The following is a 56162-nucleotide window of genomic DNA, read 5'->3' as shown; positions in this document are numbered from 1 at the left end:
CGACACCGACGCCGACCTGCTGCGCGCCCAAGGGTTCGTGGCCGCCCAGGACCGGTTCTTCGAGATGGACGTCCGCCGGCACGTGACCTCGGGCCGGCTTGCGGAGCTCTTCGGCGAGGACGGCCTCGAGACCGACAAATACATCCGCACGATGGGTTGGCGGCGGGTCGCTGAGCAGGAGTGGGCCCTGCTCGACGCCGAGACCCGCGACGCCCTGACGGCCTACGCCGAGGGCGTCAATGCCTACATCGCCGACCGGAGCACCAGCGAGCTCGCCCTCGAATACACCATCCTGGGCCTGTCCGGTCTCGACTACGAGCCGGAGCCCTGGGAGCCGGCCGACTCGCTCGCCTGGCTCAAGGCGATGGCCTGGGACCTGCGCGGCAACATGGACGACGAGATCGCGCGGGTGATGGCCACGCTCGACCACACCCCCGAGGAGATCGCCCAGCTCTACCCCGCCTATGACGCCGAGGCCCACCCGCCGATCGTGGACGGCGGCGGGGTCGTCGACGAGGTGTTCGAGCAGAACGCGACGGCCAACTCGACGCGCAACCCGCGGCGAGCGGCCTTCAACGACGAGACCGTCCGTGCCCTGGCCGACCTGCAGGCGGGCCTGCGCCGGCTGCCGCAGCTGCTCGGGCGGGGCGCAGGGATCGGCTCCAACTCCTGGGTGGTCGACGGCGAGCACAGCTCGACCGGCCGGCCGCTGCTGGCCAACGACCCGCACCTCGGCGTGAGCCAGCCCGGCATCTGGCTCCAGATGGGGCTGCACTGTCGCGAGGTCACGCCCGACTGCACCCTGCAGACCACGGGCTTCACCTTCGCCGGCGTGCCGGGCGTGATCATCGGCCACAACGCCGACATCGCCTGGGGCTTCACCAACCTCGGACCCGACGTGACCGACCTCTACCTCGAGCGGATCGAGGGCCGGACCTGGATCCAGGACGGCGAGCCCCGACCCCTCGAGCAGCGCACCGAGACGATCGAGGTGCGCGACGGGGACGCCTTCGAGCTGCGGATCCGCGAGACCGCCCACGGGCCGCTGCTCAGCGACGTCAGCCAGGAGCTCAGCACCGTCGGGGCCAACGCCCCGACCGACCGGCCGGGACAACGCGGCAACGGCTATGCAGTGGCGTTGCAGTGGACGGCGCTCGAGCCCTCGACGACGGCCGACGCGATCCTGGCGCTCAACCGGGCCGGCGACTGGGACGAGTTCCGGGCGGCGGCGAGCGACTTCGCCGTACCAGCGCAGAACCTCGTGTATGCCGATCGCGAGGGTCACATCGGCTATCAGGCCCCGGGCCTCGTGCCGATCCGCAAGTCCGGCAACGACGGCCGGATGCCGGCCGAGGGGTGGCTCTCGGCCAACGACTGGACCGGCGACCACATCCCGTTCGACGCACTGCCCAACGTGCTCGACCCGGACGAGGGAGTGATCGTCACGGCCAACCAGGCCGTCATCGGCGACGACTATCCCTACCAGCTGACCGACGACTGGGACCGTGGCTATCGCTCCACGCGCATCAGCGAGCTGCTCGAGCGCGAGGGTGAGCTCTCGATCGCGGAGATGACCCGGGTCCAGCTCGACACCGCCAACCCGATGGCTCCGACCCTGGTGCCCTATCTCCTCGACGTCGAGGAGCTGGGCTCGCAGTACTACCGCGACGGACAGGAGCTCCTGGCCGACTGGGACTTCACGCAGCCTGCGGACAGCCCGGCCGCTGCCTACTACAACGCCGTGTGGAGCAACCTGCTGCGCCTGACCTTCCACGACGAGCTGCGCGAGGGCATCTGGCCCGACGGCGGTGACAGGTGGTTCGCCGTGGTGACCGACCTGCTGGACGACCCGGTCGGGCCGTGGTGGGACGACGAGGCGACCGAGGACGTGGTCGAGTCCCGCGACGACATCCTGCGACAGGCGATGCTCGACGCCCGCGACGAGCTGACCACCCGGCAGGCGCTCGATCCACAGGAGTGGTCCTGGGGGCACCTCCACCACCTCGACCTGCGCCACGCGACGCTGGGCGAGTCGGGCATCGCCCCGATCGAACGCCTCTTCAACCGCAACGGCCACGAGGTCGGCGGCGGCGCGAGCATCGTGGACGCGACGAGCTGGGACGCGGCGCAGGGTTACGAGGTGACGGCGGCGCCGTCGATGCGGATGGTGGTCTCGCTGGCCGACTTCGACGACTCGCGCTACATCAACCTCACCGGGGTCTCGGGACATCCGGGGTCCTCGCACTACGGCGACCAGACCGAGCTGTTCGTCAACGGCGAATACCTGCCCTGGGCCTTCTCCCGCGACGCCGTCGTCGAGGCAGGTGAGAACACCCTCGTCCTCGTTCCTGCCGAGGACGACTAGTCGCTAGGTTGGCGCCATGAAGAGTGAGCTGTTCACCCCCGAGAACCTCGAGATCGCCGACGGGCAGCGGTTCGCCCTCCAGAACAGCCGGATGCTCCGGGTCTCGCTCGGCCCCGACGTGCTCGCGGTCAAGGGCGCGATGGTGGCCTTCCAGGGCCAGGTCCGCTTCGACCACGAGAAGTCCGGGTCGATGGCCAAGCTGCTCAAGAAGGTCGTCACCAGCGAGGACATCCCGCTGATGCGGGTGTCCGGCCAGGGCGAGGTCTTCTTCGCCCAGGAGGCCGGGCACGTCCACCTGATCACGCTCGAGGGGGACGGGATCTCGGTCAACGGCCGCAACCTCCTCGCCTTCGACGCGACGATGGAGTGGGACATCAACCGGGTCCGGGGGGCCGGCATGATGGCCGGTGGCCTGTTCAACACCACCGTGCGCGGCGCCGGCACCGTCGCCCTGTGCACCGTCGGGCAGCCGGTCGTCCTCGACTGCTCGCAGCAGCCGACGTTCGTCGACGTCCAGGCGGCTGTCGCGTGGTCCTCGTCCCTGGTGCCCACCGTGGTGTCGAGCATGAACATGAAGTCGATGCTGCGCGGCGGGTCCGGCGAGGCGTTCCAGTATTCCTTCCACGGACCCGGGTTCGTCGTCGTCCAGCCCTTCGAGTGGGTGCCGCCCACGGCCAACGGCGGCGGCAAGTCCGGCGGGCCGGGCGGCCTGATCGGCGATCTGCTCAGCTGATCCCGGCTGGCGTCACCGTGTGCGTGACACGACGGTCGTGGTCCTGGGTGGGCACGTCGCGCCCGGCCTCGTCCTCGTGCAGCACGACGGCGATGGGCACACCGGCCGGCACCCGCGCGAGTGCGCGGTCATAGGACCCGCCACCACGACCGAGGCGGTCGCCGGCCGTCGATGCCGCCAGCCCCGGCACGATCACCACGTCGGCCTGCGCGATGGCGTCCGGGCCCAGGCGTGGTCCGACCGGCTCGAGCAGGCCGCGGCTGGCGGGGGCGAGCTCTCCGGTGAAGGCGACCCAGTCGAGGTCGTTGTCGGGGCACAGGACGGGGAGCAGGACCCGCTTTCCGGCCGCGACGAGCAGCTCCAGCAGCCGTCCCGTACCGGGCTCGCGGCCGACCGAGACGTAGGCGGCGACGACTGCTCCTCGGCGTACGGCATCCCAGGCCAGCACGTGGTCCGCGATGGCCTCCGCGACAGCCACCGACTCGATCAGCGGGCGGCGCCGGCGGGCAGCCAGGACCTGGTCGCGCAGCGCCTGCTTCGCCGGCAGCGCAGGGGGCTGGACTCGCGGGTTCACGGCATCAGCCTACGATCGGAGCATGGGTAGCAAAGGGCTTGAGCTCGCACGCACCAAGATGCAGGAATCGGGCGTCGATCCAATCGCCATCGACACCTTCGCGCACTACTACCGGTTGTTGGAGCACGGCGAGACCGGGATGATCCCCGAGTCGACGATCGACCCCCTCGACATGGAGTCGCTGGCCGACGTCGAGGTGAGCGACGAGGACGCCGCCGAGGCGATCCGCACCACCGCCGTGATCAAGCTCAACGGCGGCCTCGGCACGTCGATGGGCATGGACCGTGCGAAGTCGCTCCTGTGTGTCCGACGTGGGCTGAGCTTCCTCGACATCATCGCCCGTCAGGTGCTCCACCTCCGCAGCGAGTACGCCGCCCCGCTCCCGCTGATCTTCATGAACTCGTTCCGCACCTCGGCCGACACGATGGCCGCCGTGGCGCGCTACGAGGACCTGCCCGTCGCGGGCCTGCCGCTGGAGTTCCTGCAGAACAAGGTTCCCAAGCTGCTCGCCAAGGACCTGATGCCGGCGTCGTATCCCAAGAACCCCGACCTCGAGTGGTGCCCGCCCGGCCACGGTGACATCTACACCGCGCTGCGGGGCAGCGGCCTGCTCGAGCAGCTGCGCGAGGCGGGCTACCGCCGGGTGTTCGTCTCCAACTCCGACAACCTCGGTGCGGTTCCGGACGCGCGGGTGGCCGGCTGGTTCGCGGGCACGGGCGCGCCGTTCGCGATCGAGGCGGTCCGTCGGACGCCCTCGGACCGCAAGGGCGGCCACTTCGCGCGGCGCAAGGAGGACGGCCGGATCGTGCTGAGGGAGTCGGCGCAGACCCTCGACGCCGACAAGCAGGCGCTGGCCGACCTCGACCGCCACCGCTTCACCTCGACCAACAACTTGTGGTTCGACCTGGACGCGATGGCCGAGGCGCTGGACGCCCGCGGCGGCATCCTCGGGCTGCCACTGATCCGCAACGTCAAGCACCTCGACCCGGCCGACCCGTCCACGCCCGAGGTGATCCAGGTCGAGACCGCGATGGGTGCCGCCATCGAGGTCTTCGAGGGGTCGCGCACCATCGAGGTCGGGCGTGACCGCTTCGTGCCGGTGAAGACGACCAACGACCTGCTCGTCCTGCGCTCCGACGTCTATGACCTCGGCCAGGACTTCGTGCTCGACCAGGCCTGCGACGAGGTGCCCTTCATCGACCTCGACGGCAGCTTCTACAAGCTGGTCGGCGACTTCGACAAGCGCTTCCCCGAGGGCGCGCCCTCACTGCGGAAGGCCTCGTCGCTGGTCGTCGATGGTGACGTCACCTTCGGCAAGGGCGTCAGCGTCGTCGGTGACGTGAAGATCCAGGCCCCCAGTGCGCAGCGGATCGCACCTTCGACCGAACTGGTGGCAGATGCCTGACCTGCTGCCCGTCCCCGACCTCGTCGAGCGCATCCTGGCGACGGTCTCCCCGTTGCCCGACTTCCCCCAGCCCCTGATGGACGCGCTCGGCCTCGCCCTGGCCGAGGACGTCAGCGCCTCCATCTCGCTGCCCGGCTTCGACAACTCCGGGATGGACGGCTATGCGGTGACCTGTGCCGACGTCGCGTCCGCCTCCGAGGACCACCCGGTCCACCTGCCCGTCGTCGGGGAGATCGCCGCCGGGCGTCCCAGCCTGATGGCCCTCTCGCCGGGCACCGCGGCCAAGATCATGACGGGCGCCCGGGTGCCCACCGGCTGTGACGCGGTGGTGCCCTACGAGTGGACCGACCGGGGGGTCGCCCAGGTGCGGATCACCCGCGCGCCTCGACAGCACCAGCACATCAGGGTCGCCGGTGACGACGTCAAGGAGGGCGACCAGCTCCTCGAGCACGGCACGGTCCTCGGCCCCCGCCACCTCGGTCTGCTGGCCGCGATCGGACGGGCCACCGTCCGCTGCCGCCCGCGGCCGCGCGTCGTGGTCATCTCGACCGGCTCGGAGCTGCGCGAGCCTGGTTCGCCGCTCGGCTCCGACTCCATCTACGACGGCAACTCCTTCCTCCTCGCCGCCGCCGCGCGGGCTGCTGGTGCCATCGCCTATCGGGTCGGGATCGTCCCCGACGACCCCCGCACCTTCACCGACGCACTCAGCGACCAGCTCGTGCGCGCCGACATCGTGGTCACCAGCGGTGGGGTCAGCGAGGGCGACTTCGACGTGGTCAAGGAGGCGCTGTCCTCCCTGGGGTCGGTGTGGTTCGGCGGGGTCGCGATGCAGCCCGGCAAGCCCCAGGGCTTCGGCACCGTGGGCGAGGACCAGACGCCGATCTTCACCCTGCCGGGCAACCCGGTCTCGGCCTACGTCTCCTTCGAGACCTTCGTGCTCCCCGCGATCCGCCGGATGATGGGCAAGCTGCCCTATTCCCGGCCCCTGTCGCGGGCTCGCCTCACCCACGGGCTGTCGTCGCCGGCGGGCAAGCAGCAGATGGTGCGCGCCGCCTGGGACTCCGACCGGGGAGGCGCCTTCGTCAGCCCGGTCGGCGGACCCGGGTCCCACCTGCTCGGCGACCTGGCCGACAGCAATGCACTCATCGTCGTACCCCCCGACACGACCGCCCTCCAGGCCGGCGACATGGTCCCGGTGCTCAGGCTCGACGAGGAGTTTTAGATGACGTCCTTCTCCCACCTCGACGACGCGGGCGCTGCCCGGATGGTCGACGTCTCCGGCAAGGCAGTCACCGCGCGTACGGCGTCCGCAACCGGCCGGGTCCTGGTCTCGGACGACGTGGTCGCCCTGCTGCGCGGAGCCGGGGTTCCGAAGGGCGACACCCTCGCCGTGGCGCGACTGGCCGGGATCATGGGAGCCAAGCAGACCCCGTCGCTGATCCCGTTGTGCCACCCGCTCGCACTCTCGTCGGTGACCCTCGACCTCAGCGTCACCGACGCCTCCGTCGACATCGTGGCCACGGTCGCCACCACCGACCGGACCGGCGTCGAGATGGAGGCGCTCACCGCCGTCGCCGTGGCCGGGCTCACCGTGATCGACATGGTCAAGTCCGTCGACAAGGCCGCGGTCATCACCGACGTGCGGGTCGAGACGAAGACCGGCGGCAAGTCGGGGGACTGGGCGCGACCATGAGCGTCGAGCTCAAGGGCGCCGTCGTGGTGGCGTCCAACCGGGCAGCCGCCGGTGTCTACGACGACGAGACCGGGCCGGTGATCGTCGCCTGGCTGCAGTCGCAGGGATTCACGGTGGGCGCGCCGGCCGTCGTGCCCGACGGCGACCCGGTCGCCGAGGCGATCGCGGCCGCGATCGACGACGGCGCCCGGGTCGTCCTCACGACCGGCGGCACCGGTCTCACGCCGACCGACCGGACGCCCGAAGCCACCCGGCCGCTGCTGGACCGGGAGATCCCCGGGATCGCGGAGGCGATCCGCGCCCACGGCGTGGCAGCGGGAGTGCCGACGGCGGTGCTCTCGCGCGGCGTCGCAGGCATCGCCGGCTCGTGCCTGGTGGTCAACCTCCCCGGCTCGCGTGGCGGGGTGAAGGACGCCCTGGCCGTGCTCGGCCCGGTGCTGCAGCACGCCGTCGAGCAGGTGGCGGGAAGCGATCACTGATGGGCGTCTGGAAGTCGGTGCCGGGTTGGCCGGCCTGGCTGGCCCACGGCGACGTCGGGCTGCGCCCCCTCGAGACCTCGGACGTCGCGGCCTGGCGTGAGGTCCGCACTCGCAACCGGGACTGGCTGCAGCCGTGGGACGCCACGATGCCACCGGGTCACGAAGCGGCTGCCGGCGACTACTCGCAGGTCGTGCGCCGACTGCGCCGCCTCGCCCGCCGTGGCCAGGCACTGCCGTTCGCGATCGAGGTCGACGGCCGCTTCGTGGGCCAGGTGACGGTCAACAACATCGTCCGCGGCTCAGCACAGTTCGCCTCCATCGGCTATTGGCTCGACAAGGACGCGGCCGGCCGCGGGGTGATGCCGACCGCCGTGGCCCTGGTGATCGACCACTGCTTCACCACCGCCGGCCTGCACCGCGTCGAGATCTGCATCCGGCCGGAGAACTCCAACTCCCTGCGCGTGGTCGAGAAGCTGGGGCTCTTCGAGGTCGGCTATGCGCCGCGGTTCCTCCACATCGACGGGGCCTGGCGCGACCACCGGATCTTCGCCGTGACCGTGGAGGAGTGCACCGAGCCGATGCTGAACCGCCTGGGGCGGCCCTGACACGGCGCATCGGGTCGCAAGTGGCGGCGCGCGCCATACGAACCCGCTCATTCGATGTCGTCCGCCGCCAGTTGTGCTCCGGACACGACCGACCGGCTCCTGCGCCCCGAATCCCACGAGTCACACGAGTAGTTTCCCGACACACCTATGGACATCCGCCCCATCCTCGGGTAGCGAACCTAATCTCAGGGGCGTGGACCCGAGCGCACTGATCTTCGTTGCCCTGGCAGTTGCCTGGGCCGTCTATCTCATCCCGAAGGCGCTCGAGCACCATGACGAGGCGGTGCGCAGCCGCTCGGTCGACCGCTTCTCCCACACGATGCGCGTGCTCGCGCGCCGCGAGCCGGTCAACCGTCGCGACGCCCGTCTGGTCGTGACCCCCGCCCGGCACCCGTCCGCGCCGACCGTCGCCACCAAGCCGTCCAGGACCCGAGCGACCCCGACGTATGCCGAGCGGCGCGCCGCCGTCCGCAAGGCCACCAAGCGGCGTCGCAGAGTCCTGGCAGCGATCCTGCTCGTCAACACCGCCGTCATCGGCGTGGCTGCCGCCCAGGTGATCGCCTGGCCCTACACCGCCATCCCCGCAGGGCTGCTCGTCGCCTGGCTCGTCGCCTGCCGCGTCATGGTCAAGGGCGAACGGGCGGCTGCTCGACCAGCACGGGTCCAGTCCCACCTCACCGCAGCGTTCCCGGACGCCAACTCGCTCGAGATCATCTTCGAGCTCCCCGAGACAGCCGACTCCCCGCTCGTGGCCGACGTCGAGGCCGTCGCCGTCGAGCCCGCCGCGGAGCCGATGCGCGCCGAGGGCGCGGAGCCGATGCGCGCCGAAGGCGCGTGGGACATGGTGCCGACCACCCTGCCGACCTACGTCTCCAAGCCGGCCGCCGCGCGGCGTACGGTCCAGACGATCGACCTCGACTCCACTGGCGTCTGGTCGTCGGGGCGCAACGACGACGACTCGGCCATGGCCCGCGACGCCGACGAGTCGGCGCGTGCTGAACGCGACGTCGAGCGGCGTCGCGCGTCCGGCTCCTGAGTCGCTCGGCGCGAGGGCCCATTCGATTGGGTCGGCGTGGAAGTCGGGTGCTATCTTTTCCCTTCGCTCGGGGGTGTGGCGCAGCTGGTAGCGCGTCTCGTTCGCATCGAGAAGGCCAGGGGTTCGAGTCCCCTCACCTCCACCAGCGACGAACGGCCCGTCCTCGGACGGGCCGTTCGGCATTTCCCCTCCAGCGGCCTCAGATCCAGCGGGTGAACCAGATCCGCCGCAGCCACTCGTCGTGGGTGATCAGCTGGTCGGTCCACACCGGCCAGAACCACGCGAACGCCAGGACGCAGAGCACGAAGTAGGACCCGGCGACCACGACCCCGGCCGTCCGTCTGGACGAGGGCACGTTGGAGGAGCCCACCAGGCTGCCCAGCGCCAGGGTCAGCGCCAGCACCACGAACGGCAGGCAGGCGATCGCGTAGAAGACGAAGATCGGCCGGTCGTCATAGAGCAGCCACGGGAGCCAGGTCGAAGCCACCCCGACGACCGCGACCCCGAAGCGCCAGTCGCGCGCCCCGACCCAGCGGACGAGTGCGAAGACCAGCGCCAGGCTGCCGCCCCACCAGATGAGCGGGTTGCCCAGCAGGAGGACCTGACGCAGGCACGTCGACCCGTCCGGCGCGTCGCAGCCCTGGGTCCCGGGCTGGATGTCGAGCTGGGCGTCCACCCCGACGGGGCGGTTCATCAGCAGCCAGCCTCCGGGCTTGGAGGCGTAGACGTGGTCACTGTCGTTGAGGAAGTGGCTGTGGAAGGCATACACGTCCTGGTGGTAGTCCCACAGCGATCGCAGCGACTGGGTGACCTCGCCGAAGCCCTCCTTGTCCGGTTCGGAGGCGGTCGCCCACGGCTCGCCGCCGTCGTGTGTCGTGTATTGGGTGTTGCTCAGCGCCTGCTCGTACTCACCGGCGTGCTGGAGCCAACCGGTCCAGCTGGCGACATAGACGACGAAGGCGACCAGGACGAGACTGGCGAACGCGACCGGCCCGTCGACGACGAGCGCCTTGACGACGTCCAGCCGGTGCCGGTGCGACCTGCGGGCGCCGTAGTTCCACGCCGTCAGCAGCAGGCCGAAGGCTGCGAGGGGGAACAGTGCCGTCCACTTGGTGCCGACCGCGAGGCCGAAGGCGACGCCTGCACCGAGCAACCAGGGTCGGAAGAACACCAGGTGGGCGCCCTTGGCCAGCCGCGCGCGGAACCACTGTCGGTCGGCGACGACACAGTGGACGCCGAGCAGGATGAAGAAGGCGAGGAAGATGTCGAGCAGCGCCAGCCGCGACAGCACGAGCTGCAGGCCGTCCAGGGCGAGCAGAAGCCCGCCGGCCAGGCCGAGCGTCGTCGAGCCGGTCACGCGCCGGACGAAGCGACACATCAGGAGCACCATCAGCGAGCCGACGACGGCAGCAGCGATGCGCCAGCCGAAGGGCTCCATCCCGAAGGCCTTCTCGCCGAGCGCGATCAGCCACTTCCCCACCTCAGGGTGCACCACCATCGAGGGGGCGTCCTGCCAGATCCCGGTGGGGGCGCCGTTGAGGATGCTCTTGTCCGCGTCCTCGACGTAGGTGCGCACGTAGCCGTGCTCGAGCATCGACCAGGCGTCCTTGGCGTAGTACGTCTCGTCGAAGCTGAACTGGTGGGGCGTGCCGAGCTTCCACCAGCGCAGGAAGAAGGCGAGACCGGTGATCGCCAGCGCCAGGACCCACCCGACGAGCGGGTCGTCGGTGCGCCAGCGCGGGAGTGCGCGGTCCTGCACCGACGGGACCTCGCTGCCCGCCGCCGTGCGCGACAGGCTGACATCGGCGGGAGCGGTCACGCCGCAGACTCTAGAGCGTCTGCCCCCGACCGCCCTGACATGATCGGAGCATGTCCACCACCACCGGCGTGCTCGTGCTCGCAGCCACGCCGATCGGGCAGTACGGCGACGCGCCTCCCCGCCTCGCCTCCGAGCTCGCCGGGGCCGACGTCGTCGCGGCCGAGGACACCCGACGGCTCAAGCGGCTGACCAGCGAGCTCGGGATCAGCCTCGGTGGTCGAGTGGTCTCCTACTTCGAGGGCAACGAGGCGTCGCGGACGCCGGTGCTGCTCGAGGCCCTGCTGGCCGGCGATCGCGTGGTCCTGGTCACCGACGCCGGGATGCCCAGCGTCTCCGACCCCGGCTATCGGCTCGTGGTCGCGGCCGTCGAGCACGACATCACCGTGACCGCCGTGCCCGGTCCGAGCGCGGTGCTGACCGCCCTCGCCGTCAGCGGGCTCCCGGTCGACCGGTTCTGCTTCGAGGGCTTCCTGCCTCGCAAGCCCGGTGAACGCAGCCGGCGCCTCGCCGCGCTGTCGCGGGAGGAGCGCACGATGGTCTTCTTCGAAGCACCCCACCGCACGCACGCTGCCCTGGCCGCGATGGCCGGGGTGCTGGGCGGCGACCGGTCGGCGGCCGTGTGCCGTGAGCTGACCAAGACGCACGAAGAAGTACGCCGCGGGCCGCTCGCCGACCTCGTCGACTGGGCGGCGCAGGGAGTGCGGGGCGAGGTGACCATCGTCGTGTCAGGCTCGCCCGCCCGGGCCGACGTGGACAGCGACCCTGACTCGCTGCGCGCAGCCGTGGCCGAGGAGGAGGCAGCCGGGGCGACCCGGAAGGAAGCGATCGCGGACGTCGCCAGACGCGCCGGGGTCCCCAAGCGAGAGGTCTACGACTGTGTCCACAAACAGGCCAACAAGTGAGCCGACCCGCACCAGGGCCTCGACCGAGGAGCAGTCGGGAGTGCGCCGCGACCGGGAGCGCCCAGCGGTCCCCGACCGGCTTCCGCATCCTGTCGTGGACAACCACTGTCACCTCGACATCGCGGACGGTGAGTGGCTCGAGACCCGGGAGGCGATCGACCTGGCGGTCTCGGTCAACGTCACCCGGATCGTCCAGATCGGTTGTGACCTGCCCGGGGCGCGCTGGGCCGTGGCGGCTGCCGAAGAGCACCCCGAGCTGATCGCCGGGGTCGCCCTGCACCCCAACGAGGCACCGAAGGTCGACGACCTGGACGCGGCCATGGCCGAGATCGAGGCCCTGGCCGGGGCGCACGACCGCGTGCGGGCGGTGGGGGAGACGGGTCTCGACCACTTCAGGACGGGCGAGGAGGGTCGCCCCGCGCAGCGGGAGAGCTTCCGCCGTCACATCGACCTGGCCAAGCGCCTGGACAAGACCCTGGTCATCCACGACCGCGACGCCCACGACGAGGTCCTCGAGGTCCTGGACGAGGAGGGCGTGCCCGAGCGGTGGGTCATGCACTGCTTCTCCGGGGATCGTGACTTCGCCCGTGCCTGCCTGGACCGAGGGGCCCACCTGAGCTTCGCGGGGACGATCACCTTCAAGAACGCCGATCCGATCCGCGCCGCGCTCGCCGCGACGCCGCTCGACCGCATCCTCGTGGAGACGGACGCGCCATACCTCACGCCGACGCCGTTCCGCGGGCGGCCCAACGCCTCCTACCTCGTGCCGCTCACCGTCCGCGCGATGGCCGAGGTGCGCGGAGACGAGCTCGAGGGGCTGTGCCACGCGATCGACGTCAACACCGAACGGGCGTTCGGGGGCGCCTGGTAGGGGGTGGGGAAGGACGAGAGCCTGGTCACGAACGGCGGTGAATTGTGCCGTTCGACTTTGTACTACCACGCATCACCGTTATCGTCCTGTGACTGTTGGCCGGGATCGGGAACGTTCCGCCAGCGCCTGGAGGTTGGTATGAGCTCCCTCCGCGAGACCCCCCGCTCGCACGCCTCCCCACCGCAGCCACCGGTGGCCGGGTCGTCCTGCAGGGTGCGCTGACGCCCCGAGGCCCGGGAAGTACGACGTTCGGAGAACCGTGCGCGACCGCATCGCACACCTCAGCAAGTCCAAGGCCGTCCTGGCGACCCTCGTCGCCGCCATCGTCATCGCCGTCGCCGGCTCGACCCTCGGGTTCGCCGCCCTCAGCAACTCGGTGACCCTCACCCTCGACGGGGAGTCGGAGACGATCAGCGCGACGGGTGGCACCGTCGGCGAGGTCCTCGACGACCAGGGCATCGAGATCAGCGACAAGGACCTCGTGGCCCCCGCGCTCGACGAGTCCGTCGAGGACGGCACCCGCATCTCGGTGAAGTTCGCCCGTCGGCTCGAGCTGAGCGTCGACGGCGAGGAGCGCACCTACTGGGTCAACTCCGCCGACGTGGCCAGTGCGCTGGGCGAGATCGGTCGCGGCTACTCCGCGGCGGACCTGTCGCTGGACCGTGACGAGGTGATCTCGCGAAGCGGCACCCGCCTCGAGGTGACGACGCCCAAGACGGTCAAGGTGCGGATCGGCAAGCAGGACCCGAAGAAGCGCAACATCACCGCGCTCACGGTCCGCGAGGTGCTCGAGGAGCTCGGCGTCAAGGTCTCCGAGCACGACGTCGTGAAGCCTCGGCTGGGCGCCGAGATCGCCGACGGCGACAAGATCGTGCTCACCGACGTCCGGATCGTCACCAAGCGGGTCCGCAACGAGACGATCGAGGCCGCCGTCGTCGAGCGCGAGGACGCCTCGATGTTCGAGGGCGAGGACGAGGTCGTCCGCGCGGGCCGTGACGGTGTGCGCGACGTGACCTACAAGCTGACCGTCCGCAACGGCAAGGTCGTCGCGACCCGCGTCGTCAGTGCGGACGTCCAGCGCAAGCCGATCGCCACGATCGTCAAGGTCGGCACCAAGGAGGAGGTGGTGGCCTCGGCCGCCAACTTCGCCGGCGGCAGCACGGTGTGGGACTCCCTCGCACAGTGCGAGTCGGGCGGCAACTGGGCCATCAACACCGGCAACGGCTACTACGGCGGCCTGCAGTTCAACCTCGGGACCTGGCAGGCGTACGGCGGCACCGGCCTGCCCAGCAACGCCTCCCGGGAGACCCAGATCGCCGTCGCGACGCGACTGCGGGACGCAACCGGTGGCTATGGCTCCTGGCCGAGCTGCTCCGCGAAGCTGGGCCTGCCGCGCTGACCGATAGCCTGCACCGCATGAGCACCCCTTCCGCCGGTCCGAGGCTTCTCGGGCCGGCGGAAGTTCGTGCGCTCGCGGCCGAGCTGGACCTGCGACCCACCAAGCAGCGCGGGCAGAACTTCGTCATCGACGCCAACACCGTGCGTCGGATCGTCAGGGACTCCGGCATCGGGCGCGACGACGTGGTCGTCGAGGTGGGGCCGGGTCTCGGCTCCCTGACGCTCGCGCTGCTCGACGTGGCCCAGAGGGTCGTCGCCGTCGAGGTCGACCCCCTGCTGGCCGAGCGCCTGCCCGCGACGATCGCCGCCTATGCGCCCGGTCAGGTCGACGCCTTCGAGGTGATCCTCGGAGACGCGATGCGGATCGAGTCGATTCCCGGTCCGCCACCGACGGCCCTGGTCGCCAACCTGCCCTACAACGTCTCGGTGCCGGTCCTGATCCACATGCTCACGCTGCTCCCGTCCCTCGAACGAGGGCTGGTGATGGTGCAGGCCGAGGTCGCCGACCGCCTCGCTGCCGGGCCGGGCTCCAAGGTCTATGGCGTGCCGTCGGTCAAGGCCGCGTGGTTCGCCGACGTCCGGCGGGCCGGCACCATCGGCCGCAACGTCTTCTGGCCCGCCCCCAACGTCGACTCGGGCCTGGTGGCCTGGACCCGCTGCGACCCGCCGTCGACCACGGCGACGCGCCAGCAGGTCTTCACCGTCATCGACGCCGCCTTCGCCACGCGCCGCAAGCAGATCCGCGCCGCGCTGCGCCCGCTCGCGGGGTCCACCGAGGCGGCCGAGCGGGCTCTCGCACACGCCGGCATCGACCCGACCGCCCGCGGCGAGGTCCTCACCGTCGCCGACTTCGCGCGCATCGCCGAGGGCCTGGAGTGGTGAGCGCCCGCTCGGTCACCGTCAGGGCAGCCGCCAAGATCAACCTGCACCTCGGGGTCGGTGCGCTGCGCGAGGACGGCTTCCATCCCCTCGACACCGTCTACCAGGCGATCGGCCTCTATGACGACGTCAGGCTGTCGCTCGCCGAGGAGCCCGGCCTCGGGCTCGAGGTGGCCGACCACATCGACCTGGTGGACGTCCCGTCCGGCCCCGGCAACATCGTCTTCCGCGCCCTCGACCTGATCCAGGCCCGCGTGGGAGGGGTCGGCTCGGCGCTGATCGAGGTCACCAAGGCGATCCCCGTGGCCGGAGGGATGGCGGGGGGTCGGCCGACGCCGCCGCCACCCTGTTGGCCTATGACCGGCTGCACGGGTGTGGGCTGCCCGACGACGTACTCCTCGAGCTGGCCGCCGAGCTGGGCAGCGACGTGCCCTTCTCGCTCGTGGGCGGTACGGCGCGAGGTCGCGGCCGCGGCGAGGTGGTGGAGCCGGTCGAGGACCTCGCCACCTGGTGGTGGGTCGCCGTCCCCGCCGCTGTCGGGCTGTCGACGCCCGAGGTCTATGCCCACTTCGACCACCTCCACCCCCACGCGCTCGCCGAGCCTGCCGAGCCCGACGACCTGTTCTCGGCGCTGGCCAGCGGTGAGCCGCTGCGCCTCGCCCGCGCACTCCACAACGACCTCCAGCCGGCCGCGATCGACCTGCGGCCCGAGCTTGGGGCACTCATCGACCGGGGGGAGCGTGAGGGCGCGCTGCGCGGCCTCGTCTCCGGCTCCGGTCCCACCTGCATCTTCCTGTGCGACTCCCTCGACGGGGCCAACGCGGTCGTCGACGGGCTGCAGGGCGCAGGGCACGACGTCGTACTCATCGCGAACGGCCCCGTGGCCGGCGCACACCTCCTGGAGCTTCCCTGATGGCAAACCTGATCAACCTCGAAAAGGTCTCCAAGGCCTACGGCATCCGACCACTGCTGAGCGAGGTGTCCCTCGGGATCAGCGTCGGTGAGCGCATCGGGATCGTCGGTCGCAACGGGGACGGCAAGACCACGCTGCTGGAGGTGATGACGGGCCTCGAGGAGCCGGACGCCGGCCGGGTCTCGATGAACCGGGGTGTCGAGATCGGCTATCTCCACCAGGGCGACGAGCTGGTCGACACCCACTCGGTGCGCGAGGCCGTGCTGGGAGGGCGCGCCGACCACGAGTGGCTGGCCGACTCGACGATGCGCGGCGTCGTCACCGAGCTGCTGGCGGGCGTCTCGCTCGACCGTCCCGTCCTGGGGCTCTCGGGCGGGGAGCGTCGTCGGTGCTCACTGGCCGCGCTGCTGCTGGGCGAGCACGACCTCATCATCCTCGACGAGCCGACCAACCACCTCGACGTCGAGGCCGTCGCCTGGCTCGCCGGACACCTCGTCACGCGCAGCTCGGCCCTGGTCGTCGTCACCCACGACCGGTGGTTCCTCGACGAGGTCTGCCAGACGACGTGGGAGGTCCACGACGGCGTCGTCGACTCCTACGAGGGCGGCTACGCCTCGTTCGTCCTGGCCAAGGCGGAGCGTCAGCGCCAGGCCGGCGCCTCCGAGCAGCGACGCCAGCAGCTCGTCAAGAAGGAGCTCGCCTGGCTGCGTCGCGGGGCCCCCGCACGGACCGCGAAGCCGAAGTTCCGCATCGAGGCGGCCAACCAGCTGATCGAGGACGTGCCGCCGCCGCGCGACCGGATGGAGCTGCAGCGCTTCGCCGCCCAGCGGCTCGGCAAGGACGTCATCGACGTCGAGCACGTCGACCTGCACCGCGGTGAGCGCCAGCTGCTCGACGACGCCACCTGGCGCCTGGGCCCCGGCGACCGGGTCGGCATCGTGGGGGTCAACGGTGCGGGCAAGACCTCGGTGCTGTCGCTGATCGCCGGCACCCTCCAACCCACCAAGGGGCGCGTCAAGCACGGTCGCACCATCGCGATGGAGCACCTGACCCAGGCCCTCGACGACGTCGATCCCAACGGACGGGTGCTGCCGACGATCGAGGCGATCGCGCGCGTCACCCGCACCGCGACCGGGTCGGACATCACCGCGACCTCCATGCTCGAGCGCTTCGGCTTCACCGGCGACAAGCTGACCGCCCGGCTCGGCGACCTCTCCGGTGGGGAGCGGCGCCGTTTCCAGCTGCTCAAGCTGCTGCTCAACGAGCCCAACGTGCTGCTGCTCGACGAGCCGACCAACGACCTCGACATCGACACCCTCAACGTGCTCGAGGACTTCCTCGACGGCTGGCCCGGAACCCTGATCGTGGTCTCCCACGACCGCTACTTCCTCGAGCGCGTCACCGACTCGGTGTGGGCGCTGCTGGGTGACGGCCAGATCTCGATGCTGCCGCGCGGGGTCGATGAATACCTCGAGCGTCGCGCGGCGGGGCTCGCGACGTCCGCCTCGGCCGCGCCTGCCGCTTCCACCTCGGGCTCGGGCAAGGCCAAGGCCGGCTCGGCGGGGGAGCGCGACGCCCGCAAGGCGCTGGCTCGCCTGGAGAAGCAGATCGCGCGCATCGACATACGCGAGAAGGCGCTCAACGAGCAGCTGGCGGCCAACCTGACCGACATCGACCTCCTCGCCGACCTCGGCAAGCAGCTCAGCGTGCTGCAGGGCGAGAAGGAGACCCTCGAGCTGGAGTGGCTGGAGGCCTCGGAGGTCCTCGAGGGCTGAGTGTCCCTCAGCCCTCGCTCAGTCCTCGGGCGGGCTGAAGGGCGCGAGGAGCGTCCTCAGCAGCCCCGCCAACGTGGCCTGGTCCTCGACCGGCAACGCCTCCACCAGGGTCGCCTCGGCGGCGAGCAGGGCACCGAAGGCCCCGTCGACCGCCTCCTTGCCCTCGGGGTCAGGCGCACGAGCACCCCGCGCCGGTCGTGCGGGTCGGGGAGGCGTTCGACGAAGCCGCGACCGGCGAGGCGGTCGACCCGGTTGGTCATGGTGCCGCTCGTCACGAGCGTCTCGCGCAGCAGGCGGCCCGGCGATTGCTCGTATGGCGCCCCGGCGCGCCGCAGGGCGGCCAGCACGTCGAACTCCCAGGACTCGATGCCGTGGGCGCTGAAGGCGACGCGACGGGCCAGGTCTAGGTGACGCGCCAGGCGGCTGATCCGGCTGAACACCTCGACGGGCCCGAGGTCGAGGTCGCTGCGCTCGCGCGCCCAGGCGTCGACCAGGGCGTCCACTTCGTCGCGCATGTGGTCAGTGTGCCAGAGCGTCAAGAATCTTGACACCGAGAGAACTGGCGGGAGGTCTGGCCGGCGGACCTCACGCAGGGTCGGCCGCTGCGGTCGGCTCGGCGGAGAACAGCACCGGGTCGGCGTCGAGGCCGGAGAGGCCGTTCCAGGCCATGTTCACCACGTGGGCAGCGACGACCTCGCGGGCCGGCTTGCGGGTGTCGAGCCACCACTGGCCGGTGAACGAGACCATGCCGACCAGCATCTGGGCATACATCGGCGCGTGCTTGGTGTTCAGGCCCGTCCGGCTGAACGTCTCGCTGAGCAGGCCCTCGACCCGAGACGCCACGTCGCCGAGGATCGACTGGAAGGTCGGCGCGCCTGACGGGCTGTCGCGGACCAGGATCTGGAAGCCCTCGGAGTTCTCCTCGACATACTGCAAGAGCGCGAGCGCCGCCTGCTCCAGGATGATGCGCGACGTCTCACCGGTGAGCGAGGCGCGCATGATCGCGAGCAGCGACTGGACCTCGCGGTCCACGACCACGGCATAGAGGCCTTCCTTGCCGCCGAAGTGCTCATAGACGATCGGCTTGGACACCGTCGCCCGGGCTGCGACCTCCTCGATCGCCGTGCCTTCGAAGCCGCGCTCGGCGAAGAGGGTGCGGGCCACCGCGATGAGCTGCTCCCGGCGTTCGGCCGCGGTCATCCGTCTCTTGGTCGCCATGTGGCGATCCTCTCACCCGGCTGGGTTACCCGCTGGTAACATGCCCCCATGAGCCAGGTGCTGAAGCTGTGGAACACCACGACCGCCATCCCCGTCGTCGGCAAGCGACTGTTCTCGGTCGCCTTCGCCCAGAAGGCGCCCTACTTCGCCACGATCCGGCCGCGCTTCACCGTGATCGAGCCCAACCGTGCCGAGCTGGTGATCCCCAAGCGCCGCGGCGTGCACAACCACATCAAGACGGTGCACGCGATCGCGCTCTGCAACGGGCTCGAGGCCGCGATGGGCGCGCTCGCCGAGGCCACGATCCCGGCCGACAAGCGCTGGATCCCCAAGGGCATGGACATCGCCTACACCGCCAAGGCCACCAGTGACATCACCTGCATCGCCGAGACCGACCCCGAGCAGTGGACGTCCGGCGACCCTGACCTCCACGTCCGCGTGCGGGGCGAGCGCGAGGACGGTGTCGTCGTGATCGAGGGCGTGATCAAGCTCTGGGTGACGCCGAAGGCGCGCTAGACCGGAGCGCCGCCACCGACCGCGGCGAGGTTGGAGACCTCGAGCACCTTCTTCTCGCCGACGAACCTGCGCTGCACCCAGGTCGCCAGCCACGTCAGCAACAGGTTGACCAGGACGTAGATCCCGCCGATCACGACGATGACCGCGACGTGGTTGTTGAAGGACTGGTAGAGCGGCTTGACCAGGTAGGTGAGGCCGGGCGCGAGGATGTAGTAGCCCAGGCTGGTGTCCTTGAGAGCCACCACGCACTGGCTGATGATCGCCGGGATCATGATCTTCACGCCCTGGGGAAGCAGCACCTGCCCCATCACCTGCGTCTTGCGCATGCCGATCGCATAGGCCGCCTCGCCCTGCCCCTTCGGCACGGCCAGCACGCCGGCGCGGAAGACCTCGGCCAGCACCGAGCCGTTGTAGAGCATCAGCGCCAGCACGACGGACCAGTAGGCACGGCTGGAGACGTTGTCCATGCTCCCGAAGATCGCGAAGAACCCCAGGATCATCAGCATCAGCACGGGTACGGCGCGGAAGAACTCGACGACCACCCAGCACACCCAGCGGATCGGACGGTGCTCAGAGAGCTTGCCGATGCCGAACACCAGCCCGAAGACGACGGCCGCGACGATGGCCAGGGCCGCCATCTGCAGCGTCTTCAACAATCCGTCGACCAGGATGGCCTCGATGTAGCGGGGCGTGACGGCGAACTCCCACTTCTCCCCGGCGAGCTGGCCGGTCTCCCACAGTCGCCAGACGGCGAAGGCGACGGCGGCGAGGAGCGCCACCGAGGTCAGCACCGTGTAGAGGCGGTGTCGCGTGACGGTTCGCGGCCCTGGTGCGTCGTAGAGGACGCTCACGTTGCTCATGCGACCCTCCAGCGGCGCTCGAGGAAGATCGCGATGGCCGAGATGAGCTCGACGAGGATGATGTAGCCCAGGGCGAACACGATGAAGATCTCCCACCTGTCGCTGGCGTTGTTGTTGGTGAGGGCTCGCATCCGGGACACGGCTTCGGCGACGCCGAAGACGGCGGCGACCGAGGTGTTCTTGAGCAGCGCGATCATCGTGGAGGCGAGCGGTGGCACCGAGGCGCGGACTGCCTGCGGGAGGACCACCTGCGTCATCACACCGCCGAACGGGAGGCCGATCGCGCGGGCGGCCTCGGCCTGACCCAGCGGCACGGCGTTGACGCCGGAGCGGAGCGCCTCACACACGAAGGTCGAGGTGTAGAGCGCAAGGCCGATGAAGGCGGCGCCGAAGAAGGAGGTGAAGCTGAGCTCGCCGATCTGGACGTCGAGCCACCTGAAGTTGATGCCGATCTTGGGTGCTGCGATGGCCATGAACATGAGCACGATCAGCAGCGGGGTGTTGCGCACGAGCGTGACGTAGACAGCCGATGCCTTGCGCATGACGGCGACGGGCCCGACCCTCATCGCGACGAGGATGGTGCCGAGGACAAGGGCGACCAGTCCGCTGCTGAGGAACAGCGCGATCGTGTAGGCGAACGCCTTCAGGACGACGTCGAAGTTGTCGATGATCACCTGCACGGTCGGTGTGCCTCCTTCACTTTGTGTCGAGGGGGTGACGAGCGGGGGCGGCCGGTCGGCCGCCCCCGCTCGTCGTCAGATCAGGACTCGCAAGCGTCCATCTCGGGGAACTCGGGTGTGTCGACACCCGACGGGCCGAGCGTGGACTCGAACGCAGCCTCCCAGTCGCCGTCCTCGTTCGCCTCGGTCAGCGTGTCGACGATCCACTGGCACATCTCCGGCCGGTCCTTGGGGTAGCCGACGCCGATGCGCTCCTCGGAGAACTCCTCACCGACGACCTTCAGCTCGCCCTCGTTCTGCGCGGCGAGGCCGGCCAGGATGGAGCCGTCGGTGGTCATGGCCTCGACCGATCCGTCGAGCACCTTCTGGGCGCAGTCGGAGTAGGTGTCCAGGCCGACGCCCTTGGCGCCCTTGGCCTCGATGGTCTCCAGCGAGGTCGAGCCGGTCACCGAGCAGACCTCCTTGCCCTTGACGTCCTCGACGCTCTCGATGTCGCTGTCGGACTTCACCAGCAGCTGCTGGCCGGTGATCATGTAGGGACCGGCCTGGCCGACCACCTCGCGACGGTCGTCGGTGATGGAGTAGGAGGCGAGCACGAGGTCGACGGTCCCGTCCTGCAGGAAGGGCTCGCGGTTGTCCGAGATCGTCTCGACCCACTCGACGTCGTCCTCGGCGATGCCGAGGTCGGCGGCGAGGATCTTGGCCATCTCGACGTCAAAGCCCTCGGGCGTGTCGCTGGCGGCGTCCTTGAAGCCAAGACCCGGCTGGTCGTACTTGACGCCGATCTTGATGGCTCCGGCCTCGGCCAGCTCCTTCATCCGGGTGCCGTCGTCGAACTCCGAGGCGGCATCCTCCTTGACCTCCACGTCGGGGCCTTCGCTGTCGCTGCCCGCGTCACCGCACGCGGCGAGCGAGAGGGTCAGACCGGCAACCGCGACCGCGGCCTTGGTTCTGATGAATCGCATCTGCATCTCCCTTGATGGTTGTGCTTTGACAATCAGTGCGCGGAACTCAGTGCTTGAGGATCTTGCCGAGGAAGTCCTTGGCCCGATCAGAGCTGGGGTTGGTGAAGAACTGCTCCGGGGTGCCTTCCTCGACGATGGCGCCGTCGGCCATGAAGACGACCCGGTCGGCGGCGGTGCGGGCGAAGCCCATCTCGTGGGTCACCACGACCATCGTCATCCCCTGCTTGGCCAGGTCGACCATGACGTCGAGGACCTCCTTGATCATCTCCGGGTCGAGCGCCGAGGTCGGCTCGTCGAAGAGCATGACCTTGGGCTCCATCGCCAGCGCACGGGCGATGGCGACACGCTGCTGCTGGCCGCCGGAGAGCTGGGCAGGATATTTGTCCGCCTGGTGCTCGACGCCGACCCGGTCGAGCAGCTCGCGCGCCTTCTTCTCCGCCTCGTCCTTCTTGAGCCCGCGGACCTTGATCGGGCCGAGGGTGACGTTCTCGAGGATCGTCTTGTGGGCGAAGAGGTTGAAGCTCTGGAAGACCATCCCGACCTCGGCACGCAGCGCTGCGAGCGCCTTGCCCTCCTGGGGGAGATCCTTGCCGTCGAGGCTGATCTTCCCCGCGTCGATGGTCTCGAGGCGGTTGATGGCCCGGCACAGCGTCGACTTGCCGGAGCCCGACGGGCCGATCACCACGACCACCTCGCCCCGGGTGACGGTCAGGTCGATGTCCTTGAGGGCGTGCAGCGCACCGAAGTGCTTCTGCACCCCTTCGAGCACGACGAGGGGCTCGCCCCGCTCGGCCGAACGAGGCTCCTGCTCCAACGTGGTCATTGCTGCAACGTAGCGTCCGTTAGTCCGTTCGGGCTACGACGACATGGCCCTGTCGGCAAATCGTGACCTGCGGTCGAGACGCCATTTTGCCTGAGCGCTGCCGGTGGTTGGATGCGGAGCACCCATCAGGTGACCTACATCTTGGGATCAGCCGCGGAGGAAGCAATGACCAGCAGGGACGAAAAGCTCAAGATGCTCAAGGACATGGCCAAGGGCGCCAAGGACGACCCCAAGGGCGCGGCACTGTTCTTCAAGGACGTCGCCAAGCTCGCCGTCAAGGAGGCAGCAGCCAAGCGCAAGGAGAAGCGCGGCCGCTGATCTCGTGGGCTCGCTGCTCGTGCCCTAGGACCCTGGGGCTGAGCTCAGCACTTCGAGTCGAGCCACTGCTTCACCACGTCGTAGTCGAAGTTGTCCTCGAAGATCGCGACCGCCCCGACAGGGTCTGCGGAGAACTGGTCGCACAGGCCGCGCCTGTCGTCTTCTGAGAACTTGTCCCAGGTGTTCTCCAGCGCGGTCCGCTGCGCGTCCTCGCCCACGTCGCCGGTCCCGCTGTCGGAGCCGGAGCAGGCCGACAGGGCGAGGAGAGCGGTAGCCGCGGCCAGGGAGATGCTGAGCAGACGCACGGATTGCCTCCGGGTGGGGCGAGGGTGTTCCGGCGGATCGTACAGACGCGCCCGGCCACGCGCTCGGCTCGTGGATGACCTCTCCGCACCGTGCCCCCTCGTAGACTGCTGCGGTCATGAGCATCCCGACCGAGACGGCACCGCGCACCTACCTGGTGAAGACCTACGGGTGCCAGATGAACGTCCACGACTCCGAGCGCCTGACCGGGTTGTTGGAGGACGCGGGCTATGTCGCCGCGCCCAGTGACCAGCAGGCCGACGTCGTCGTGTTCAACACCTGCGCCGTGCGGGAGAACGCCGACAACAAGCTCTACGGCAACCTCTCCCACCTCGCGCCGGTGAAGAAGCTGAACCCGGGCATGCAGATCGCGGTCGGCGGCTGCATGGCGCAGAAGGACCGCGACACGATCATCGACCGGGCGCCATACGTCGACGTCGTCTTCGGCACCCACAACATCGGGTCACTGCCGGCCCTGCTCGACCGCGCGCGCTCGCAGCAGGAGGCGCAGGTCGAGATCCTCGAGTCGCTGTCGGTCTTCCCCTCGACGCTGCCGACCAAGCGTGACTCGGCGTATGCCGCCTGGGTCTCGATCTCCGTGGGCTGCAACAACACCTGCACGTTCTGCATCGTCCCCGCCCTGCGCGGCAAGGAGAAGGACCGCCGTCCGGGCGAGATCCTGGCCGAGATCGAGGCACTGGTCGCCGATGGCGTCACCGAGATCACCCTGCTGGGCCAGAACGTCAACGCCTACGGGGTGGAGTTCGGCGACCGCCAGGCGTTCTCGAAGCTGCTCCGCTCGTGCGGGCGGTCGAGGGCCTGGAGCGGGTGCGCTTCACCTCACCGCACCCGGCCGAGTTCACCGACGACGTGATCGAGGCGATGGCGCAGACCCCCAACGTCATGCACTCGCTGCACATGCCGCTTCAGTCCGGCTCCGACCGGGTCCTCAAGGCGATGCGCCGGTCCTACCGCGCCTCGAAGTTCCTCGGGATCATCGAGCGGGTCCGCGCCGCGATGCCCGACGCCGCGATCACGACCGACATCATCGTCGGCTTCCCCGGCGAGACCGAGGAGGACTTCGCAGCGACGCTGGACGTCGTGCGTCAGGCCCGCTTCTCGGGGGCCTTCACCTTCCAATATTCGCCGCGCCCCGGCACCCCTGCCGCCACGATGGCCGACCAGGTGCCGCCCGAGGTGGTCAAGGACCGCTATCAGCGGCTCGTCGAGCTCGTCAACGAGATCGCCTGGCAGGAGAACAAGTCGCTGGTCGGGCGTCGCGTCGAGCTGATGGTCGCCGAGGGGGAGGGCCGCAAGGACCTCGAGACCAAGCGCCTCTCGGGGCGTGCCCCGGACAGCCGGCTGGTCCACTTCGACCCCGAGGGTGCCGACGGCGTGCGGCCCGGCGACATGGTCACCACCGAGATCACCTATGCGGCGCCACACCACCTCGTCGCCGACGGGCCGGTCCTCGGCGTACGCCGAACGCGAGCCGGCGACGCGTGGGAGCGACGCACCTCCGGTCCGCCCGCCCCGGTCGGGGTCGGGCTGGGCATGCCCGGCATCGGCGTGCCGGCTCCGCTGGCGCCAGCGCCAGCCTGCGGCTGAGCCTTCGCAGCGAAGACAGCGGTCCGTGAGGGCCACCGGGCGAACTCACGGGGCCGCAGTCTTAGCCCGTCATCGGCCAGGCGTCGTCGCACCCGGGGCACGCGTGCTCCTGCCCCGTCCAGCCGCGAGCCCTGAGCAGGCGCCCGATCCTGACCCCGGTTCGGCAGCCGGTCCGGAACACCTGGCCCCAGCCCAGCCGCAGCGTGGCGAGCCCCGCCACGGCGGCGTCCAGGTCGCGCTCCAGGTCGGCGTCGCGGTCGTCGGCGGAGTCGTGGAACAGCCGGCCGTCCAGTTCCACGACCTGGTCGAGACCGTCATAGACCACGTCGCGATAGACCGGACCGCTGAGCGAGTCCCGGACCTGACGGCTGGCGACGGGCAGGCCGTGCGGACGCTCCACGAGGTCGAGGTAGCCCTGTTCGAGGACCGAGCAGGTCCCGGCTGCGATGTCTGCCAGCACACCGGCCATGAAGTCGCGCCTGGCGATTCGGGAGCGGCCTGCGAGGGCGGTGGTCAGCCTGTCGGCTCGTGTCCGTCGAGACTGGACTGCGGCGGCGAGAGCAGCAATCGCGGCGAAGTCGTCGGGTGCCTCGGCTGCGACGTCGATCGTGGCCTCTTCGAGGCGGACACGCGGAGGTGATGCGTTCCACTGCACCTTGCCGTGGAACCCGGCCAGTCGATGGAGGCGGAGGCCCGGCGGCAGGACGAGCGAGCGGTCACGGTCGATCGCGAGGTGGATGACGCTGTCACTGCGTCCTCGCCGGCCCGGCCCGTCGACGGCTCGGATGGCCGAGTCGTGGCTCAGCGCAGCGGGCCAGGCGAACAGGACGCCGGCCCACGCTCGTTGCAGCCAGGTCGGCTCACCGGTGTGGTTGACATAGACGCGCGGGTGCAGGCGAACGAGCTCGCGCTGCCGCTCCATCCGCTTCAGGTCGTGGGGGCGCAGGCCGAGCGCCAGCACCTGACGCCGTGAGATCACCCCCGACTGCAGGTCGAGCAGCTCGGCGAAGCCGTCATCGGTCATGACGACGATGTTGCTCTGGCCGCGCGTCCGGGACCACCCGAGACCGCGGAGCCTGTGGACAAGAAGACGGCGGTCCGGCAGAGCCACCGGGTGGACTCCACGGACCGCCGTCCTGGTCGGCAACGTCAGGCAGGAGGCTCGGTCGACCCGTCCTCGGCCGTCTGGCCCGCGTCGGGGTCGCCGTCGGTGCCTGCTTCGGCGTCGTCGGCCTTGCCCTCGGGAGCCTGCGACTTCTCGTCGGGCTCGGAGACACCCTCGGGCAGCACGTCGTCGACCGCGGGGTTGGCGTCGGGGTCGAGGTCGCGCCCCAGCCCGTTGTCCTCCGCCGCAGGCTCGACGGCGTCGGCGCCGCCGGGATAGAGCTCGGGATCCTCGGTCACCGGGTCGGGCTGCGGGCCCAGGTCCTTGTCGTTCATGTTTCCCTCCAGTGTCAGTTTGTCGAACGTGTCAGTGGTCGAAGCCGTGGACCAGGTAGCGCTGGTCGCCGCCGAGGTTGGCGATCGCGTGCGCCTCGTGGGGGACCATCGGGTGGGGCAGGGCGTCGAGCCGGCACCAGCGCAGCTCGCCGCACTTCTCCGGCTCGACGATGCGGGGCTCGCCCGCCCAGGAGCGGGCGGTGAAGAAGAAGTCGACCCGTTCGTCGATGGGTGCGTCGTGCGCGGTGCGCTGCATCGTGAACTCGAACCTCAGGTCGATGTCGGTGATGCCGAGCTCCTCGACCGCCTCGCGGTGCGCCGCGGCATACGCCGTCTCGCCCCGCTCCACGTGGCCGGCGGCTGCTGCTGCCCAGTGGCCGTCCATGTAGGGCGTGCCCTGGCGCAGCTGGAGCAGCACCTCGGGGCCGTCGTCGCCGTCACGCATCAAGAAGATGTAGGAGGCGGGGATCACCGCGAAGCTCGTCACGTCGCCAACCTAACCGGCCGTCCGCCGGGCGTGGGAGGCGCCGCAGCTCAGCCGGTCGCCGGGTTCTGCGGGTCCGTCGGGATCCCGGGCTGCACCGGCTCCGCCGGGTTGGTGGGCTCGGTGGGGATCGGCGGGATGGGGTCGTCGGGGGACGACGGCTCCACGGTCGGGTCGGTGGGCTGCTGGCTCATCTGCACTCCCGGGGTCGCGGCCGGGCCGGTCCCGGCGCTGTGTCCAGTCAGTCACGCAGGAGTCGGCCGCGCAACGCCTGCCCACCCTGCCGGGCGAACGTGTCCGGACGGCGCGGACGTCGGTGGAAGACTGGCCTGCATGTCCGCGTCGGCCCCTGTCATCGTCGCGATCGTCGGGGCGACGGCGTCGGGCAAGACCGGCCTGAGCCTCGACCTGGCCGAACGACTGGGCGGAGAGGTCGTCAACACCGACGCGATGCAGGTCTATCGCGGGATGGACATCGGTACGGCGAAGCTGCCGCCCGAGCAGCGGCGCGGGATCGCCCACCACCTGCTCGACCGCCTCGACGTGACCGAGCCCCTGACAGTGGCGCACTTCCAGGGCTGGGCGCGCGGGGAGATCGCCGAGATCCGCGGCCGTGACCACAACCCGGTCCTGGTTGGCGGAAGCGCGCTCTATGTCCGGGCCGTGATCGACCGCTTCGAGTTCCCGGGCACCGACGAGTCGCTGCGCCGCGAGCTGGAGGCCGAGCTCGCCGCGAAGGGGCACCGCGCGCTGCACGAGCGGCTGTCCGACCTCGACCCCGACGCGGCCGCGAAGATCCTCCCCGAGAACGGTCGTCGGATCGTCCGGGCGCTCGAGGTGATCGCACTGACCGGTCGCCCGTATTCGGCCACGCTGCCGACGCTCGAGCACCTTGACCCGCGCACCGTCCAGATCGGCGTCGACATCGACCGCCCGACCCTGGCCGCGCGGATCGACCGGCGCGTCCGCCAGATGTATGCCGATGGGCTCCTCGACGAGGTCGAGCGACTGCTCGACGCCGGGCTCGCGCAGGGCCGGACCGCGAGCCGTGCGATCGGCTACGCCGACGCCGTTGCACACCTGCGCGGTGACCTGACCCGGGGCGAGGCGATCGAGCGGACGATCGTGGCGACGCGTCAGTTCGCCCGCCGGCAGGACCAGTGGTTCCGCAAGGACCCCCGTGTCGTCTGGGTGCGCCACGACGATCCCGACAGGCTCGATCGCGCGCTGGAGACGGTCGCTGCCCTCCACCCCTGAGGGGATCGACAAACGGCGCCGGGGGAGCGCAGGGTGGGAGTCCCTTGACTCTCGGAGGCTCTGATGCGCATCGCCATACCGCTGGCCACGTCCGCCCTCGTCGCCGCCATGCTGGCGGTCGCCCCACATTCCACGGCTGAGGAGCCCGGCGGCGACGCCGCTCGTCCGACGGCCAAGATCCCGACCGCGGTCGGCCACGGCGGGGCTGTCTCGACGGTCGACCCCGAAGCCAGCGCGGCGGCGCTGCGGATCCTGAAGAAGGGCGGCAACGCGGCCGACGCAGCCGTGGCCGCGGCTGCTGCCCTGGGGGTGACCGAGCCCTACAGCGCCGGCCTCGGGGGTGGTGGCTACTTCGTCCACTACGACGGCGAGACCGGCAAGGTCCGCACCATCGACGGTCGCGAGACCGCCCCTGCCCGCATGCCCACCGACGCCTTCATCGATCCGGCGACCGGCAAGCCCTACCGCTTCACTCCCGAGCTGGTGACCAGCGGCGTCAGCGTCGGTGTCCCCGGCACCCCGGCGACCTGGAAGCGGGCGCTGAAGCGCTTCGGCACCATGTCCCTGGCCAGGACGCTGCGGCCCGCCATCAAGATCGCGCGTCGAGGGTTCGTCGTCGACGAGACCTTCCGGCAGCAGACGTTGGACAACCAGAAGCGCTTCGAGGCGTTCTGGGCCAGCCGCGCGTTGTTCCTGCCCGGCGGTGACGCCCCGCAGGTCGGCTCGGTGTTCCGCAACCGCGCGCTGGCGCGGACCTACACCAAGCTGGCGCGCCGGGGCACCGACGCGTTCTACACCGGCAAGCTCGCCCGGCTGATGGTGCGGATCGTCCGCGACCCGCGCACGACACCGAGCACCGACCTGCCCGTCCCGCCGGGACATCTCTCGCGCAAGGACCTCAAGCGCTACAAGGTGATCAACCAGCGGGCGACCCGCGTGGGCTACCGCGGCTATGACGTCTTCGGGATGGCCCCGTCCTCGTCGGGCGGGACGACCGTCGGTGAGGCCCTCAACATCCTCGAGCGGTTCGACCTCGGTGCCATGGACGCTCCCCGGGCCCTGCACCACTACCTCGAGGCCAGCGCGCTGGCGTTCGCCGACCGGGGGAAGTATGTCGGCGACCCGGCGTATGTCGACGTCCCCACCCGGGACCTGCTGAGCGACCGGTTCGCCGCGGAGCGTGCCTGCGCGATCAACCCCAACGCGGCGATGGCGAAGCCGACGGCGGCAGGCGACGTCAGCTCCTACGACGGCGTGTGCGGGGCCCCGGCGGCCCGCGGTGCCGCGGACGCCGACACCGAGAACATCTCGACGACCAACCTCACCGTCGCCGACAAGTGGGGCGACGTCGTCGAATACACGCTGACGATCGAGCAGACCGGCGGCTCCGGGATGGTGGTGCCCCGGCACGGCTTCCTGCTCAACAACGAGCTGACCGACTTCTCGACGGTCTATGACGCGGCCGACCCCAACCGCATCCAGCCCGGCAAGCGGCCGCGCTCGTCGATGAGCCCGACGATCGTGCTCAAGGACGGCAAGCCGTTCCTGGCGCTCGGCTCACCCGGCGGGTCCACGATCATCACCACGGTGCTGCAGATGATCATCAACCGGATCGACCTCGGCATGGACCTCGAGCAGGCGATCGCGGCCCCGCGTGCAGCGCAGCGCAACACCGCGAGCGTCACCGCCGAGCCGGAGTTCATCGCCGCCTACGGTCCGGTGCTGCAGACGACCTACGGCCACAAGCTGACCCCCTCGGGCGACGCGTTCACGAGCGCCTCCCAGATCGGCGCGGCGACGGCGATCGAGTTCGGACCCGGCGGGTTGATGACGGCCGTCTCCGAGCCGGTTCGGCGCGGTGGGGGCTCGGCGAGGGTGATCGACCCGAGGTAGGCCATGAGCACGATCTACTACACAGGTTGCTCGCTCGACGGCTTCATCGCGACCCCGGAGCACTCGCTCGACTGGCTGCTCTCGCGCGACATCGACGAGGACGGGCCGATGCACTACGCGGGGTTCCGCGATCGGATCGGCGCCAGCATCATGGGGGCCACGACGTGGCAGTGGATCCTCGACCACGACGAGGAGCCGTGGGGCGACCTGGCGACGTACGTCATGACCCACCGCACCTTCGAGCCGGTGAAGGCCGTGACGTTCACGGCCGAGGCGGTCGAGCAGGTGCACGCCGCGGCGGTCGAGCGGGCAGGCGGCAAGGACGTCTGGCTGGTCGGTGGCGGGGAGCTCGTGGGCACGTTCCACGACGCCGGCCTGCTCGACGAGGTGTGGATCCAGTTCGCCCCGGTCACGCTGGGGCCGGGAGACCGGTCCTGCCACGGCACGTCGAGCTGCGGCTGGAGGAGGTCGCGCGCAACCGCGACTTCGTCTGCGCGCGGCACACCGTGGTCCGCCCTGCGACAATGGAGGAGTGACCTACCGCTTCCTCAAGGGCCACGGCACGGAGAACGACTTCGTGCTGCTGCCCGACCCCGACGGCACGGTGCACGGCGACCTCAGCGCTGAGCGCGTGCGCGCGTTGTGCGACCGCCGGGCCGGCATCGGCGGCGACGGGGTGCTGCGCGCCATCCGGCGCGAAGACCGGTGGTTCATGGACTACCGCAACTCCGACGGCTCGATCAGCGAGATGTGCGGCAACGGGGTCAGGGTGTTCGCGCGCTATCTCCTCGACCACGAGGGGGCGTCGGCGCCGCTCGAGATCGACACCCGCGACGGCGTCAAGACGATCACGCTCGACGGCGACCTTGTCACCGTCGACATGGGGACGCCCGCAGTCTTCGACACCACGAAGGTGACCGTCGGCGACGTGGTCCACGAGGCGCTGCACGTCTCGATGGGCAACCCGCACGCCGTGGCGTTCGTCGACTCGCTCGACGAGGCAGGCAGCCTGCTCACCGCGCCTGGCCACGACGAGGCGCTCTATCCCGAGGGCGTCAACGTCGAGTTCGTCCAGCGCCGGGGCGAGCACCACGTCGCGATGCGCGTCCACGAGCGTGGATCGGGCGAGACCCGCTCGTGCGGCACCGGTGCCTGCGCGGTGATGGTGGCCGCGGCGCTGGCCGACGACGCTCCCCGCGGCACGACCTATCGCGTCGACGTCCCTGGCGGGACGCTCCGGATCGTCTGGACGGATGGGGGCCGGATCCTGATGACCGGCCCCGCGGTGCTGGTGGCTGAGGGACAGACCGACCTCTGAGCGTCGCGCCCGGGCAACTAGCATCCGGGCCCATGGACATCACTGGATCCTCTGCCATCGTCACCGGCGGCGCCAGCGGCATCGGTGCCGCAGTGGCCCGCGCCCTCGCCGCCCGCGGCGCGACCGTCGTGATCGCCGACCTCAACACCGAGAAGGGCGAGGCCCTCGCTGCGGAGATCAACGGCGTCTTCGCGCTGGTCGACGTGACCGACACCGAGCAGATCACCAAGGCCGTCGAGGCTGCGGCCGAGATCGCGCCACTGCGGGCCTGCGTCAACTCCGCCGGGATCGGGTGGGCACAGCGCACGATCGGTCGCGACGGACAGGTCGAGTCGGCCCACGACCTCGGGGCCTTCCGCAAGGTGGTCGAGATCAACCTGATCGGCACCTTCGACATGACCCGCCAGGCCGCCACCGTGATGTCGCGCAACGAGCCCGACGCCGACGGCCAGCGGGGCGCGATCGTCAACCTCGCCTCGGTCGCCGCCTTCGACGGCCAGATCGGGCAGGCGTCCTACTCCGCGTCCAAGGGTGGGGTGGTCGGGATGACCCTCCCGGTCGCGCGCGACCTCGCTGCGTCGGGCATCCGGGTCAACACCGTGGCGCCCGGCCTGATCGACACCCCGATCTATGACGCCTTCCCCGACCCGGCCGCCTTCAAGGCCAACCTGGGGCAGAACGTGCTCTTCCCCAAGCGGCTCGGTCACTCCGAGGAGCTGGCCAGCATGGTCGTCGAGTGCGTGACCAACTCCTACATGAACGGCGAGACGATCCGCGTCGACGGCGGCATCCGGATGCCTCCGAAGTAGCCCTGACGTTTCAACCGCTCGCGGACGGGGACGTTGAGGGAGTGAGATTCAACGGGGGAGTCGGCCGCCGAGCGGCCGCGGTCGTGTCGGGCCTGGTCATCGCTGCAGCGGGCCTGATGGTCGTCGGGGCCGCTGCACCGGCAGCAGCCGGGACGGTCTATCCGTGCTCGGAGACGATCATGGGCGGCTACGACGACCGACCCGACCGGCCCTTCCACCTGGCTCGCGTCCGCTCAGCCGTGCTGACCCTCGAGCTGCGTGGGTTCAGCCATCCGCGCGAGGGCGAGCTCCTCGTCTCGACAGGCTCCCGCACCGGCCCGGTGGCGGAGCTGTCGCCGACGATCGAACCCCGGGACGGCACCTACGTCTTCTCGAGCGATGTCGGCTACGGCATCCCGCGCGTGCAGGGGCCGGGGACCTATCCGTCAGGTGAGCTGCTGTACGTCTTGCAGTCGTCCCCCAGCGGCGGGTGGGTGGAGGTCTTCTTCCAGGAACGGTTCGGCTCGCAACGAGCTGGGTTCAGTGACTGGTCGATCCAGCTGACCTACGAGAGCTGCGACTCCGACGGCGACACGCTGCAGGACCGCGACGACAACTGCCCCACGGTGGCCAACCAGGGCTGGGCAGACCTCGACAACGACGGCGCCGGGGACGCCTGCGACGCCGACGCCGACGGTGACTCGACACCCGACAGCAGCGACAACTGCAGGGGACTGGCCAACGACCAGACCGACTCCGACCGCGACGGCGTCGGCGATGCGTGCGACAGCACCCCCTACCCGCCGGCACCGCCCCCGCCCGCCCCGACGCCCCCCAGCGCCCCCACGGCCCCGCCGCCCAGCACTGGCACCGGGGCCGGGACCGTCGTAGCGCCCGTGGCCGCCGCTCGGACGCTCACGCTGCGTTATGTGAGGAAGAAGAAGGTCTTCAAGGGGACGGTGGGGTCCCTCGTGGGGTCCTGCTCGGCGTACGCCGAGGTGTCACTGTGGGCCAAGAAGCGCGGCGCCGACCGCCAGCTCGTGCTCAACACCGCCAACCACGTCGGGAAGTTCCGCTCGCCCCGGGTGTCGCGCCGCGGCCGGTACTACGCGAGGGTCGTCTCGTCGTCGGACGGTGCGTGCGCGGCCGTCCGGTCGCGGACGGTGCGGCTGCGACGACGCTGATCGGCGTCTGCTGCCCCGAGCGCCGCGCACCGCCCCAACCAGGCGACGCGCTCAGCCTCGCTCTGGCTGCGGACGTCGGTGAAGCGGGTGACGGCGACCGGCTTGATGCCGCAGAACTCCAGGGTGGTGCGGCGCACCTGCTTGACCGTCGTGTCTCCGACGAGGGGGAGATACCACCGAGGGGAGTCGGCCAGCACGACCAGCCGACCCGTACGGCCGCCGAGCAGGCCCTCCGGGCGCCCGTTCTCGTTGTAGCGGTAGGCCCAGCCCGGGTCGAGGGCACGGTCGAAGAAGCCCTTGAGTGCTGCCGGCACCGAGCCCCACCACACGGGCGTGAGCACCGTGATGTGCTCGCTCTCCTCGATCAGGGACCGGGCGCGGGCCAGGTCGGGTTCGGTCGGCTGCGCGGCTCGGTAGCCCGCGCGCAGGTCGGGGTCGAAGGCGAGGTCGCGGACGGCGAGCAGGATGGCCTGGCCGTCCGCGCCGGCGACATACGCCCGAGCCGTGGCGGCGGTGAGCGAGTCGGGGTCGGGATGGCCGTCGACGACGAGGATCTGGGACATGAGCGTTCCTATCTGGACAGTGTCAACAAACTGGACAGTGCCCACTTTGGGTTAGGATGTTGCTCGTGTCAAGATCTTCGGCCGGCTATCACCACGGCAACCTCCGCACTGCGCTGGAGGACGCCGCCCTGGAGCTGCTCGAGACCCAGCCCGCGGGCCGGATCAGCCTGCGCGAGGTCGCGAGGCGGGCCGGGGTCAGCCACAACGCGCCCTACCACCACTTCGGCGACCGAGCAGCCCTCCTGCACTCCCTCGGAGTGAGGGCGATGGCCGAGCTGCTCGGGGCCCAGCAGAAAGCACTGGCGACGACCACGGGACCGGTCGAGCGGGTGCGGGCCCTCGGCACGGCCTACGTCGCGTATGCCGCCGACCACCCCCAGGCGTTCGCGCTGGTCTTCGACCCGGAGTACTGCCCGCCCGGCGCGCCGTCGGCCGACATGGCCCCACTCATCGCGGCCAACGAGGAGCTGCTCGCCACGGAGGTCGAGGCGCTGGTGCAGGTCGACGGCTTCACCGGCCGTGACCCGGAGGCACTCGCGGCGGCACTCTGGGCCACGGTGCACGGACTGGCCCAGCTGGTGATGCTCGGCCACCTCCCACGGGAAGCGGCCGCACCCGCGCTGGCCGCCCTGATCGCCTGAGGACGAGGTCACCTCAAAAGGGGTTCGCCGTGACAGGACGGGGCCGTAGTGTGGGCGGCATATGACGAACGCACGAGACTTCAACCTCGACCGTGAGCTGGCCGCCACCCGCGCGTGGAACGACGACGCCCAGGACATCGAGCTCGACGCCGACGACCTCGACGACGACTTCGAGTCGGGCTATGACGACGAGCTCGTCTCGCCCGACGGTCCCGACCCGGAGGAGGTCGGCGACGAGCTCACCACCGGCGAGCAGGACCTGGCCGCGAGGCACGCCCTGCGCCGCGTCGCCGGCCTGCGCACCGAGCTCGAGGACATCACCGAGGTCGAATATCGCCAGCTGCGGCTGGAGAAGGTCATCCTCGTCGGGGTCTGGACCGAGGGCACGGTCGAGGACGCCGAGAACTCGATGGCCGAGCTGGCGCTGCTGGCCGAGACGGCCGGCTCCGAGGTGCTCGACGCGATCTATCAACGACGCCAGACGCCCGACCCGGCGACCTTCATCGGTCGCGGCAAGGTCGACGGCCTGCGCGAGATAGTCCAGGCCACCGGCGCCGACACGGTGATCCTCGACGGCGACCTGGCGCCCAGCCAGCTGCGCAACCTCGAGGACAAGCTCAAGGTCAAGGCGATCGACCGCACCGGCCTGATCCTCGACATCTTCGCCCAGCACGCCAAGTCCAAGGAGGGCCAGGCGCAGGTCGAGCTGGCGCAGCTGAGCTACATGAAGCAGCGGCTCCGTGGCTGGGGTGGCAACCTGTCGCGCCAGGCCGGCGGCCGGGTCTCCGGCGGTGAGGGCATCGGTGGCCGTGGCCCCGGTGAGACCAAGATCGAGACCGACCGACGGCGGATCAACACCAAGATCGCCAAGCTGCGTCGCGAGCTCAAGGAGATGAAGGGCACCCGCGAGACCAAGCGGCAGGAACGACGTCGCAACCACATCCCGAGCGTCTCGATCGCGGGCTACACCAACGCCGGCAAGTCCTCGATCCTCAACCGGCTGACCGACGCCGGGGTGCTCGTCGAGGACTCCCTGTTCGCGACGCTCGACCCGACCACTCGGCGTACGACGACCAAGGACGGCCGCATCTACACGATGTCCGACACGGTCGGCTTCGTGCGCCACCTGCCACACCAGCTCGTCGAGGCGTTCCGCTCGACCCTGGAGGAGGTCGCCGACTCCGACCTGATCCTGCACGTCGTCGACGGCTCCCACCCCGACCCCGAGGGCCAGCTGGCCGCGGTGCGCGAGGTGCTCGCCGACATCGACGCCTCCAAGGTCCCCGAGCTGGTGGTGATCAACAAGGCAGACGCGGCCGATCCGCTCGTGATCAGTCGCCTGCGCGCCCGCGAGCCGCACAGCGTCGTGGTGAGCGCCAAGACCGGCGAAGGCATCGAGGAGGCACTGGCCGCGATCGAGGCCGAGCTGCCCCGCCCGAGCGTCGCCTTCGACGCGCTGCTGCCCTATGAGCGCGGCGACCTGCTCAACCGGCTCCACCAGCAGGGCGAGATCGACTCGCTCGAGCACACCGGCGACGGGACCCGGGTGCGGGGCCGTGCCAACGCCGACCTCGCCAGCGACCTGGCGGCCTACCCCGTCCCCTGACGTCCAACTCTCGGGGGCGATTCGGCCCCTCACCACCCGTGGTGGAGGATGTCGCGCATGTCACGCGGTGCGCTCGTTCGGTTCCTCCTCGTCCTCGGTCTCCTCGCCGGCTGTCTGGCCCTCGCCCTGGACCGGAAGCCCAACCTCGGCCTCGACCTGCGCGGTGGAGCCCAGTTCGTCTTCCAGGCCGAGGGCACGGAGACGACCGAGGCGACGTCGGAGAACGTCGACAAGACCGTCGAGGTCCTTCGCGGCCGCGTCGACGCCCTCGGTGTCGCCGAGTCCACGCTGATCAAGCAGGGTGACGACCGGATCCTGGTCGAGCTGCCCGGCGTCACCAACGACGAGGAGGCGGCCGAGGCCGAGGAGCGGATCGGCCAGACCGCCCAGCTGAGCGTGCACCCGGTCATCGCCCTGGCCGACAGCCCGGATGCCGAGCCCAGCAAGAAGGACAACCAGGTCCTGCCCGACGAGGACGGCAGCCCGATCGAGATCGGCCCCTCGGTCCTGCAGGGCGACGAGATCACCGGCGCGGACGCAGTCCAGCGGGAGAACGAGGTCGGCTGGGCCGTCTCCTTGGAGTTCAACGGCACCGGTGCCGACGCGTGGGAGAAGCTGACCGCTGAGGCCGCGTGCGCACCCCCGGTGACGCCAAGCGGCGCTCGGCGATCGTCCTCGACGGCAAGGTCATCACCTCACCGGGCGTCGTCGCCGACGTCGGATGCAAAGTCGGCATCACCGGCGGCGGCACCGACATCACCGGTGACTTCACCCTCGACAGCGCGACCGAGCTCGCGGCGCTGATCGAGGGTGGCGCCCTGCCCCTCGAGCTCGACCTGATCTCCGACCGGCTGGTCGGCCCGACGCTCGGCGCGGAGGCCATCGACGCCTCCATCGAGGCCGGCATCATCGGCCTCATCCTCACCGGGCTGTTCATCATCGTGGTCTATCGCCTGGTCGGCGCCATGGCCACGATGGCGCTGGCGTCCTACGCGCTCCTGGCCTACGCCATGCTGCTCGCGCTCGACTCGACGCTGACCCTGCCGGGCCTCGCCGGCTTCGTGCTGGCCATCGGCATGGCGATCGACGCCAACGTGCTCGTCTTCGAACGAGCGCGGGAGGAATATGCCGAATATCCCTCGGCCGGCCTCCGGCGCGCCCTGATGGTCGGCTTCAACAAGGCCTGGTCGGCGATCATCGACTCCAACGTCACCACCCTCCTCGCCGCGGCGCTGCTGTTCCTGCTCGGGTCCGGCCCGATCAAGGGTTTCGGTGTCACCCTCTCCATCGGTGTCATCGCCTCCATGATCTCGGCGCTGATCATCGCCCGCGTGCTCTCCGAGCTCGCCGTGTCCAACAAGGCTGTCGAGCAGCGCCCGGCCGTCAGCGGCCTGGGCAACATCGGCAAGGTGCGCCAGTGGTTGGACAGCAAGGACTTCGACATCATGGGCAAGCGCCGCATGTGGCTCGGGATCTCCGGTGCTGCCCTGGTGCTGGCCGTGACCGGCATCGTGACGCAGGGCCTCAACCTGGGCGTCGAGTTCAGCGGCGGTCGTCAGCTCGACTACTCGGTGAGCAAGGAGGTCTCGATCGACGACGCGCGCGCCGCCGTCTCCGACGCCGGCTTCGAGGCTGTCGTCCAGGAGGCCGACACCGCCGACTTCACCATCCGGACCGGCGAGATCACCGACGACGAGGAGCAGCAGATCGAGGACGCGCTCCGGGAGATCGGTGGAGAGGTGACCAAGGAGGACGACCAGACGATCGGCGCCTCGCTGGGCCAGGAGCTGCGGGACAAGGCTCTGATCGCCTTCGGGATCGCGCTCGCCGTACAGCTGCTCTATCTCGCCTTCCGCTTCAAGTGGACCTTCGGTGTCGCCGCCGTCGTGGCGATGGCGCACGACGTGGTGATCGTGGTGGGCGTGTTCGCCTGGCTGCAGAAGCCGATCGACGGCATCTTCCTGGCTGCGGCGATGACCATCATCGGTCTGTCGGTCAACGACACGGTGGTCGTCTTCGACCGCATCCGTGAGCGATGGCACGGCTCCAAGCCGGAGGATGCGTTCAACGCGATGGCCAACCGGGCGTCGATCGAGACGATGCCGCGAACCGTCAACACCGGCCTCGGCACGATGTTCATCCTGGCCGCGCTCGCCGTCCTCGGCGGCGACTCGCTGCGCGACTTCGCGATCGCCCTGCTGATCGGTCTGATCGTCGGAACCTATTCGTCGGTCTTCACCGCGACCCCGCTGCTGACCTACCTCCAGGACAAGTGGCCGATGAGCCGGGTCAAGAAGGAGCGGGTCGTCCGCGAGCCCGACGACTCCGGCGCTGTCATCTGACGTCTGGCTCCACGCGTGCGGCGGCACGAGAAGTCGAGCCGCTGACGCCGTACGTCGATGTGTCGGTGCGGCCACATAGGGTGCTCGGGTGCCTGAGACCGCCGAGAAGCGTGTGACCGAGGCCCCGGACGTGGCCGGGGTGCTCGCTGCTGCGGTCACGGCGCTCGGCGGCCAGGAGCGCGCCGGTCAGATCCAGATGGCGGAGGCCGTCACCGACGCGCTGGCCAAGGAGAAGCACCTCCTCGTCCAGGCCGGCACCGGCACCGGCAAGTCGCTGGCCTACCTCGTCCCGAGCCTGCTCCACCACGACCGGGTCGTGGTCGCCACGGCGACCCTCGCGCTCCAGCACCAGCTGGTCGAGCGCGACATCCCGCGGCTGGTCGAGGCGATCGGCGACCAGGTCGACGCGAGCTATGCCGTGCTCAAGGGCCGCAGCAACTACGCCTGCCTCCACCGCATCCGTGAGGGCGTGCCCGACGACCAGGGCGCGCTGGTCGAGGCCCCGGTCGGGTCGATGGCCGAGAAGGTGCTCGAGCTGCGGGCCTGGGCGGAGAAGGAGACCGAGAAGGGTGGCTCGGGCGAGCGCGACAACGCCCCGCGCCACACCGACCGGGAGTGGCGCCAGGTCAGCGTCAGCCACCGGGAGTGCCTCGGCGCGAGCCGCTGCCCGTTCGCGACCGAGTGCTTCGCCGAGCTGGCGCGCGAGAAGGCACAGCGCTCCCACCTGATCATCACCAACCACTCCCTGCTCGCGATCGACGCGATCGAGGGGGTGCCGATGATTCCCGACTACGACGCGGTCGTGATCGACGAGGCCCACGAGCTGACCGCGCGGGTCACCCAGGCAGCCACCGACGAGCTCGCGGTCAACGACGTCGAGCGCGCAGCCCGCCGCTCCCAGCGCTGGGTCGAGGACGACGCCGCCGACGCCCTCGACGAGGCCGCCGGCACCCTGGCCGAGGCGATCGAGGCCACCTCGGGCGGCCGGATCGAGCAGCTCTCCGACCAGCTGGCCGAGGCGCTGGCGCTGGTGCGCGACGCGGCCCGCAAGTGCCTGTCGGGCTATCCCAAGGACGCGAGCGGCGACGCGGACGCCGGCCGCACCCAGGCCAAGGGGATGGTCCAGGAGGTGTTCGTCCACGCCGAGCGGATGGCGGCCAACCTCGACAGCGACGTGCTGTGGCTCAACGAGGCTCGCGACCGCATCCCCGCCCGCCTGCACGTCGCCCCGCTCCAGGTCTGGGGCCCGATGCGCGACAAGCTGCTGACCGACAAGACCGTGGTCTTCACCAGCGCGACGCTGATGCTCGGCGGCGACTTCGACGCCGTCGCCGGGTCGCTCGGCCTCAAGCCCAGCGAGCGCGACGGCTCGTCCCGGTCCGCCGAGGTGCTGCCGTGGCGTGGCCTCGACGTCGGGTCCCCCTTCGACTACGGCCAGCAGGCGATCCTCTACGTCGCCCGCCACCTGCCGCCGCCCGGCCGCGACGGGCTGGTGAAGGCCCAGCTCGACGAGATCTGCGAGCTCGTCGACGCCGCGGGCGGCCGCACGCTCGGCCTGTTCTCGTCGCGTCGGGCGGCCGAGGCCGCAGCCGAGACGGTGCGCGAGCGGTTGCCCCACCTCACGACCCTTGCCCAGGGTGACGCCCAGCTGCCCGAGCTGGCCAAGCAGTTCGTCGAGGACCCCCACACCTGCCTGTTCGGCACCCTGTCGCTGTGGCAGGGGCTCGACGTCCCGGGGGAGACCTGCCAGCTGGTGCTGATCGACCGGATCCCCTTCCCGCGCCCCGACGACCCGCTGATGTCAGCGCGCCAGCGGGCCGCCGACAGGGCCGGCGGCAACGGCTTCATGCAGGTCGCGGCCACCCATGCCGCCCTGCTCCTGGCACAGGGGGCCGGCCGATTGATCCGCACCACGAGCGACCGGGGTGTCGTCGCCATACTCGATCCGCGGCTGGCGACGGCGAGGTATGGCGGATTCCTCAAGTCGTCGCTGCCGCCGATGTGGACGACGACCGACGGGGCGCTGGTGCGCAAGGCCCTCGCGAGGCTCGCCGAGGGCTGACCCGCTCGCCTCAGGCGCGGCGCGGCAGCCGCGACCGTCCGTCATAGCCGCCGCGAGGCGCACCGACACCGAAGAAGTCGGCGAGCGTCGGCGCCACGTCGATCGTGCGTGCCTCCGCCGATCGGCTGGCCCCGGCGGGCACGCGCCGGTGGCCGCCGCTGATGAAGAACGGGATCGACTTCGTGGCGGGGTGGCCGTGGTTGCCGGGGATCGGGTTGGACTGCACCGAGGGGTCGCTGAAGCGCCAGCCCGCCTTGCAGAACACGACGACGTCGCCGCCGAGGGGGCCGGTGCGCAGCCACCTCGTCTGCCTGGGGTCGTGGGCGCCGAGGACGCCGGGCGTGGCCTTGGCGATGGCGATCATCCGCGCCACTGCGGCGTCGCGCTCGGCCGCGGGGCCGGTGAAGTAGAGCAGGTCGGCACCGCCGTTGTCGGCGATCTGGACCTTGCCGGTGAGCAGGGGGTCGGCCTCCAGGGCGGGCGACAGGCTGATCACCGCGTCGGGTCGTGACCAGTCCATCGAGTGGTCGGCCAGGACGACGACGATCGAGCTGCGCCAGTTGCCGGTCGCCTTCAGCGCGTCGACGAAGCGGCCGACCTGGGCGTCGGTCGTCGCCAGCGCTGCTTGGCGCAGCGCCTTGAGACCGAGCGGGCCGGTGAGGTCGGTGTGGCCGACCCGGTCGATGTCGCCGAGGTTGACGAACATCAGGTGGGGGTCGTGCTGCGCCAGCATCTCGAGAGTGGCGTCCATCGTGAACGCGTCGGGCGCGTGACCGGAGACGGGCACGATCGGCGCCGGCTCCCAGCGGTGGGTGGCGCGGCCGCCGAAGACGCCGTACAGGTATTCCTTCGACAGCACCGTGCCGGTGGTCAGCCCGGCCCGGTTGAGCCGCTCGATGACGGTGCGGGTCCTGATGTCGGAGGGCTGGTCCATCTCGCGGACCGCGCCGAGCGAGCGGTCGAAGATCGCGTTGGCCGGGACGCCGCCGCGGTCGGGCCGCACGCCGGTCATCATCATCACGTGGTTGGGCAGCGTCTCCATGATCGGCACGGAGGAGGCGTAGGGATGGTTGAGACCCACCGCGCGGAGCGCGCTCGTGCGCGGCATCAGCGTCGGGGTGATCTCATCCGGGCGGCAGCCGTCGAGCACCAGGACATAGGCCCGCTTGCGGGTCGTGGCTGCCTCGGCCGGGTCGAAGTCGGCGAGGGTCGAGAGGGCGATGCCGGTGCCGGCAGCGGCGAGGAGCGTTCGGCGACCGGTGCGGATCTCCGTCAGGCCGCTGGCGAACGCGGTCGACCGGGTCTCACACATGGCGGCCTCCGACCGGAGCGTCGACAGGCACGACGCGGTTGGTGCCCGACTCGGTCGCCCAGGACGCCGTCCAGGAGACGCCGGCCTTCGGATCGGCACGGTCCCCGATGACGAAGTAGTCCATCTGGGCGCGGGCCGGGGTCAGGTCGAAGACCGAGAAGCCGTGGTCGTCGAAGTTCAGATATTTCACGTGTCGGTTGTTCGCCATGATCGTGGCCTCCACTGCCAAGGACGCGGTGCGCGAGGGGGCGCCGGTGATGTCCTTGAGGTTGTTGGACGTGACCGAGGTGCAGACGAACTCCACCCCGGCGGACTCGCTGGCGGGATAGGTGGCGGCATCCAGCGGCAGGTCGCACGCCCAGCCGGAGTGGATGTCGCCGGTGAGGAAGACGACGTCGCGCAGCCGCCGGTCGCGGATCCCGGCGAAGACCTCGCGCCGGTCGTCGGTGTAGCCGTCCCACTGGTCGACGTTGTAGGGCGCACCGTCGCGGGGCAGGATGCCGGTGACGTCGTTGACCGGGTCGACGAGCTCGGTGGGCACCTGGGCGAAGGTCACAGGCGCGATCATCACCGGGTTGCCGACGATCTTCCACTGTGGCTTGGCCCGACGCAGCGACCGGTTGAGCCAGTCGAGCTGCGCGCGGCCGGCGATCGTCCGGTCGGGATCACTGACCTTCGCCTCCAGGCTCGGGACCGGTGTCGGGGCGGCGGTCGCGACCTGCTCGTCGCGATAGGTGCGCAGGTCGAGCATGCTCAGCTGCGCGAGCTTGCCGAACCTCAGCTCGCGGAAGAGCCGGGTGCCGTCGCCGAGCCGGGCGGTGTCGTTGAGCCGCACCGGCATCCACTCGTCATAGGCACGGTGGGCTCGCGCTCGGCGGGCTGCCCAGTCGCCCTCGTCGGGCTGGTGGTTCTCTGCGCCGTCCTTGTGGGCGTCGTTGGTCGACTCGTGGTCGTCCCAGGTGACGATGAAGGGATATCTCGCGTGCAGGTCCTGGAGGTCGGGGTCCTGCTTGTACTGCGCGTGCCGCTGGCGGTAGTCGCCCAACGCGACCATCTCGCGCGCGGGGACGTGAGGGCGGACGTCGACGTCCTTCTGCCCATAGCCGTATTCGCCCGGCGCGTATTCGTAGAGGTAGTCGCCGAGGTGGATCACCGCGTGCAGGTCGTCGCGTCGAGCGAGGTGCCGGTAGGCGCTGAACCAGCCCGCCTGCAGGTTGGCGCAGGAGACGACACCGAACCGCAGGTTGGCGGGGGTGGCGTTGTCGGCCGGGGCGGTGCGGGTGCGGCCGACGGGGCTGTGCTGGCCCTTGCAGGTGAAGCGGTAGTAGTACCACCGGGCGGGCTTGAGCCGCGTCGCGTCGACCTTGACGGTGTGGTCGCGGCTCTTGCTGGTGACGACCTCACCGCGGCGGACGACCTTGCGGAAGCGGCGGTCGGTCGCGACCTCCCACTGCACGCTCACCCGCGGCCCCTTGCCCGAGCCGGGGGTGGCGTCCCTGGTCGGCGTGACGCGGGTCCACAGCACCACCCGGTCGGGCATCGGGTCGCCGGAGGCGACACCGTGTGCGAAGACTTCGCGGCGCGCTGCCTCGGCCCCGGCCGGGTTGGCGACAGTGGTCGCGAGGGCGGTGGTGGTGCCGGCGGCGGCGGTGCCGGCCAGGATCGTGCGCCGCCGTACGGCGCTGGATGCGGGTGGGGTCACGCCTGCTCAACGACGCAGGGCGCCTGAGATCACGGGGTCGAGACGTTGTTCATCCAGTGTTGCCGTCTCGGCCACCCGCCACACGAACGCGATCAGCGCCCAGCCGGCGACGACGTCGAGGGTCCAGTGGTTGCCGGTGCCGATCACGACAAGCGCTGTGACGACCGCGTGGCTCCACGCGACCAGGCGCGGCAACCAGTGCCGGGTCGAGGCGGCGACGGCGAGCGCCACCCAGAGCGCCCAGCCGGCATGCATGCTCGGGAACGCAGCCAGCTGGTTGGTGAGCTCGCCGAGCCCCTTGGGCGCACTCGCCTCCGCGCCCCACCAGCCGGCGCCGGAGTGCTGGGCGAGGACGTCGGTGAAGCCGCCGACCAGGCGCGGCGGCGCGGTGGGGGCCAGGAGGTAGACCCCGAGGGCGACCACGGTCGCGACGACGAGGGTGCGGCGCGCGACGACGTATGTCGATGGGCGCCGCACGAACAGCCAGACCAGCACGGCCGCGGTGACGAGGTAGTGGGCGCTGGCGTAGTGGAAGGCACCCGCGGCCCCGACCAGGTGGTGGCCGGCGAACCAGTCGTTGAGTGGCTGCTCGAACCCCAGGCCGAGGGGCTGCTCGATCGCGACCAGCCTGGCTGCGCGCTCGCGGGCGGGCGCGAAGGAGTCGTCAGCGAGCACCCGGGTCACGGCATAGCCGACATAGACCACGGCCAGGAACCCGAGCTCCCGCGCGCCGACGAAGGCCCGGTGAAGGGCGGGAGCCGCGGTGGTCGGCTCGAGTGGGCGGGTGCGCGCGGGCAGGAGTGTGGTCACCGAGCCAGTGCACCCTCCGGGAGCGCTCGGCCGCATCGGGGATGCGCGCGGCGCACCCCTGAACCGGCTGCGGCCGGCTCAGGGGAGACCCTGAGGTCACACGCGGCGCAGGACCGCCGTGACCTTGCCGAGGATGGTTGCGTGGGTGCCATCGATCGGATCGTAGGCCGGGTTGTGCGGAAGCAGCCACACCTTTCCGTCCTTGCGCTGGAAGGTCTTCACGGTGGCCTCGCCGTCGATCAGCGCGGCGACGATCTCGCCGTTGGACGCGGTCTGCTCCTGGCGGATGACGACGTAGTCGCCGTTGCAGATCGCGGCGTCGATCATCGAGTCGCCGGACACCTCGAGCATGAAGAGGGTGCCGTCGCCGACCAGGGACTTGGGCAGGGGGAAGACCTCGTCGATCCGCTCCTCGGCCAGGATCGGGCCGCCGGCAGCGATCCGGCCGACCATGGGCACGTAGGTCGCCTGGGGGCCGTGTTGCCGATGTCGGTCTCGTCGTAGGACGTCTCCTCGGCGCTGGAGATGGAGCGGCGGGCCGCCATCACCTCGGGCAGGAAGACCTCGAGGGCGCGCGGCCGGTTGGGGTCGCGGCGCAGGAACCCCTTCTCCTCCAGCGTCTTGAGCTGGTGGGCCACGCTCGACGAGCTGGTGAGTCCCACCGCGGTGCCGATCTCGCGCATGCTCGGGGGATAGCCGCGAGTCTCGATCGCGTCCTTGATCGTCGCGAGCACCCGCTGCTGTCGGGGCGTCAGCCCGGTGGCGTCCGGGGGTCCGTCGGGCATCGGCACGACCTTGCCCTGCTTGCCGTTGTCCTTGCTCGTGGCCACGTCCCGCTCCTTCGCCTCACCTTGGGTGTGTTGAACAGGTTAGGCGCCCCGAGCCCGGTTGATCAAACATCTGTTCGAACGGCGTGTCGATCCTGCGTGATGCACCCTCGCGCTCCGGCGCTGTGGCATGACTTCGAACACTCGTTCGCCCAAAGGCTTGCATTCGTTCGAACAGGTGATCTAGTCTCGCTCATGTGTTCGATCGAACGTCTCTTCGACTTCCCGCCGTTGTCGGTGGTCACGTCTAGACATTGCTCGACGAACCACGACCGGCTGATCTTCCCCAGGAGGCCACAATGAGCACCCTCAGCATCTCTCCCGTCTTCACCGCCCCGAGCGCCCTTCGAGCCGCGCGCCGACCCCAGTCGACCGTGCGCCTGACTCGTCGTGGCCGTGCCGTGGTGTTCCTCGCCTCCCTCGCGCTGGCCCTGGTCGCCGCGTTCTTCCTGGGTGCGGTGGCAGTCGGCTCCGAGACGCCCGGGGAGGCCGCCCCCACCGAGATCGTGATGGTCGGCTCCGGCGAGACCCTGTGGGGGATCGCTGCCGAGCTCGAGACCGGCGACGACATCCGCACGACGATGCGTGAGATCGAGCGGCTCAACGCCCTCGAGTCGGCCCAGCTCTTCGCGGGGCAGAAGCTCCGCGTTCCGGTCAGCGACAGCTGACCACCAGTCCTCCGCCAGCCGATTCGACCCCGGCTGGCGGACAGGGGAAGACGAGGGGCGGGCCACCACGCGTGGCCCGCCCCTCGGCGTCTTCGTCGGACTTGCGACGGCCGGGCAACGCACTAGGTGTGGCTTTGGTGTCACCCTGCGACACCGAATCCACACCTAGTGGGCTGAGCGTCTGGTGCGCCGGAGCGTCAGCCCTGTCCGGCGACCAGGGCGGGCGTCGCCTCGAGGACGCGCAGGGTGATCGGCTGGCCGGCGATGGTGACGGTGCCGTCGACCGGCTGCCACGCGGGTTGGCCCGCGACCTTGAACTGGGCCGACCACGTCGTGTCGACGCTCACCGGGGCAGCCTTGTGCAGACGTGTGTAGCGGTGGACCACGAACCCGTTGTCGGGGCTGACCTCGTCGCCCTCGGTCCAGGCGCGGCCTGGGATCGTGGTCGTCTGGCTGGTGCCGTCGCCGTGGTGCCAGGCGAAGGAGCTGGGCCAGACCTCGAGGACGACGTCGATGTCGACCTTGTCGAGGTGGACGTCGATCTGGTGGCGCTCGGCCTTCGTGGAGAAGATCGTGTCGAAGTTGACCAACGTCTTCCCGCCGGGTGGCTGCACCCTGATCGTTGAGCTGGGCAAGGTGACCTGCTTGAAGGCCGTCAGCATCTCGCTGGGGATGTCGACCTGTGGGGCCGGTGCGTCGACTGTCGGCTCCTCGGGCGTCGGCGTTGCCGGCATCGGGGGGCATACGACGGGCATCGGGCCGTCGGGTGATCCTGCAACCGTCACTGGCCCCTCTCCGCAGGGGACCGTGACCGTAGGTAGTGCTGGTGTTGCGGCGGGTGCGCTCGACGCGGCTGCTGCATGAGAGGAGGCTGAGTTATCCGATATGACCGGTGGACTTGTCAGTTCGCCCTGCACTTGGATGACGTTGCCGGCGGGTTTGGCGCCGACCTCGTCATCTGCAGCGTGCGCGGACGCTGCGAGGGTGACCGCGTAAGTCGCAGCCCCCATGAGAGCGACCAATCTCCGGACGTGGCGGGCGCTCATTTCTGACCCCACTGCGTTACCCGGAAACGATCTCCGACCGGGATCAGTTCGAAGTACATCCGAACAGTTGCCGCAGGGTAGGTGCCGTCAAGCTTGCCGGAGCCAGAGACGGTCTGTTCCGCGTTCGTCACTGTCGCCTCGACCCAAGTCGACTGTGGCCTGCTGCCGTTCTGAGGGTTTGTGACCCGAACGTCGTCGACGGTGGCGTCCCCGCCGACGACCTGGCCCCCTCGCTTGTAGATGTCCTCGACCGCTTGCGCTGAGCGTTGACAGGCAATGCACTTGTCAGTCCCAAGTGAACGTAGTCCCCGAGCATCACCTGAAGCTTGGGCGTAGTTCGCCACAGCGAAGTAGTGCCGCACAAACGCCTCAGCGGCCTCGGGCCCAGTCCCCTCCGCCTCGGGCGGCAAGGTCGGCTCGGCAGACGCCGAGGGCTCCGCCGCCGACGCCGTCACGCTCGGCGGCGAGGAGGTGGGCTCAGCCGCCGGCGGATCCGGCTTGTCCTCGGCGCAGGCGCCGAGCAGCAGGAGCGGCGCGAGGCTGGTGAGCGCTACGCGCCGTACGAATGACATGACCATCTGGATCTTCTTTCCCCGAGAGCGTCCGGACCCCGAGCCGGACGGGGATCACGCTAGGGGAGTCGAGGCGCGGAGGCGACCCCTGGATCCGCACTGTGGATGAAGCGTCAGCGGGCGGCGCGCCGGCCACCGGGCGGGCGGCTCGCGGCGGGTGGTCGCGGGGGAGCGTCGTCGTCCTCGGGGGCTTGGTGATGCCGAGCGCCCGGAGCAGGCGTGCGACGAACAGCAACCCCGCGAACAGGCAGGCGACGGCGCCCAGCGAGGCGAGCGCCAACAGTCCCCAGGCGCCCGTCTCGCCGGAGCGCGCCGAGGTGCCGAAGTCGATCGCGAGATAGACGAGGTAGCCCCACGCGATCAGGCAGCCCGTGATCGCCAGCGCGAACAGCAGAGCCGGGCGGTTGAAGGTCGCCTTCGGTCGCGGTCCCCGCCTCGCTGCTGCTCGCTTCCCGGTGGCCACGGCGCCATTGTGTCCGATGCGGCCCCGACCCGGACCAAGATCGCGTATGCCGATGTCGACCCACCGCGCGACACCACCCGACCGGGGTCGACACGCCGGGTCGGACCACTCGATTTCGTGTGGCGCGGGCCACTGACCTGCGGTTTTACCTGCACCCCCGAGATGACCCGAAATGGCTAGTTCTCCCCACTTGCCAACGCCTCGGACAGCGACGTACGGTAACCACTACATCTAGTAGTTACACCGTTGTGGTTCTCCACATCTAGTTCACAGGAGCTGGATCGGAGTGCACAGCAGCAGACGAGTTCTCCACAGGAAACATCGACTGTTCCACAAGCGTTGACACCCACGTGAGGGTGTTTCCGCCGCGCCCGCACTCAGAACCGGAAGGAGGCCCGCGATGCACTGTCCCTATTGCCGCAAGACCGACACGCGGGTCCTCGACTCCCGGGTCGCCGACGACGGCACCTCGATCCGCCGCCGTCGGGTCTGCGCGAGCTGCGAGAAGCGCTTCACCACGGTCGAGCAGATGCAGCTGATGGTGCTCAAGCGCAGCGGCGCCAGCGAGCCGTTCAACCGCGACAAGGCCATCTCCGGTGTCCGCAAGGCCTGCAAGGGCCGCCCCGTCACCGAGGACCAGCTGGCCTGCCTCGGCCAGGCGGTCGAGGACGCGCTGCGGCTGACCGGCCAGGCCGAGATCAACGCCAACGAGGTCGGGCTGGCGATCCTGAGCCCGCTGCGCGAGCTCGACGAGGTGGCCTACCTCCGCTTCGCCAGCGTCTATCGCGCGTTCGAGTCGGCCGAGGACTTCGAGGACGAGATCGAGATGCTCAAGACCGAGCGCCGGCTCGCCCACAGCGACGTCACGGGCGACGTGGCCGACGGCGAGCCCATCGCCGTACCAGCCGGAACCGGCTGACCCAGAACTGCCCGGCACGTGGTGGGGAAGCCGCGTGCCGGGCGTACCAACGCAGCAGGACCCGATGAAGTTTCCAAGCACGAGGGATTCGAAGGAGAACCCATGACCGAGACGCCTGTCACCGGCGCGGCACGCAAGGGCGCGAAGAGGGGCGGCGGCCTGAAGATGGAACGCGTCTTCAGCACCGCGGGCACCCACCCCTACGACGCGATCACCTGGGAGCGGCGCGACGTCGTCCAGACCAACTGGAAGACCGGTGAGACCGTCTTCGAGCAGCGTGGTGTGGAGTTCCCCGACTTCTGGTCGGTCAACGCCTCGACCATCGTCACCACGAAGTACTTCCGCGGCGCCGTCGGCACCGACGTGCGCGAGTGGAGCCTCAAGCAGCTGATCGACCGCGTCGTGAAGACCTACACCAAGGCCGGCATCGAGCACGGATACTTCGCCGGCGACGCCGACGCCGAGGTCTTCGAGCACGAGCTGACCTGGCTGCTGGTCAACCAGTACTTCTCCTTCAACAGCCCCGTGTGGTTCAACGTCGGCACCCCCTCGCCGCAGCAGGTCTCCGCGTGCTTCATCCTCTCCGTCGACGACTCGATGGACTCGATCCTCAACTGGTACAAGGAAGAGGGCTTCATCTTCAAGGGCGGCTCCGGCGCCGGCCTCAACCTCTCCCGCATCCGTTCGTCCAAGGAGCTGCTCTCGAGCGGCGGCACCGCGAGCGGCCCGGTCTCCTTCATGCGCGGTGCTGACGCCTCCGCCGGGACCATCAAGTCGGGCGGCGCCACGCGTCGTGCGGCCAAGATGGTCGTGCTCGACGTCGACCACCCCGACATCGAGGAGTTCGTCGAGACGAAGAAGAACGAGGAGAACAAGATCCGCGCCCTGCGCGACGCCGGCTTCGACATGGACCTCGGCGGCAAGGACATCACGTCCGTGCAATACCAGAACGCCAACAACTCGGTCCGCGTCACCGACGAGTTCATGCGTGCGGTCGAGGACGGTACCGACTTCGGCCTGCGTGCCCGCGGCACCGGCGAGGTCATCGAGCGCGTCGACGCCCGCGAGCTCTTCCACAAGATCAGCGAGGCTGCCTGGGCCTGCGCCGACCCGGGCCTGCAGTACGACGACACGATCAACGACTGGCACACCAACCCCGAGACCGGGCGGATCACCGCGTCCAACCCGTGCTCGGAATACATGTCGCTCGACAACTCCTCGTGCAACCTCGCCTCGCTCAACCTGCTGAAGTTCCTCAAGGACGACGACACCTTCGACGCGGCGCTGTTCGCGAAGGCCGTGGAGTTCATCATCACCGCGATGGACATCTCGATCTGCTTCGCCGACTTCCCGACCGAGGCGATCGGCGACACCACGCGCGACTACCGCCAGCTCGGCATCGGCTACGCCAACCTCGGCGCCCTGCTGATGGCGATGGGCCTGGGCTATGACTCCGAGGGTGGGCGCTCGATGGCGGCCACGATCACCTCGCTGATGACCGGCACGTCCTACAAGCGCTCGGCCGAGCTGGCCGGGATCGTCGGTCCCTACGCCGGCTACCAGCGCAACGCCGACGCCCACAAGCGGGTCATGCGCAAGCACCAGGCCGCCAACGACGTGGTGCGGGTCCTGCACACCGAGGACGGCCGCGTGCACAAGCTGGCCTCGAAGGCCTGGGACGACGTCATCAAGCTCGGCGAGAAGAACGGCTTCCGCAACGCGCAGGCCTCGGTGCTCGCGCCGACCGGGACCATCGGCTTCATGATGGACTGCGACACCACCGGCATCGAGCCCGACTTCTCGCTGGTGAAGTTCAAGAAGCTCGTCGGTGGCGGCTCGATGCAGATCGTCAACCAGACGATCCCGCGGGCGCTGAAGAAGATGGGCTACCAGCCCGAGCAGATCGAGGCGATCGTCGCCTTCATCGCCGAGCACGGCCACGTCATCGACGCGCCGGGTCTCAAGCAGGAGCACTACGAGATCTTCGACACCGCGATGGGCGCCCGCTCGCTCAAGCCGATGGGCCACGTGCGGATGATGGCGGCGGCACAGCCGTTCCTCTCCGGCGCGATCTCCAAGACGGTCAACCTCCCCGAGACCGCCACGGTCGAGGAGATCGAGGACGTCTACATGCAGTCCTGGAAGCTGGGGCTCAAGGCGACCGCGATCTATCGCGACAACTGCAAGGTCGGCCAGCCGCTGTCCGACGGTCGCTCCGACTCGGCGAAGAAGGACCAGGGCGAGACCGTCGACGAGGTTGTCGAGACCAAGGTCGTCGAGAAGGTCGTCTATGCCCCCAAGCGCAAGCGCCTGCCGAAGTCGCGCGTCTCGCGCACGACCTCGTTCACGGTCGGTGGCGCCGAGGGCTACATGACCTCGGGTGCCCACGACGACGGCGAGCTGGGCGAGGTCTTCCTCAAGCTCGGCAAGCAGGGCTCGACCCTGGCCGGCGTCATGGACGCGTTCTCGATCGCCGTGTCGATCGGCCTGCAGTACGGCGTCCCGCTCGAGACCTACGTCTCGAAGTTCACCAACCTGCGCTTCGAGCCCGCCGGTCTGACCGACGACCCGGATGTCCGTATGGCGCAGTCGCTGATGGACTACGTCTGGCGTCGCCTGGCCCTGGACTACATGTCCTTCGAGGAGCGCTCGGCTCTCGGTATCTACTCCGCCGCGGAGCGTCAGCGCCACCTCGAGACCGGCTCCTATGAACCGAGCTTCGAGGAGACCGGTTCGGCCTCCGAGCTCGTCGAGGCCCCGGCGGCCCACGCCGAGGTCATCGAGGACGTCGAGACCAAGGACACCCATGGCAACGAGGCCCGCCAGGTCCCGGCCCAGCCGGTGGTCGGCGAGGCCAAGACCACGGCTGAGCTCTTCGAGAAGCTCACGGGTACGGCGGTCGACAGCCCGCTCTGCATGACGTGCGGGACGAAGATGCGGCCTGCTGGTTCGTGCTACGTGTGCGAGGGCTGCGGGAGCACCAGCGGCTGTAGCTGATGATGATCTGAACCTGCGCAACACCAGGCAGATCCATGAGTCGTTCGGCCCCTCGCGCCGAGCCGGATGTATTCACGAGGTGGCGATGGGCCTGCTGTCCGGTTCGTGAAGTCGTCCATGGCCGAGGCGATCGGCGCTGCCGACGACGAGGTGGACCGGCTCCTGGAAGACGGTTGGGAGCCGCGCAACATCGCCCTGCTCACGACCGGCCATCGACACCCGGTGCAGGTCGAGCACACCGAGTTCCACGACCAGGAGGGCTACTGGAGCACCTATTGGGACGACGACGTCTTCTATGGCCACGTCCTCGGCTGCAAGGGCCTCGAGCGTCGGGCCGTCGTGCTGTGCCTGAACGAGGACGGTGCTCGTGACCGGGCACGCGAGAGGTTGTATGTCGGGATGTCGCGAGCGACCGACGTGCTCGTAGTGATCGGGGACCCCGACACGGTCCGGCGCGTGGGCGGCGACGAGGTTGCCAGGCGACTGGGGTTGACTGGTGCGCTCGGACATCTCAGGGGAGCAGGTGCGTCAGCGCCCTCCCCATGACCTGGTTGCGCTCTGCCGGTGTCGCGATCCCTTCGAACCCGAAACCAAGGAGGAGCGAGTCGGGCGTCGTGATCCCGGCGCCGACCGGGAAACCGCCGGCAGTGGTGACGATCCAGTCGTTGCCGTTGGCCGAGCTGCCCTGGGGTGCGCCCGACACCGTCCAGCCGTCCAGCTCGCCGCCCTCGAACGACGTGCTAGTGCCGTCGGGCAGGGTCACGTCGTCGATGAAGGCGCCCAGGTTCTGGGTGCCCCAGTCGCTCGCGTAGCTGATCGACACCTCGACCGGGCCACCGGCCCATTCACTGAGGTCCACGCTCCACTCCTGCCAGCCGGCGGAGTTGCCGGACGCGGCGTGCCAGTCGCCGTCGGCCTTCCCGGTGGGAGTGCAGGTCTCCGTCGCCTCGTCGAGGGTCTGGTAGTAGTCGAGCTGGGGGTGGAGCTCGCGCCAGCCGGACGAGCAGCTGAGGCCGGTCGCCTGGGAGGTGTGGCCATTGAGGTCGGGCAGCGTCGTCCAGTCGGTGCCGTCAGGGGTGCGGGCCTCGACGAAGACGTAGTCCCAGTCGATCTCGGTGTCGTACGACGTCCAGAAGTCGAGCGTCCCGCCGCCGGCCGGGACGTTGACCGTCCTGGTCAGCCGCTTGTAGGACACGTCGGCGATCTGGCTGTAGACGTACTGCTGGCCGGTGTGCGGCTCGAACGGTCCGCCCGGCTTGTCCCATCGTGCTGACGGCCAGCTCTCGAACTGCGGGAACTCGGCGATCGGCAGGATGCCGCTGGTCGCGATGAACGACGACGTGGCGTCCTGGTTGTCGGCCGACGCGGGGCCGTTCATGCTCCAGTCGATCGCGCTGAACGGATCGTCGAGCCCGGTGACGTCGTAGACATCCCCGTTGTCGTCGTGGCCGTCGCCCGGGACCTGGAGGTAGCCACCGAACCAGTACTGCAGCACGTCGTTCATGCCGTCCCCGGACCCGCGCAGCGCCAGGCACCGACGGGCGTCGACCCCGGCGGGAAGCGGGTTGCAGGCGATCTCGCCCTGGGGGTCGTACCTCTGGGTGCCGACCGTCGCTCCGGAGTACTGCGCGCCGGCGAGGTCGCCGGTGTACATCACCTTGCCGCCCTCGTTCATGTAGGCGCGGAACTCATACATCTCGTCCAGCGCCAGCCGGTCGACGTTGCCCGGGCCGCGGCCGGCCGTCCGGGTGACGGCGTCGTCGCCGGTGTACCAGATGACCGCGTCGTAGTGGCTCAGCACGCCGAGTGCGTCGGGCGCCACCCGGCCGTGGGCGTCCACGTCGTAGACGTCGGCGGCCACGCCGTTCGCCTGGAGTGCCTCGAGGTAGTAGTTGAGGTAGCGCGGCCCGGCGTACGGACCTGGTGAAGCGCCCGTGTAGTCCTCGGCCGCGACCACCAGCACGTCGCTGCCCGAGTCCGAGACGGCGCGATAGGTGAAGGACGGGCTTGTCTCGCCGCCACCCTCGAACCACACCTCGACGTCGTTGCCCGGCTCCGTCCCGGTCACCACGCCGCGCATCTGGCGGTAGTGCGTCGACGTCATGCCGAACCGGTCGCCGCCGGCCCACTCCTGGGTGGGCGCCGACTGCGTCGGCCCGCCGTTGATCTTCCACTTGGCGGTCACCGCACCCAGGCTCCGCTTCGCGAGTACGGCGACGGGCTGTTGGTCACCGAAGGACTTGGTGAAGCTCAGCTGGACGCTGGGGATGCCCGACTTGTAGGCGTCCGCGCTGTTCAGGTAGAAGGGCTCGGTCTTGATGCCGAGCGAGGACTTCGGGTCGTCGGGGTCGGCCGCCGACTCGGCGACCGACTCGGCGAAGGGCAGGTTGCGCTCGAACTCTTCCTGCACGAGCTGCTCGTCGTCGGGGAAGACGAAGCCGCAGCCGGGGCAGCCGGGAGAGAGCTCCGGCGTCCAGGCCAGGGTGCCGGTGGCCTCCTGTGCGTAGCCGTCGATCTCGCCGTTGGTGATGTAGAGGACGTCCGACGACAGGCCCGGGTGATAGTCCTTGATCGCCGGCTGGTCGAGGTTGCCGGAGAGGGCGTAGTAGATCGGGTCGTCGGCCGTCGGGGTGCCGATCTGCCAGCCGTCGTTGTAGAGCAGCCAGCGCCCATTGGAGTGGTAGTTGACCATGAACTCTGCCTTGGCCGTCTCGAAGAGCTTCATGGCCGCCTTGGACTCCGGCTCGGAGCCCGGGGACGGGCCGCGGTAGGTCTCGCTCGACGGGATGGGCGAGGAGCCCTCGTTGTCGTAGCCCCAGTGGGAGGGGAAGTTGCGGTTGGGGTCGACGCCGTCGCCGACCTGCGTGACGCCGTCACCGTTGTTGTCGCGCAGGTTCTTGCGCCACAGTCGCTCGTCGGTGAACGTGTATTCGTAGCCGTCGGGGTTCATCACCGGGACGAACCAGAGCTCGGTCTCCTGGAGCAGCTTCTTCGTCGCCTCGTCGTCGGCGGCCCACCGTTCGAGGTAGGTGTTCATCAAGCGCCGGGTGACCTCGGGCGCAATCCACTCACGGGCGTGCTGGGTGGCGCTGAAGATGACTGCCGGGCGGGACCCGTCCTTGCGGCCGCGTGCCCCCTGGGTCACCTTGAGGGCGAGGATGTCGCGCCCCTGGTAGGTGGTGCCGAGCTTCACCAGCTTGGTGACGCCGGGATACGTCTTGGAAGCCGCCACGAGCTGGTCACGGAACCCGCCGGGCTCGTCGTACGAACGCCACACCGTGTATCCGTTCACTGCCTGGGCGGCCGCGAACTGGCGGACCGTCTTGCCGCCCTTGACCCTGGCGAGGCGGACGTCGATGCCCTGGCCGCGAAGCTTCTGCGCCTCCTTGGCCGTGAGCACCAGGTCGACCCGTGTGGTGTCGCCGGTGGGGTGCGCCTCATGGAGGTCGTAGCCCTGGCTGGCGAGGCTGCCGAGCTGGTCGGAGGTGACGCCTCGAGCGGTGTAGCCGTCGAGGCGCTGCTCTGCCTCGGGAGCCGCCGAAGCGCCGGGGGACGTTGACGAAGGTGGCGCCAGCCCCACGCCTAGTACGGCGACCACGACCGCAGTGATGCATCCGGACACGAAACGACGCATGACAACCTCCGAGATGGATGTGATTCAGATCACACTGCCACTCGGCGGGGTCGAGGGGAATACCGAAGAAGGGGCAGGTTCGAACACCCACCCACGACCTTCGAGGGCATCGTCTACAAGGTGAAGAACGGCAAGCTGGTCGTCGCGTCCGATGACGCCGCCCTCAAGGGCCGGTGGACGGCTCGGGGGTCAAGGTGATGGGCGATTCGCAGACCAGTCTCGCGTCGACCAACACGTCGTTGTCCTTGACCAGCTCGGCAGTGCAGTCGGAGTGGTAGGCGCCGTCGACGATGACCGTCTCGGTCGCGACTCGAACCCCACGATCCGCAGGGATGTAGGCGCGCTTGTAGGTGATGGGCTCTTCATAGCGTGCGTCCAGTGCTGCTTCGATGTCTTCGGCCTGGGACGTCCATGCCTCACGACTGGTGTCGTCGACGCGCTCGATGACGACCAGGATCGACACAGCGGCCGCAATCACCGCGGCATACCGCAGCGTCCTGGCTCGGCCCAGGCGTTCACGAAGGGCCAACCGGCCCGGGGTCCGGTGGGTCATGGGTCTCTCGAGAGGAGCAGCCATCAGAGACCCCCTCGGTGATGATCGGTTGCGCTTGTTGCTCGATCGCAGGGTATCGGCGGGGCCTGGTGCGCGGCCGTCGGCATCGCCGACCCGAACGGCCAGCGATGCCATGCTGGTGGCATGGGAATCCGAACGGGCACGACCGTCAAGTGGAAGTGGGGATCGTCCTGGGCGACGGGGACAGTCGTCGAGGTCCACCACGACAAGGTGACGCGCACGACCAAGGGCAATCAGGTCACCCGCAACGGGAGCGACGGTGACCCGGCCTACGTCATCGAGCAGGAGGACGGCACCACTGTCCTCAAGCTGAGCAGCGAGG

53 protein-coding genes, 1 tRNA gene and 3 pseudogenes (2 of these 57 only partly in view) are annotated in these 56162 nt (G+C 69.9%); 34 read left to right on the top strand and 23 right to left on the bottom strand.

All coding sequences use genetic code 11. The annotated features are described in order from the left end of the window. Both G7071_RS02035 and G7071_RS02030 read left to right on the top strand, forming a co-directional pair. Positions 1-2365, top strand: the 3' portion of a protein-coding gene (locus G7071_RS02035; protein ID WP_166314268.1) for a penicillin acylase family protein. The gene continues 269 nt to the left of window position 1, outside the view; only the last 2365 of its 2634 coding nucleotides appear in the window; its start codon lies off the left edge, out of view; its stop codon occupies positions 2363-2365. Between the two features lie 16 nt (positions 2366-2381). Further along, positions 2382-3098 (top strand): AIM24 family protein, encoded by a 717-nt coding sequence (locus G7071_RS02030; protein ID WP_166314266.1) that lies wholly within the window; start codon positions 2382-2384, stop codon positions 3096-3098. On the opposite strand, the gene G7071_RS02025 is transcribed toward G7071_RS02030, so the two are convergent. After that, positions 3091-3672, bottom strand: coding sequence for a 5-formyltetrahydrofolate cyclo-ligase (locus tag G7071_RS02025; RefSeq protein ID WP_246210313.1), 582 nt, complete (start codon positions 3670-3672; stop codon positions 3091-3093). The two genes, G7071_RS02030 and G7071_RS02025, sit on opposite strands and share 8 nt — an antisense overlap. Positions 3673-3694: 22 nt before the next feature. On the opposite strand from G7071_RS02025, the gene G7071_RS02020 reads away from it, so the two are divergent. From G7071_RS02020 to G7071_RS01990, 7 genes are all read left to right on the top strand, one after another. Beyond that, positions 3695-5077 (top strand): UTP--glucose-1-phosphate uridylyltransferase, encoded by a 1383-nt coding sequence (locus G7071_RS02020; protein WP_166314263.1) that lies wholly within the window; start codon positions 3695-3697, stop codon positions 5075-5077. Further along, positions 5070-6299, top strand: coding sequence for a molybdotransferase-like divisome protein Glp (gene glp / locus G7071_RS02015; protein ID WP_166314260.1), 1230 nt, complete (start codon positions 5070-5072; stop codon positions 6297-6299). Before G7071_RS02020 ends, glp begins: the two co-directional genes overlap by 8 nt. Beyond that, positions 6300-6770: a cyclic pyranopterin monophosphate synthase MoaC gene (moaC, locus tag G7071_RS02010; RefSeq protein ID WP_166314257.1), complete on the top strand. Its 471-nt coding sequence runs from the start codon at positions 6300-6302 to the stop codon at positions 6768-6770. Continuing rightward, positions 6767-7249 carry a MogA/MoaB family molybdenum cofactor biosynthesis protein gene (locus G7071_RS02005; protein ID WP_166314254.1) on the top strand — a complete coding sequence of 161 codons (483 nt, stop codon included), beginning with the start codon at positions 6767-6769 and terminating at the stop codon, positions 7247-7249. The genes moaC and G7071_RS02005 overlap by 4 nt, the downstream gene beginning before the upstream one ends. After that, positions 7249-7854: a GNAT family N-acetyltransferase gene (locus G7071_RS02000; RefSeq protein ID WP_166314251.1), complete on the top strand. Its 606-nt coding sequence runs from the start codon at positions 7249-7251 to the stop codon at positions 7852-7854. Before G7071_RS02005 ends, G7071_RS02000 begins: the two co-directional genes overlap by 1 nt. A 193-nt stretch (positions 7855-8047) precedes the next feature. Continuing rightward, positions 8048-8890, top strand: coding sequence for a divisome protein SepX/GlpR (gene sepX / locus G7071_RS01995; protein WP_166314248.1), 843 nt, complete (start codon positions 8048-8050; stop codon positions 8888-8890). A gap of 69 nt (positions 8891-8959) precedes the next feature. After that, a tRNA-Ala gene (locus tag G7071_RS01990) sits at positions 8960-9035 on the top strand. Between the two features lie 54 nt (positions 9036-9089). On the opposite strand, the gene G7071_RS01985 is transcribed toward G7071_RS01990, so the two are convergent. Continuing rightward, the gene (locus G7071_RS01985; RefSeq protein WP_166314245.1) at positions 9090-10709 is read right to left on the bottom strand and encodes a dolichyl-phosphate-mannose--protein mannosyltransferase; all 1620 of its coding nucleotides are present in this window, start codon (positions 10707-10709) and stop codon (positions 9090-9092) included. A gap of 50 nt (positions 10710-10759) precedes the next feature. Here G7071_RS01985 and rsmI point away from each other — a divergent pair, with 50 nt between their 5' ends. From rsmI to G7071_RS01955, 6 genes are all read left to right on the top strand, one after another. After that, the gene (gene rsmI / locus G7071_RS01980) at positions 10760-11611 is read left to right on the top strand and encodes a 16S rRNA (cytidine(1402)-2'-O)-methyltransferase (protein ID WP_166314242.1); all 852 of its coding nucleotides are present in this window, start codon (positions 10760-10762) and stop codon (positions 11609-11611) included. A gap of 94 nt (positions 11612-11705) precedes the next feature. Continuing rightward, on the top strand, positions 11706-12482 hold the full coding sequence (locus G7071_RS01975; protein ID WP_246210312.1) for a TatD family hydrolase: 777 nt from the start codon (positions 11706-11708) through the stop codon (positions 12480-12482). A 259-nt stretch (positions 12483-12741) separates the two neighbouring features. Next, positions 12742-13881 (top strand): resuscitation-promoting factor, encoded by a 1140-nt coding sequence (locus tag G7071_RS19545; RefSeq protein WP_166314236.1) that lies wholly within the window; start codon positions 12742-12744, stop codon positions 13879-13881. Positions 13882-13898: 17 nt separating this feature from the next. Next, complete coding sequence (gene rsmA / locus G7071_RS01965) at positions 13899-14762, top strand: 16S rRNA (adenine(1518)-N(6)/adenine(1519)-N(6))-dimethyltransferase RsmA (protein WP_166314233.1); 864 nt, start codon at positions 13899-13901, stop codon at positions 14760-14762. Between the two features lie 346 nt (positions 14763-15108). Next, positions 15109-15672, top strand: coding sequence for a hypothetical protein (locus G7071_RS18905; RefSeq protein ID WP_246210311.1), 564 nt, complete (start codon positions 15109-15111; stop codon positions 15670-15672). Further along, complete coding sequence (locus G7071_RS01955; protein WP_166314230.1) at positions 15672-17447, top strand: ABC-F family ATP-binding cassette domain-containing protein; 1776 nt, start codon at positions 15672-15674, stop codon at positions 17445-17447. Before G7071_RS18905 ends, G7071_RS01955 begins: the two co-directional genes overlap by 1 nt. A gap of 18 nt (positions 17448-17465) precedes the next feature. Here G7071_RS01955 and G7071_RS01950 read toward each other — a convergent pair. Further along, positions 17466-17962: pseudogene (locus tag G7071_RS01950) on the bottom strand (MarR family winged helix-turn-helix transcriptional regulator). A 70-nt stretch (positions 17963-18032) separates the two neighbouring features. Continuing rightward, positions 18033-18647, bottom strand: coding sequence for a TetR/AcrR family transcriptional regulator (locus G7071_RS01945; RefSeq protein WP_166320878.1), 615 nt, complete (start codon positions 18645-18647; stop codon positions 18033-18035). Between the two features lie 66 nt (positions 18648-18713). On the opposite strand from G7071_RS01945, the gene G7071_RS01940 reads away from it, so the two are divergent. Continuing rightward, positions 18714-19181 (top strand): hotdog fold domain-containing protein, encoded by a 468-nt coding sequence (locus tag G7071_RS01940; protein WP_166314227.1) that lies wholly within the window; start codon positions 18714-18716, stop codon positions 19179-19181. Here G7071_RS01940 and G7071_RS01935 read toward each other — a convergent pair. From G7071_RS01935 to G7071_RS01920, 4 genes are all read right to left on the bottom strand, one after another. Next, on the bottom strand, positions 19178-20041 hold the full coding sequence (locus G7071_RS01935; RefSeq protein WP_166314224.1) for an amino acid ABC transporter permease: 864 nt from the start codon (positions 20039-20041) through the stop codon (positions 19178-19180). The two genes, G7071_RS01940 and G7071_RS01935, sit on opposite strands and share 4 nt — an antisense overlap. Beyond that, positions 20038-20721 (bottom strand): amino acid ABC transporter permease, encoded by a 684-nt coding sequence (locus G7071_RS01930; protein WP_166314221.1) that lies wholly within the window; start codon positions 20719-20721, stop codon positions 20038-20040. Before G7071_RS01930 ends, G7071_RS01935 begins: the two co-directional genes overlap by 4 nt. An 80-nt stretch (positions 20722-20801) precedes the next feature. Then, the gene (locus G7071_RS01925; RefSeq protein ID WP_166314218.1) at positions 20802-21686 is read right to left on the bottom strand and encodes a glutamate ABC transporter substrate-binding protein; all 885 of its coding nucleotides are present in this window, start codon (positions 21684-21686) and stop codon (positions 20802-20804) included. Between the two features lie 46 nt (positions 21687-21732). After that, the gene (locus G7071_RS01920; RefSeq protein WP_166314214.1) at positions 21733-22509 is read right to left on the bottom strand and encodes an amino acid ABC transporter ATP-binding protein; all 777 of its coding nucleotides are present in this window, start codon (positions 22507-22509) and stop codon (positions 21733-21735) included. A gap of 165 nt (positions 22510-22674) precedes the next feature. Between G7071_RS01920 and G7071_RS01915 the strand changes: the two genes are divergently transcribed. After that, positions 22675-22827: a hypothetical protein gene (locus G7071_RS01915; protein ID WP_166314211.1), complete on the top strand. Its 153-nt coding sequence runs from the start codon at positions 22675-22677 to the stop codon at positions 22825-22827. A 44-nt stretch (positions 22828-22871) separates the two neighbouring features. Here the strand turns inward: G7071_RS01915 and G7071_RS01910 are convergent, their stop codons facing one another. Continuing rightward, entirely contained in the window at positions 22872-23132 is a 261-nt protein-coding gene (locus G7071_RS01910) for a hypothetical protein (protein ID WP_166314177.1), read from the bottom strand. Between the two features lie 116 nt (positions 23133-23248). Between G7071_RS01910 and miaB the strand changes: the two are divergent. Further along, a pseudogene (gene miaB / locus G7071_RS01905) lies at positions 23249-24738 on the top strand (tRNA (N6-isopentenyl adenosine(37)-C2)-methylthiotransferase MiaB). Positions 24739-24799: 61 nt separating this feature from the next. Here the strand turns inward: miaB and G7071_RS01900 are convergent. The 4 genes from G7071_RS01900 to G7071_RS01885 all read right to left on the bottom strand — a co-directional run bounded on the left by G7071_RS01900 (position 24800) and on the right by G7071_RS01885 (position 26856). Then, complete coding sequence (locus tag G7071_RS01900) at positions 24800-25762, bottom strand: type IV toxin-antitoxin system AbiEi family antitoxin domain-containing protein (protein WP_166314174.1); 963 nt, start codon at positions 25760-25762, stop codon at positions 24800-24802. Between the two features lie 125 nt (positions 25763-25887). Continuing rightward, positions 25888-26178 (bottom strand): hypothetical protein, encoded by a 291-nt coding sequence (locus G7071_RS01895; protein WP_166314171.1) that lies wholly within the window; start codon positions 26176-26178, stop codon positions 25888-25890. A 31-nt stretch (positions 26179-26209) separates the two neighbouring features. Further along, complete coding sequence (locus G7071_RS01890; protein ID WP_206062880.1) at positions 26210-26665, bottom strand: NUDIX domain-containing protein; 456 nt, start codon at positions 26663-26665, stop codon at positions 26210-26212. Between the two features lie 47 nt (positions 26666-26712). Then, on the bottom strand, positions 26713-26856 hold the full coding sequence (locus tag G7071_RS01885) for a hypothetical protein (RefSeq protein ID WP_166314168.1): 144 nt from the start codon (positions 26854-26856) through the stop codon (positions 26713-26715). 139 nt (positions 26857-26995) lie between these two features. Between G7071_RS01885 and miaA the strand changes: the two genes are divergently transcribed. The 6 genes from miaA (at position 26996) to G7071_RS19780 (ending at position 33102) form a co-directional block, all read left to right on the top strand. Next, entirely contained in the window at positions 26996-27919 is a 924-nt protein-coding gene (gene miaA / locus G7071_RS01880) for a tRNA (adenosine(37)-N6)-dimethylallyltransferase MiaA (RefSeq protein ID WP_166314165.1), read from the top strand. Between the two features lie 63 nt (positions 27920-27982). Continuing rightward, positions 27983-29812, top strand: coding sequence for a gamma-glutamyltransferase (gene ggt / locus G7071_RS01875; protein ID WP_206062879.1), 1830 nt, complete (start codon positions 27983-27985; stop codon positions 29810-29812). 3 nt (positions 29813-29815) lie between these two features. Beyond that, positions 29816-30439 carry a dihydrofolate reductase family protein gene (locus G7071_RS01870; RefSeq protein WP_246210310.1) on the top strand — a complete coding sequence of 208 codons (624 nt, stop codon included), beginning with the start codon at positions 29816-29818 and terminating at the stop codon, positions 30437-30439. After that, positions 30345-31130 carry a diaminopimelate epimerase gene (dapF, locus tag G7071_RS01865; protein WP_166314162.1) on the top strand — a complete coding sequence of 262 codons (786 nt, stop codon included), beginning with the start codon at positions 30345-30347 and terminating at the stop codon, positions 31128-31130. The genes G7071_RS01870 and dapF overlap by 95 nt, the downstream gene beginning before the upstream one ends. 32 nt (positions 31131-31162) lie before the next feature. Continuing rightward, complete coding sequence (locus G7071_RS01860; protein ID WP_166314159.1) at positions 31163-31939, top strand: SDR family NAD(P)-dependent oxidoreductase; 777 nt, start codon at positions 31163-31165, stop codon at positions 31937-31939. 41 nt (positions 31940-31980) lie between these two features. Next, positions 31981-33102, top strand: coding sequence for a thrombospondin type 3 repeat-containing protein (locus G7071_RS19780; RefSeq protein ID WP_166314156.1), 1122 nt, complete (start codon positions 31981-31983; stop codon positions 33100-33102). Here G7071_RS19780 and G7071_RS01850 read toward each other — a convergent pair. Beyond that, complete coding sequence (locus tag G7071_RS01850; protein WP_166314153.1) at positions 33024-33665, bottom strand: NAD(P)H-dependent oxidoreductase; 642 nt, start codon at positions 33663-33665, stop codon at positions 33024-33026. The genes G7071_RS19780 and G7071_RS01850 overlap by 79 nt on opposite strands. A 65-nt stretch (positions 33666-33730) precedes the next feature. Here G7071_RS01850 and G7071_RS01845 point away from each other — a divergent pair, with 65 nt between their 5' ends. From G7071_RS01845 to G7071_RS01830, 5 genes are all read left to right on the top strand, one after another. Continuing rightward, the gene (locus tag G7071_RS01845) at positions 33731-34306 is read left to right on the top strand and encodes a TetR/AcrR family transcriptional regulator (RefSeq protein ID WP_166314150.1); all 576 of its coding nucleotides are present in this window, start codon (positions 33731-33733) and stop codon (positions 34304-34306) included. A 61-nt stretch (positions 34307-34367) separates the two neighbouring features. Continuing rightward, entirely contained in the window at positions 34368-35912 is a 1545-nt protein-coding gene (hflX, locus tag G7071_RS01840) for a GTPase HflX (RefSeq protein WP_206062878.1), read from the top strand. Between the two features lie 57 nt (positions 35913-35969). Next, complete coding sequence (locus tag G7071_RS18890; protein WP_246210309.1) at positions 35970-36716, top strand: preprotein translocase subunit SecD; 747 nt, start codon at positions 35970-35972, stop codon at positions 36714-36716. Further along, positions 36602-38254, top strand: coding sequence for a protein translocase subunit SecF (gene secF / locus G7071_RS01835; RefSeq protein WP_246210604.1), 1653 nt, complete (start codon positions 36602-36604; stop codon positions 38252-38254). The genes G7071_RS18890 and secF overlap by 115 nt, the downstream gene beginning before the upstream one ends. Before the next feature lie 88 nt (positions 38255-38342). Further along, complete coding sequence (locus G7071_RS01830; RefSeq protein ID WP_281351718.1) at positions 38343-40316, top strand: ATP-dependent DNA helicase; 1974 nt, start codon at positions 38343-38345, stop codon at positions 40314-40316. A gap of 10 nt (positions 40317-40326) precedes the next feature. Here the strand turns inward: G7071_RS01830 and G7071_RS01825 are convergent, their stop codons facing one another. The 4 genes and pseudogenes from G7071_RS01825 to lexA form a co-directional block, all read right to left on the bottom strand. Continuing rightward, complete coding sequence (locus tag G7071_RS01825; protein WP_166314147.1) at positions 40327-41628, bottom strand: alkaline phosphatase family protein; 1302 nt, start codon at positions 41626-41628, stop codon at positions 40327-40329. Then, positions 41621-43330: an alkaline phosphatase D family protein gene (locus G7071_RS01820; protein WP_206062877.1), complete on the bottom strand. Its 1710-nt coding sequence runs from the start codon at positions 43328-43330 to the stop codon at positions 41621-41623. The genes G7071_RS01825 and G7071_RS01820 overlap by 8 nt, the downstream gene beginning before the upstream one ends. Before the next feature lie 6 nt (positions 43331-43336). Then, on the bottom strand, positions 43337-44140 hold the full coding sequence (locus G7071_RS01815; RefSeq protein WP_166314144.1) for a phosphatase PAP2 family protein: 804 nt from the start codon (positions 44138-44140) through the stop codon (positions 43337-43339). A 96-nt stretch (positions 44141-44236) separates the two neighbouring features. After that, a pseudogene (gene lexA, locus G7071_RS01810) lies at positions 44237-44925 on the bottom strand (transcriptional repressor LexA). A gap of 341 nt (positions 44926-45266) precedes the next feature. Here lexA and G7071_RS01805 point away from each other — a divergent pair. Then, a complete protein-coding gene (locus G7071_RS01805) occupies positions 45267-45635 on the top strand; it encodes a LysM peptidoglycan-binding domain-containing protein (protein ID WP_166314141.1) in 369 nt (122 codons plus the stop codon). A gap of 197 nt (positions 45636-45832) precedes the next feature. On the opposite strand, the gene G7071_RS01800 is transcribed toward G7071_RS01805, so the two are convergent. The 3 genes from G7071_RS01800 to G7071_RS01795 form a co-directional block, all read right to left on the bottom strand. Further along, positions 45833-46390 carry a hypothetical protein gene (locus tag G7071_RS01800; RefSeq protein WP_166314138.1) on the bottom strand — a complete coding sequence of 186 codons (558 nt, stop codon included), beginning with the start codon at positions 46388-46390 and terminating at the stop codon, positions 45833-45835. 287 nt (positions 46391-46677) lie between these two features. Then, complete coding sequence (locus G7071_RS19900; protein WP_425489423.1) at positions 46678-47253, bottom strand: DUF6318 family protein; 576 nt, start codon at positions 47251-47253, stop codon at positions 46678-46680. Next, positions 47159-47716, bottom strand: coding sequence for a hypothetical protein (locus tag G7071_RS01795; RefSeq protein WP_166314135.1), 558 nt, complete (start codon positions 47714-47716; stop codon positions 47159-47161). Before G7071_RS01795 ends, G7071_RS19900 begins: the two co-directional genes overlap by 95 nt. 400 nt (positions 47717-48116) lie before the next feature. Between G7071_RS01795 and nrdR the strand changes: the two genes are divergently transcribed. The 3 genes from nrdR to G7071_RS01780 all read left to right on the top strand — a co-directional run bounded on the left by nrdR (position 48117) and on the right by G7071_RS01780 (position 52178). Next, a complete protein-coding gene (gene nrdR, locus G7071_RS01790; RefSeq protein WP_166314132.1) occupies positions 48117-48635 on the top strand; it encodes a transcriptional regulator NrdR in 519 nt (172 codons plus the stop codon). 102 nt (positions 48636-48737) lie between these two features. Beyond that, on the top strand, positions 48738-51632 hold the full coding sequence (locus G7071_RS01785; protein ID WP_166314129.1) for a vitamin B12-dependent ribonucleotide reductase: 2895 nt from the start codon (positions 48738-48740) through the stop codon (positions 51630-51632). A 105-nt stretch (positions 51633-51737) separates the two neighbouring features. Continuing rightward, a complete protein-coding gene (locus tag G7071_RS01780) occupies positions 51738-52178 on the top strand; it encodes an ATP-binding domain-containing protein (protein WP_166314126.1) in 441 nt (146 codons plus the stop codon). Here the strand turns inward: G7071_RS01780 and G7071_RS01775 are convergent. Then, on the bottom strand, positions 52144-55266 hold the full coding sequence (locus G7071_RS01775; RefSeq protein WP_166314123.1) for a M14 family metallopeptidase: 3123 nt from the start codon (positions 55264-55266) through the stop codon (positions 52144-52146). The genes G7071_RS01780 and G7071_RS01775 overlap by 35 nt on opposite strands. A gap of 163 nt (positions 55267-55429) precedes the next feature. Beyond that, positions 55430-55843: a hypothetical protein gene (locus G7071_RS01770; protein ID WP_166314120.1), complete on the bottom strand. Its 414-nt coding sequence runs from the start codon at positions 55841-55843 to the stop codon at positions 55430-55432. 120 nt (positions 55844-55963) lie between these two features. Between G7071_RS01770 and G7071_RS01765 the strand changes: the two genes are divergently transcribed. Next, positions 55964-56162 carry the 5' portion of a hypervirulence associated TUDOR domain-containing protein gene (locus G7071_RS01765; RefSeq protein WP_166314117.1) on the top strand. The gene runs 14 nt beyond the window's last position, so the window shows 199 of its 213 coding nt (coding positions 1-199); its start codon is at positions 55964-55966; the stop codon falls past the right edge of the window.

The organism is Nocardioides piscis (assembly GCF_011300215.1).
In the GTDB taxonomy this organism is placed as follows: domain Bacteria; phylum Actinomycetota; class Actinomycetes; order Propionibacteriales; family Nocardioidaceae; genus Nocardioides; species Nocardioides piscis.
The sequence above is the reverse complement of the archived record's forward strand: the minus strand, read 5'-3'. Positions and strand labels throughout refer to the sequence as shown.

Coding starts and splice junctions, on each gene's coding strand:
- G7071_RS02030 (WP_166314266.1), top strand. CDS start 2,382: ATGAAGAGTGAGCTGTTCACCCCCGAGAACCTCGAGATCGCCGACGGG.
- G7071_RS02020 (WP_166314263.1), top strand. CDS start 3,695: ATGGGTAGCAAAGGGCTTGAGCTCGCACGCACCAAGATGCAGGAATCG.
- glp (WP_166314260.1), top strand. CDS start 5,070: ATGCCTGACCTGCTGCCCGTCCCCGACCTCGTCGAGCGCATCCTGGCG.
- moaC (WP_166314257.1), top strand. CDS start 6,300: ATGACGTCCTTCTCCCACCTCGACGACGCGGGCGCTGCCCGGATGGTC.
- G7071_RS02005 (WP_166314254.1), top strand. CDS start 6,767: ATGAGCGTCGAGCTCAAGGGCGCCGTCGTGGTGGCGTCCAACCGGGCA.
- G7071_RS02000 (WP_166314251.1), top strand. CDS start 7,249: ATGGGCGTCTGGAAGTCGGTGCCGGGTTGGCCGGCCTGGCTGGCCCAC.
- rsmI (WP_166314242.1), top strand. CDS start 10,760: ATGTCCACCACCACCGGCGTGCTCGTGCTCGCAGCCACGCCGATCGGG.
- rsmA (WP_166314233.1), top strand. CDS start 13,899: ATGAGCACCCCTTCCGCCGGTCCGAGGCTTCTCGGGCCGGCGGAAGTT.
- G7071_RS01955 (WP_166314230.1), top strand. CDS start 15,672: ATGGCAAACCTGATCAACCTCGAAAAGGTCTCCAAGGCCTACGGCATC.
- G7071_RS01945 (WP_166320878.1), bottom strand. CDS start 18,647: ATGACCGCGGCCGAACGCCGGGAGCAGCTCATCGCGGTGGCCCGCACC.
- G7071_RS01940 (WP_166314227.1), top strand. CDS start 18,714: ATGAGCCAGGTGCTGAAGCTGTGGAACACCACGACCGCCATCCCCGTC.
- G7071_RS01935 (WP_166314224.1), bottom strand. CDS start 20,041: ATGAGCAACGTGAGCGTCCTCTACGACGCACCAGGGCCGCGAACCGTC.
- G7071_RS01925 (WP_166314218.1), bottom strand. CDS start 21,686: ATGCGATTCATCAGAACCAAGGCCGCGGTCGCGGTTGCCGGTCTGACC.
- G7071_RS01920 (WP_166314214.1), bottom strand. CDS start 22,509: ATGACCACGTTGGAGCAGGAGCCTCGTTCGGCCGAGCGGGGCGAGCCC.
- G7071_RS01915 (WP_166314211.1), top strand. CDS start 22,675: ATGACCAGCAGGGACGAAAAGCTCAAGATGCTCAAGGACATGGCCAAG.
- G7071_RS01900 (WP_166314174.1), bottom strand. CDS start 25,762: ATGACCGATGACGGCTTCGCCGAGCTGCTCGACCTGCAGTCGGGGGTG.
- G7071_RS01895 (WP_166314171.1), bottom strand. CDS start 26,178: ATGAACGACAAGGACCTGGGCCCGCAGCCCGACCCGGTGACCGAGGAT.
- G7071_RS01885 (WP_166314168.1), bottom strand. CDS start 26,856: ATGAGCCAGCAGCCCACCGACCCGACCGTGGAGCCGTCGTCCCCCGAC.
- miaA (WP_166314165.1), top strand. CDS start 26,996: ATGTCCGCGTCGGCCCCTGTCATCGTCGCGATCGTCGGGGCGACGGCG.
- ggt (WP_206062879.1), top strand. CDS start 27,983: ATGCGCATCGCCATACCGCTGGCCACGTCCGCCCTCGTCGCCGCCATG.
- G7071_RS01870 (WP_246210310.1), top strand. CDS start 29,816: ATGAGCACGATCTACTACACAGGTTGCTCGCTCGACGGCTTCATCGCG.
- G7071_RS01860 (WP_166314159.1), top strand. CDS start 31,163: ATGGACATCACTGGATCCTCTGCCATCGTCACCGGCGGCGCCAGCGGC.
- G7071_RS01850 (WP_166314153.1), bottom strand. CDS start 33,665: ATGTCCCAGATCCTCGTCGTCGACGGCCATCCCGACCCCGACTCGCTC.
- hflX (WP_206062878.1), top strand. CDS start 34,368: ATGACGAACGCACGAGACTTCAACCTCGACCGTGAGCTGGCCGCCACC.
- G7071_RS18890 (WP_246210309.1), top strand. CDS start 35,970: ATGTCACGCGGTGCGCTCGTTCGGTTCCTCCTCGTCCTCGGTCTCCTC.
- G7071_RS01825 (WP_166314147.1), bottom strand. CDS start 41,628: ATGTGTGAGACCCGGTCGACCGCGTTCGCCAGCGGCCTGACGGAGATC.
- G7071_RS01805 (WP_166314141.1), top strand. CDS start 45,267: ATGAGCACCCTCAGCATCTCTCCCGTCTTCACCGCCCCGAGCGCCCTT.
- G7071_RS01800 (WP_166314138.1), bottom strand. CDS start 46,390: ATGCCCGTCGTATGCCCCCCGATGCCGGCAACGCCGACGCCCGAGGAG.
- G7071_RS19900 (WP_425489423.1), bottom strand. CDS start 47,253: ATGTCATTCGTACGGCGCGTAGCGCTCACCAGCCTCGCGCCGCTCCTG.
- nrdR (WP_166314132.1), top strand. CDS start 48,117: ATGCACTGTCCCTATTGCCGCAAGACCGACACGCGGGTCCTCGACTCC.
- G7071_RS01785 (WP_166314129.1), top strand. CDS start 48,738: ATGACCGAGACGCCTGTCACCGGCGCGGCACGCAAGGGCGCGAAGAGG.
- G7071_RS01775 (WP_166314123.1), bottom strand. CDS start 55,266: ATGCGTCGTTTCGTGTCCGGATGCATCACTGCGGTCGTGGTCGCCGTA.
- G7071_RS01770 (WP_166314120.1), bottom strand. CDS start 55,843: ATGGCTGCTCCTCTCGAGAGACCCATGACCCACCGGACCCCGGGCCGG.